General features: G+C 71.6%; 49 protein-coding genes (2 of these 49 only partly in view). 18 read left to right on the top strand and 31 right to left on the bottom strand.

The annotated features are described in order from the left end of the window. A protein-coding gene (locus ABZU91_RS00785) for a GNAT family N-acetyltransferase (protein WP_355232859.1) crosses the window boundary here: on the top strand, positions 1 to 173 show its 3' end. It extends 355 nt beyond the left edge of the window; only the last 173 of its 528 coding nucleotides appear in the window; its start codon lies beyond the left edge, outside the window; its stop codon occupies positions 171 to 173. A 106-nt stretch (positions 174 to 279) separates the two neighbouring features. On the opposite strand, the gene ABZU91_RS00780 is transcribed toward ABZU91_RS00785, so the two are convergent. Together ABZU91_RS00780 and ABZU91_RS00775 are read right to left on the bottom strand one after the other, a co-directional pair. Further along, entirely contained in the window at positions 280 to 1,314 is a 1,035-nt protein-coding gene (locus ABZU91_RS00780) for an expansin EXLX1 family cellulose-binding protein (RefSeq protein WP_355232858.1), read from the bottom strand. A 96-nt stretch (positions 1,315 to 1,410) separates the two neighbouring features. Continuing rightward, the gene (locus ABZU91_RS00775) at positions 1,411 to 2,229 is read right to left on the bottom strand and encodes an MOSC N-terminal beta barrel domain-containing protein (protein ID WP_355233079.1); all 819 of its coding nucleotides are present in this window, start codon (positions 2,227 to 2,229) and stop codon (positions 1,411 to 1,413) included. A 115-nt stretch (positions 2,230 to 2,344) separates the two neighbouring features. On the opposite strand from ABZU91_RS00775, the gene ABZU91_RS00770 reads away from it, so the two are divergent. Beyond that, positions 2,345 to 3,424 (top strand): LCP family protein, encoded by a 1,080-nt coding sequence (locus ABZU91_RS00770; protein ID WP_355232857.1) that lies wholly within the window; start codon positions 2,345 to 2,347, stop codon positions 3,422 to 3,424. 69 nt (positions 3,425 to 3,493) lie between these two features. Here ABZU91_RS00770 and ABZU91_RS00765 read toward each other — a convergent pair whose 3' ends face one another. From ABZU91_RS00765 to ABZU91_RS00740, 6 genes are all read right to left on the bottom strand, one after another. Then, positions 3,494 to 4,948, bottom strand: coding sequence for a sugar transferase (locus tag ABZU91_RS00765; RefSeq protein WP_355233078.1), 1,455 nt, complete (start codon positions 4,946 to 4,948; stop codon positions 3,494 to 3,496). Positions 4,949 to 5,118: 170 nt separating this feature from the next. After that, a complete protein-coding gene (locus ABZU91_RS00760) occupies positions 5,119 to 6,351 on the bottom strand; it encodes an endo-1,4-beta-xylanase (RefSeq protein ID WP_355232856.1) in 1,233 nt (410 codons plus the stop codon). Next, positions 6,348 to 7,526: a polysaccharide pyruvyl transferase family protein gene (locus ABZU91_RS00755; RefSeq protein ID WP_355232855.1), complete on the bottom strand. Its 1,179-nt coding sequence runs from the start codon at positions 7,524 to 7,526 to the stop codon at positions 6,348 to 6,350. Before ABZU91_RS00755 ends, ABZU91_RS00760 begins: the two co-directional genes overlap by 4 nt. Then, positions 7,516 to 8,838, bottom strand: a complete 1,323-nt coding sequence (locus tag ABZU91_RS00750) for an oligosaccharide flippase family protein (RefSeq protein ID WP_355232854.1) — start codon at positions 8,836 to 8,838, stop codon at positions 7,516 to 7,518. The genes ABZU91_RS00755 and ABZU91_RS00750 overlap by 11 nt, the downstream gene beginning before the upstream one ends. Before the next feature lie 46 nt (positions 8,839 to 8,884). Further along, positions 8,885 to 9,766, bottom strand: a complete 882-nt coding sequence (locus ABZU91_RS00745) for a glycosyltransferase (RefSeq protein WP_355232853.1) — start codon at positions 9,764 to 9,766, stop codon at positions 8,885 to 8,887. Then, a complete protein-coding gene (locus tag ABZU91_RS00740) occupies positions 9,763 to 11,220 on the bottom strand; it encodes a hypothetical protein (RefSeq protein ID WP_355232852.1) in 1,458 nt (485 codons plus the stop codon). The genes ABZU91_RS00745 and ABZU91_RS00740 overlap by 4 nt, the downstream gene beginning before the upstream one ends. A gap of 442 nt (positions 11,221 to 11,662) precedes the next feature. Here ABZU91_RS00740 and ABZU91_RS00735 point away from each other — a divergent pair, with 442 nt between their 5' ends. Continuing rightward, a complete protein-coding gene (locus ABZU91_RS00735) occupies positions 11,663 to 12,490 on the top strand; it encodes a glycosyltransferase family 2 protein (RefSeq protein ID WP_355232851.1) in 828 nt (275 codons plus the stop codon). A gap of 21 nt (positions 12,491 to 12,511) precedes the next feature. On the opposite strand, the gene ABZU91_RS00730 is transcribed toward ABZU91_RS00735, so the two are convergent. Next, positions 12,512 to 14,524, bottom strand: a complete 2,013-nt coding sequence (locus tag ABZU91_RS00730) for a trypsin-like peptidase domain-containing protein (RefSeq protein ID WP_355232850.1) — start codon at positions 14,522 to 14,524, stop codon at positions 12,512 to 12,514. A 128-nt stretch (positions 14,525 to 14,652) separates the two neighbouring features. Between ABZU91_RS00730 and ABZU91_RS00725 the strand changes: the two genes are divergently transcribed. The 6 genes from ABZU91_RS00725 to hutH are packed head-to-tail and all read left to right on the top strand — an operon-like array spanning position 14,653 to position 22,447. Beyond that, entirely contained in the window at positions 14,653 to 15,504 is an 852-nt protein-coding gene (locus ABZU91_RS00725) for a MurR/RpiR family transcriptional regulator (protein ID WP_355232849.1), read from the top strand. A gap of 17 nt (positions 15,505 to 15,521) precedes the next feature. After that, complete coding sequence (gene hutU / locus ABZU91_RS00720) at positions 15,522 to 17,180, top strand: urocanate hydratase (protein WP_355232848.1); 1,659 nt, start codon at positions 15,522 to 15,524, stop codon at positions 17,178 to 17,180. Beyond that, on the top strand, positions 17,177 to 18,379 hold the full coding sequence (locus tag ABZU91_RS00715) for an allantoate amidohydrolase (RefSeq protein WP_355232847.1): 1,203 nt from the start codon (positions 17,177 to 17,179) through the stop codon (positions 18,377 to 18,379). The genes hutU and ABZU91_RS00715 overlap by 4 nt, the downstream gene beginning before the upstream one ends. Then, a complete protein-coding gene (locus ABZU91_RS00710; protein WP_355233077.1) occupies positions 18,376 to 19,731 on the top strand; it encodes a formimidoylglutamate deiminase in 1,356 nt (451 codons plus the stop codon). The genes ABZU91_RS00715 and ABZU91_RS00710 overlap by 4 nt, the downstream gene beginning before the upstream one ends. Continuing rightward, positions 19,728 to 20,912, top strand: coding sequence for an imidazolonepropionase (hutI, locus tag ABZU91_RS00705; protein WP_355232846.1), 1,185 nt, complete (start codon positions 19,728 to 19,730; stop codon positions 20,910 to 20,912). Before ABZU91_RS00710 ends, hutI begins: the two co-directional genes overlap by 4 nt. Further along, entirely contained in the window at positions 20,909 to 22,447 is a 1,539-nt protein-coding gene (gene hutH, locus ABZU91_RS00700) for a histidine ammonia-lyase (RefSeq protein ID WP_355232845.1), read from the top strand. Before hutI ends, hutH begins: the two co-directional genes overlap by 4 nt. A 29-nt stretch (positions 22,448 to 22,476) precedes the next feature. On the opposite strand, the gene rdgB is transcribed toward hutH, so the two are convergent. The 11 genes from rdgB to ABZU91_RS00645 all read right to left on the bottom strand — a co-directional run bounded on the left by rdgB (position 22,477) and on the right by ABZU91_RS00645 (position 31,679). Then, complete coding sequence (gene rdgB / locus ABZU91_RS00695) at positions 22,477 to 23,094, bottom strand: RdgB/HAM1 family non-canonical purine NTP pyrophosphatase (RefSeq protein WP_355232844.1); 618 nt, start codon at positions 23,092 to 23,094, stop codon at positions 22,477 to 22,479. Further along, positions 23,091 to 23,816: a ribonuclease PH gene (rph, locus tag ABZU91_RS00690; protein WP_355232843.1), complete on the bottom strand. Its 726-nt coding sequence runs from the start codon at positions 23,814 to 23,816 to the stop codon at positions 23,091 to 23,093. The genes rdgB and rph overlap by 4 nt, the downstream gene beginning before the upstream one ends. Before the next feature lie 9 nt (positions 23,817 to 23,825). Continuing rightward, entirely contained in the window at positions 23,826 to 24,995 is a 1,170-nt protein-coding gene (locus ABZU91_RS00685) for a glycosyltransferase (RefSeq protein WP_355232842.1), read from the bottom strand. Continuing rightward, complete coding sequence (locus ABZU91_RS00680) at positions 24,992 to 26,137, bottom strand: glycosyltransferase family 1 protein (protein WP_355232841.1); 1,146 nt, start codon at positions 26,135 to 26,137, stop codon at positions 24,992 to 24,994. Before ABZU91_RS00680 ends, ABZU91_RS00685 begins: the two co-directional genes overlap by 4 nt. 110 nt (positions 26,138 to 26,247) lie before the next feature. Continuing rightward, positions 26,248 to 26,991, bottom strand: a complete 744-nt coding sequence (locus tag ABZU91_RS00675) for an MBL fold metallo-hydrolase (RefSeq protein WP_355232840.1) — start codon at positions 26,989 to 26,991, stop codon at positions 26,248 to 26,250. Between the two features lie 225 nt (positions 26,992 to 27,216). Further along, positions 27,217 to 28,182 carry a pyridoxal-phosphate dependent enzyme gene (locus tag ABZU91_RS00670; RefSeq protein WP_355232839.1) on the bottom strand — a complete coding sequence of 322 codons (966 nt, stop codon included), beginning with the start codon at positions 28,180 to 28,182 and terminating at the stop codon, positions 27,217 to 27,219. A gap of 11 nt (positions 28,183 to 28,193) precedes the next feature. Continuing rightward, positions 28,194 to 28,589 carry a MoaD/ThiS family protein gene (locus ABZU91_RS00665; protein ID WP_355232838.1) on the bottom strand — a complete coding sequence of 132 codons (396 nt, stop codon included), beginning with the start codon at positions 28,587 to 28,589 and terminating at the stop codon, positions 28,194 to 28,196. Between the two features lie 66 nt (positions 28,590 to 28,655). Next, on the bottom strand, positions 28,656 to 29,144 hold the full coding sequence (locus ABZU91_RS00660) for a M67 family metallopeptidase (protein ID WP_355232837.1): 489 nt from the start codon (positions 29,142 to 29,144) through the stop codon (positions 28,656 to 28,658). Positions 29,145 to 29,190: 46 nt separating this feature from the next. Continuing rightward, positions 29,191 to 29,691, bottom strand: a complete 501-nt coding sequence (locus tag ABZU91_RS00655) for a DUF2017 domain-containing protein (RefSeq protein ID WP_355233076.1) — start codon at positions 29,689 to 29,691, stop codon at positions 29,191 to 29,193. Between the two features lie 2 nt (positions 29,692 to 29,693). Next, a complete protein-coding gene (gene clpS, locus ABZU91_RS00650; RefSeq protein WP_234581506.1) occupies positions 29,694 to 29,984 on the bottom strand; it encodes an ATP-dependent Clp protease adapter ClpS in 291 nt (96 codons plus the stop codon). A gap of 147 nt (positions 29,985 to 30,131) precedes the next feature. After that, on the bottom strand, positions 30,132 to 31,679 hold the full coding sequence (locus ABZU91_RS00645; protein WP_355232836.1) for a hypothetical protein: 1,548 nt from the start codon (positions 31,677 to 31,679) through the stop codon (positions 30,132 to 30,134). A gap of 197 nt (positions 31,680 to 31,876) precedes the next feature. Between ABZU91_RS00645 and ABZU91_RS00640 the strand changes: the two genes are divergently transcribed. The 5 genes from ABZU91_RS00640 to ABZU91_RS00620 all read left to right on the top strand — a co-directional run bounded on the left by ABZU91_RS00640 (position 31,877) and on the right by ABZU91_RS00620 (position 38,341). Further along, the gene (locus ABZU91_RS00640; protein WP_355232835.1) at positions 31,877 to 34,555 is read left to right on the top strand and encodes a LuxR C-terminal-related transcriptional regulator; all 2,679 of its coding nucleotides are present in this window, start codon (positions 31,877 to 31,879) and stop codon (positions 34,553 to 34,555) included. Positions 34,556 to 34,571: 16 nt separating this feature from the next. Then, positions 34,572 to 35,858 (top strand): nicotinate phosphoribosyltransferase, encoded by a 1,287-nt coding sequence (locus ABZU91_RS00635; RefSeq protein ID WP_355232834.1) that lies wholly within the window; start codon positions 34,572 to 34,574, stop codon positions 35,856 to 35,858. Between the two features lie 112 nt (positions 35,859 to 35,970). After that, positions 35,971 to 36,399: an IPT/TIG domain-containing protein gene (locus ABZU91_RS00630; RefSeq protein WP_355232833.1), complete on the top strand. Its 429-nt coding sequence runs from the start codon at positions 35,971 to 35,973 to the stop codon at positions 36,397 to 36,399. A 72-nt stretch (positions 36,400 to 36,471) separates the two neighbouring features. Then, entirely contained in the window at positions 36,472 to 37,053 is a 582-nt protein-coding gene (locus ABZU91_RS00625; RefSeq protein ID WP_355232832.1) for an isochorismatase family protein, read from the top strand. A 40-nt stretch (positions 37,054 to 37,093) separates the two neighbouring features. After that, positions 37,094 to 38,341 (top strand): MFS transporter, encoded by a 1,248-nt coding sequence (locus tag ABZU91_RS00620; protein WP_355232831.1) that lies wholly within the window; start codon positions 37,094 to 37,096, stop codon positions 38,339 to 38,341. A gap of 484 nt (positions 38,342 to 38,825) precedes the next feature. Here the strand turns inward: ABZU91_RS00620 and ctaD are convergent, their stop codons facing one another. From ctaD to ABZU91_RS00600, 4 genes are all read right to left on the bottom strand, one after another. After that, positions 38,826 to 40,583, bottom strand: coding sequence for a cytochrome c oxidase subunit I (gene ctaD, locus ABZU91_RS00615; RefSeq protein WP_355232830.1), 1,758 nt, complete (start codon positions 40,581 to 40,583; stop codon positions 38,826 to 38,828). Positions 40,584 to 40,714: 131 nt separating this feature from the next. Continuing rightward, on the bottom strand, positions 40,715 to 41,821 hold the full coding sequence (locus ABZU91_RS00610; protein WP_355232829.1) for an FAD-dependent monooxygenase: 1,107 nt from the start codon (positions 41,819 to 41,821) through the stop codon (positions 40,715 to 40,717). A gap of 321 nt (positions 41,822 to 42,142) precedes the next feature. Next, positions 42,143 to 44,041, bottom strand: a complete 1,899-nt coding sequence (locus ABZU91_RS00605; protein ID WP_355232828.1) for a LamG domain-containing protein — start codon at positions 44,039 to 44,041, stop codon at positions 42,143 to 42,145. Positions 44,042 to 44,240: 199 nt separating this feature from the next. Next, positions 44,241 to 45,734: a hypothetical protein gene (locus ABZU91_RS00600; protein ID WP_355232827.1), complete on the bottom strand. Its 1,494-nt coding sequence runs from the start codon at positions 45,732 to 45,734 to the stop codon at positions 44,241 to 44,243. 348 nt (positions 45,735 to 46,082) lie between these two features. Between ABZU91_RS00600 and ABZU91_RS00595 the strand changes: the two genes are divergently transcribed. Both ABZU91_RS00595 and ABZU91_RS00590 read left to right on the top strand, forming a co-directional pair. After that, entirely contained in the window at positions 46,083 to 47,210 is a 1,128-nt protein-coding gene (locus tag ABZU91_RS00595) for a cellulose binding domain-containing protein (protein ID WP_355232826.1), read from the top strand. 106 nt (positions 47,211 to 47,316) lie between these two features. Then, positions 47,317 to 48,858: a SulP family inorganic anion transporter gene (locus ABZU91_RS00590; protein ID WP_355232825.1), complete on the top strand. Its 1,542-nt coding sequence runs from the start codon at positions 47,317 to 47,319 to the stop codon at positions 48,856 to 48,858. 78 nt (positions 48,859 to 48,936) lie between these two features. Here the strand turns inward: ABZU91_RS00590 and ABZU91_RS00585 are convergent, their stop codons facing one another. The 4 genes from ABZU91_RS00585 to ABZU91_RS00570 form a co-directional block, all read right to left on the bottom strand. After that, a complete protein-coding gene (locus ABZU91_RS00585) occupies positions 48,937 to 49,413 on the bottom strand; it encodes a hypothetical protein (protein WP_355232824.1) in 477 nt (158 codons plus the stop codon). Between the two features lie 150 nt (positions 49,414 to 49,563). Further along, positions 49,564 to 50,529 (bottom strand): N-acetylmuramoyl-L-alanine amidase, encoded by a 966-nt coding sequence (locus ABZU91_RS00580; protein ID WP_355232823.1) that lies wholly within the window; start codon positions 50,527 to 50,529, stop codon positions 49,564 to 49,566. Continuing rightward, positions 50,529 to 50,684, bottom strand: a complete 156-nt coding sequence (locus tag ABZU91_RS00575) for a hypothetical protein (protein WP_355232822.1) — start codon at positions 50,682 to 50,684, stop codon at positions 50,529 to 50,531. The genes ABZU91_RS00580 and ABZU91_RS00575 overlap by 1 nt, the downstream gene beginning before the upstream one ends. A gap of 126 nt (positions 50,685 to 50,810) precedes the next feature. Then, positions 50,811 to 51,599, bottom strand: coding sequence for an aldo/keto reductase (locus tag ABZU91_RS00570; RefSeq protein ID WP_355232821.1), 789 nt, complete (start codon positions 51,597 to 51,599; stop codon positions 50,811 to 50,813). Between the two features lie 94 nt (positions 51,600 to 51,693). Here ABZU91_RS00570 and ABZU91_RS00565 point away from each other — a divergent pair, with 94 nt between their 5' ends. Beyond that, complete coding sequence (locus tag ABZU91_RS00565) at positions 51,694 to 52,743, top strand: DNA polymerase ligase N-terminal domain-containing protein (protein WP_355232820.1); 1,050 nt, start codon at positions 51,694 to 51,696, stop codon at positions 52,741 to 52,743. Between the two features lie 14 nt (positions 52,744 to 52,757). After that, positions 52,758 to 53,948: a threonine synthase gene (locus ABZU91_RS00560; RefSeq protein WP_355232819.1), complete on the top strand. Its 1,191-nt coding sequence runs from the start codon at positions 52,758 to 52,760 to the stop codon at positions 53,946 to 53,948. A 39-nt stretch (positions 53,949 to 53,987) separates the two neighbouring features. Here the strand turns inward: ABZU91_RS00560 and ABZU91_RS00555 are convergent, their stop codons facing one another. The 3 genes from ABZU91_RS00555 to ABZU91_RS00545 form a co-directional block, all read right to left on the bottom strand. Continuing rightward, positions 53,988 to 55,340: a pectate lyase gene (locus ABZU91_RS00555; RefSeq protein ID WP_355232818.1), complete on the bottom strand. Its 1,353-nt coding sequence runs from the start codon at positions 55,338 to 55,340 to the stop codon at positions 53,988 to 53,990. A 246-nt stretch (positions 55,341 to 55,586) separates the two neighbouring features. Further along, complete coding sequence (locus ABZU91_RS00550; RefSeq protein WP_355232817.1) at positions 55,587 to 57,383, bottom strand: glycoside hydrolase family 15 protein; 1,797 nt, start codon at positions 57,381 to 57,383, stop codon at positions 55,587 to 55,589. 39 nt (positions 57,384 to 57,422) lie between these two features. Continuing rightward, positions 57,423 to 57,671 carry the 3' portion of a cupin domain-containing protein gene (locus ABZU91_RS00545; RefSeq protein ID WP_355051904.1) on the bottom strand. 144 nt of this gene lie beyond the right edge of the window, so the window shows 249 of its 393 coding nt (coding positions 145-393); its start codon lies beyond the right edge, outside the window; the stop codon is at positions 57,423 to 57,425.

Raw genomic sequence — 57,671 nt, 5'->3', positions numbered from 1 at the left:
CGATGGGCCACGAGGCGCTGCACGTGACGGTGCGCGACGGGTTGGGGCTGGACGGGTTCTACCGCCGCCTCGGATACCGGGAGATCGGTCGACTGCCGGGCGCGCTGCGCGTGGCACCGGACGACGACCGCGACGAGATCCTCATGTGGCTCGACCTGACCCCGACCGACTGAGGGACCAGTAGCGACCAGGCCGAAACGCCAGCAGGCCAGGCCGCCAGCAGGCCGAGCCCTCAGCAGGCCGGGCCGCCACCGGGCCGAGTCGGCCACCGCGAACGATTCAGCCGCACCAGCGCGCGGTCGCCCCGGCGGGTCGGGTGGAGGGCCCGTCGGCGGCCGGGGTGGCCGGCGCGCTCGCCACGGCCACCTTGGCGGGCCGGCCGGCCGGTGTCGGCGTACCGCCGGGTCGTGCGGCTGGCGGCCGGGCCGTCGCGGGCGGACGCTTGGTGGTGGCGACGACGCCACGCTCGTACATCCGCACCACACTCGTCTGCACCTGGCCCGGTGTCATCCGGATGCCGGACACGGTGACCCGATGGTCGTACACGTCGGTGACCCGCACGCTGTACGGGCCGGGGCCTGCTCCGGAGGCCAGCAGCCAGTAGTTGTAGTCCTGCCGAGCCGTGGCGCGCCAGGGGCCGCTGGTGCCCTGGCGCACCTCGACGGCGCGCAGGGGGTTGCCGTGGTTGCCGATTCGGACGGCGAACCAGAACTGCGACGCGCCCTCCTTGATCCGGAAGGTCAGCGGGCCGGGAAGTGGGGGGTCGACCACCGCGCGGTAGGTGACCTGGACGAGGCCCTGTACCGGGTCGGCGATGCGGGCGAACGCTTCCCGGGACAGGTCGAGGTGTCCCGGTTCGCACTCGGGGCACTGGTCCATGATGAGGACACGGACGGTGCCCTTCGGGCCGGTGACGTCGAGGAAACCGCCGCAGGCGGCGGCCGCGGCGTACTCCGTGGGGCCGAGCGCGACGTAGAGCCGGTTGGCTGGCGCGGCCGGGTTCGAGCAGTTGCCGCCGGCGCCTTTCGAGTCGTAGAAGGTCGCCTTGCCGCTGTGGTTGGCGGTGCCGGTGGGCGGCGCGGCGGCGAGCGTCCGCCCGGCGGCGCAGGCGGGTGTGGAGCCGGATCGGAGGGCCAGGGTGAGCCCGAGCGCCGCCGCGAGCACGGTGACGCCGGTGGCGACCAGCCAGGGCACCGGGCCGGAGGAGGAGGCGGGCCGGTCGTCCGGCGCACGCTCCAGGTCGAGTTCGATGTCGACGTCCTTGACGGCGACGGCGGGACTGTCGACGCCGCCGGGAGCGCTTCCGTCGGTCACGTCGGCGATGCTGCCGGACCGGTGTGCGGCGGACAAGCCGGCTAAGCGAAAGCTAAGACTGCATCGACGGACGGTGACGGCGGTACCGTCGGCCGGTCAGGGTTCGACGACGACCGGGTCGCCGACGCGCAACGGGCCACCGTCGACGGGCACCACGTTCAGTCCGAACAGGAGCTTCTGACCGATGTTGCGGTAGCGGCCGAGCGTGCGCAGGGGCTCCTTCGCGCGTACCCCGGTCTCCTGGTCGGTGGTGGTGACCACGCAGCGGTCGCACGGCCCGGCGGCGCGCAGCCGCACGTCGCCGACGCGCAGCGACCGGCCCGCCCAGCCGTCCTCGGCCCAGGGCGGCGCGCCGTCGACGACGAGGTTGGGCCGGAAGCGCGTCATCGGCACCGGCTCCTCTCCGGCGTCGGCGAGCCAGCCGTTGAGGGCGTCGAGGGAGGCGGTGCTGGTCAGCAGCAGCGGGTAGGCGTCGGCGAAGCTGACCTGGTCGCCGGTGTCGTACTCGCGCGTGGCGGCGGCCAGGTGCCGGGTCGGGCTGGCCAACCAGACGAGGCGGACGGTTCGGTCCAGGAGCGCGCGGAGCCAGGCGTCGGCGGCCGGGCCGGCGGGCAGCGCGGGGACGGAGGTCGTCCGGCTGCGGAAGGTCCGTACCGGCACCGGGTCGCCGCCTGCCGGCTCCGGCACGTCGAGGTCGGGCAGCCCGTCGGCGCGCAGCACCAGGCCGCCCGGTCGCACGGTGGCCCGCAGACCGACGAGGCGGGTCGTCTCGCGCTGGGTGACGCCGACGCCGTCGGCGTCCACCACCATCCAGCGTCGGTCGCCGGCCAGGCCCCACGGCTGCACGAACGCGTCGTCGTGGTCGAGCCGGTGACAACCCTTGACGGGGTACGTGTGAATCGAGGTCAGCCGCAGCACCTGGTTACCATGGCACGCCGATGCCGTCGCCGGGGTACCGGTGGTCGGCGCGGAACGGACACGGCCGCACGAGGGTACCCGGCGCGGAACCGGCTTCAGTAGCATCGCGCCCATGCCACATCGTGAACAGACCTCGGGGCCCGGGGCGGAGCCGACGATCGGTGCCGCCGCCTCTGTGGAGTCCACCGAGGAACCAACGCCGGATGTTCCGCGGCGCCGTCGCCGGTGGGGTCGGATCCTCCTGATCAGCCTGCTGGCGCTGGTGGTGCTGGGTGCCGGTGGTGTGGTGGCCGGCGGGCTCTACCTGCGGTCGGTCGAGTCGGACATCGAACGGGTCGATGCCTTCGACGGTGTGCCGGAGGAGTCGCGGCCCCAGCCGGTCGTCACGGGCGCCACGAACATCATGATCCTGGGCAGCGACTCGCGTGACCCGGAGCGGACGAGCGGGTCGCGCACCGACACGATCATCCTGGCCCACCTGCCGAAGGACCGGTCGAGCGCACAGCTGATCTCGATTCCGCGGGACACCTGGGTGCCGGTGCCCAAGTCGAAGGACGGCAACCACGGCGGGCGGGACGCGAAGGTCAACGCGGCCTACGCGTGGGGCGGGATTCCGCTCATGGTGCAGACCGTGGAGTCGTTCAGCGGTGTCCGGGTGGACCACGTGGCTGTGATCGACTTCGCGGGTTTCAAGGAGATCATCGACGCGCTGGGTGGCATCGACATCGACTCCGAGAAGACCTTCACCTCGATCCACGAGCCGTTCCGTACGTTCAAGCAGGGTGTGCAGCGGATGGACGGCGAGACCGCCCTGGACTACTCACGTCAGCGTAAGCAGTTCGCGGACGGTGATTTCGCCCGGATCCGCCACCAGCAGCAGGTGATTCGCGCGATCATCGACAAGGCGTCGTCCGGTGGCATCATCACCAACCCCGTCAAGCTCAACGACTTCCTCAAGGCCACCTCGAACTCCGTCTCGGTGGACAAGGACCTGTCCCTGCTGGACATGGCGACGCAACTGCGTGGGGTCCGGGGCGGCAACATGACGTTCCTGACCAGTCCCACCAAGGGCACCGGCCAGGTCGGCTCGGAGAGCGTGGTGTTCGCCGACAAGGCGCGGGTGAAGACGTTCTACGACGCGGTCCGGCGGGACTCCGTCGGCGAGATCGTCAGCCTCGGCAGCAAGAAGTAGCCGCAGAGGTGGGACGACGGGCGGTGGCCGCGAGGCCGCCGCCCGTCGCCGTAGGCGGGTGGGGGCGGATCAGTACGCGCCCCGGCGGGCCAACACGACGCTTACCGTCTTCCAGAGGATGGCCAGGTCGTACACGAGCGACCAGTTGTCCACGTAGTGCAGGTCGAGGCGGACCGCGTCGTCCCAGGTCAGGTCGGAGCGACCGGAGATCTGCCAGAGCCCGGTGATGCCCGGCCGGACCAGCAGCCGTCGGCGCACGTCACCGCGGTAGTCGTCGTCCTCGGTGGGCAGTGGGCGCGGGCCGACAAGCGACATCTGCCCCCGCAGCACGTTGATCAGTTGGGGCAGCTCGTCCAGTGAGAGCGCCCGCAGGTGCCGGCCGATCGGGGTGACCCGAGGATCATCTTTGATCTTGAAGAGAAGTCCGTCGCTCTCGTTCCGCTCGCGCAGGGCCGCCAGCCGCTCCTCCGCGTCGATGTACATGGTCCGGAACTTCCAGACCTTGAACGCCCGGCCCTCGTGGCCGATCCGGGTCTGGCGGAACATGACCGGCCCCGGGCCACTGGCCCTGATGGCAACGGCGATGGCGAGCAGCACCGGGCTCAGGACGACCAGGCCGATCAGGGCGGTGACCCGGTCGAGCACGTTCTTGGCCAGCAGCGACAGGCCCGAGATGGTCGGCTCGTCCACGTTGAGCAGCGGCAGGCCCTCGATCGGCCGGACGTGGATACGGGGACCGGTGACGTCGGTGACCTGCGGGACCACCACGAGGTTCAGGCCGGTGCCCTCCAGTTGCCAGGCCAGCTTGCGCAGCTCGTACGACTCCAGGCTGGCGGGACCGCAGACCGCGATGGTGTCCGCTCCGAGCTGCTGGACCAGCGGCACCAGGTCCCAGCCCACGTAGACGGGCACCGGGGCCGTCACCCGCGAGCCCGGGCTCGGGTGACGAGGCAGGTGGATGGCGACCGGGTGCAGCCCGGCGCCGTAGTTGCGGGTCACCACCTCGTGCAGGGCGAGCGCGTCGGAGAGCCGACCGACCAACAGCACCTTGTGTGCGGCGCGCCCGGTACGCCGAATCCGACGCAGCACCACTCGGGCGACGAATCGCGCCACCAGTGTGTACAGCAGCAGGCAGATGATGATGGCCGCGACCGTCGCCCGGGACAGGTCCTTCTTGAATCCGAGGGCCAGGAAGGACACCGTGGCCGCCATCGCGAGGTTGGCCCGGGCCACCCGCTTCAGCTCCTCGGTGCCCAGCCCGAGCGCCCGCCGGTCGTACGCTCCGGCGGCGACGAGCAGGATCAGCCATCCCAGCGGCACCCCGACGTTCACCACCAGGGCGAACGAGCTGATGTTGCCCAGGACCCGCTGGTCCCAGAAGCCGGCATCGGCCTCGTCGAGCAGGGCGACCACCGTCCGGCTGGCGGCCAGAGCGGCGAGTACGTCGAGCAGCACCAGCCAGGCCACGTACCGCCGACGCCAGTTGGCGCGGGGCGCGGGGCGCGCGAACACGGTCCGGGCCATGCCGTTGGAGGGGGGCGTGATCACCCCGAGGTCGGGGTCGTAGCTCGGTGCCTCTTGAGAGGTGACAGCCGTGAGGAACTGGGTCTGCGCGGACACGTTCTTCCTTTCACCGACGCATGTCGTCAACGTCCGGGGGCTCTGCGTCTTTCGGGGTCAGCGAACAGATGGGCTCAGCCCGGGCCGGGGCCGGCTCCGGTGGGGGATGGAACCCGGCGGAGTTCGTCGATGAGGGCGGCATGGGCCGGTTTAGGAGCCAGGGCCGCGTCGAAGATGCAAGCCGCACCGTAGCCGGCGTGGTATCCCGGAATCCAGCTCCGGCCGTCGGTGAAGCCCCAGACGGTGAACGAGACGCAGGCGGGCACGGCCAGGCAGGCCCGGAGCACCTGCCGGTAGAGCGCCGCCTGGCGTTCCCGCTTGGCGGCGGTCTCGGGCAGGGCGATGCGTACGTCGAGTTCGGTGATCGCCACCGAGACGCCCAACTGCGCGAACCGCCGCAGGTTGCCCACCATGTCCCGGGGCTGCTCATCCCAGCGCAGATGGCTCTGGAACCCGACGCCGTCCACGGGCACACCGGCACGGCGCAGCTCACGTACCAGGTCGAGGAGGGCGTCGGCCTTGCGGGTACGGCCCTCGACGCCGTAGTCGTTGATGAACAGTCGTGCGCCGGGGTCGGCCGCGTGCGCCCACCGGAACACCTCGGCCACAAAGCCCGGGCCGAGTTTGCGCAGCCACAGCGTGTCGCGCAGCGAGCCGTCCTCGTCGAGCGCCTCGTTGACCACGTCCCAGGCCCAGACCCGCCCACGGTAGCGGGACACCACGGCGGTCACGTGGTCCCGCAGCACCGTCCGGAGCTGATCCGCCGACCACTTCGGATCCACCCACTTCGGCACGTCGGTCCGTCCCAGCAGGGTGTGGCCGTAGACCGCCTGGTCGCGTTGCTCGGCGAAGTCGACCAACTGGTCCGCGCCGGCCCAGACGTACACGTTCGGCGACGGCTCGAGGTTGCCCCACTTCATGGCGTTCTCGGGCGTGATCGCGCTGAACTCCGAGCCGAGCAGTTCGCCGTACTCGGCGTCCAGGCTCATCCAGCGGCCGTCGGCGGCCGAGCCGACCCGGATCGTCGACGGCATCAGGTCACGCAGGGACGGCGGGCGGGACACCGTGGGCACCGGAACGGTCGGGACGGCGGGGGCGGCGGTGTTCCGAGACCTGCGCTCGGTCCCGTACGCCACCGCGAGTCCGGTGGTCAGGAGCGCGACGACCACGAGCGCGAGCGCCACGGGCAGCACCACCCGGCGCGGTGGCGCCGACGGGACGGTCACCGGTGTCACGACAGGCTGCCGGGGCGCGGCCGGCGGCGGTGTGGCCGGCTCGCGCTCCTGCATGAACACCTGCTCGGTCACCCTGCGGACGGGTCCGCTGCGGCGCGGAGCGCCCACGGCGCCTGGGTGAAGTTCCAGCGTGCCCGCTCGGCGAACTCCTCGCGGGTGAGGCCGGGAACCGCGTCGTCGGTGAGCATGCCGGCCAGCACACGCGTCACCTCGGCGGGATCCTCGGGAACCCGACCGAGCCGCAGCGACGCGGGCTGGTCGATGTCGTCGAGGAAGTCGTCGCACTTCTGCTGGTACGGCACCAGGGCGAAGGGCACGCCGGCCAGGTAGGCGAAGACCGCTCCGTGCAACCGCATGTGCAACCCGAGGTCACACCGTTTCATCTCGTCCCAACAGGCCCGTACGCCGTCCCGCGCCGTCACCACCCGCACGTCGCAGGTGCCGGCCACCGCCGCGCGGAGCCGCTCGCTGACCTGCTCGTCGCCGTGCTCGGGGTGGGTGTTGAAGACGAAGACGGTGACGTCCACCGGTTCCTTGAGCACCAGCGCCCGTACGCCCTCGATCAGGGCGTCCTCGCGCCGCCGCACGTCCGGAGCGGCGGCCTCGTAGTCCACGCCGAGCAGGGTCACCCCGAGGCGGGCCCGGGCGCCCGGCGTCGGCCGGGGCCGGCGTGGGGGGATCGGCTCTCCGAGCGCCTCGGGCAGGAGGCCGGCGAGGTCGCCCGCCGGGATGAGCAGGCCCGGATAGCCCACGCGGCGCAGAACCTCCTCCGACGCCGCGTCACGGACCCCGATGACGTCGATCCGCTTCAGCACCTCGACCAGGCGGCGTTCCGCGGCGGCGGACAGGAACGGGCCGATCGAGACGCCGACGGCCGCCATCGGGTGCCCGGAGAATCGGCTGAAGAGGGCGAACAACTTCTTCTCGCTCAGCGGGCCCATGTCCCGAAAGACCGAGCCACCACCGAAGAGCAGCATGGAGGAGCGACTCAGCAGAGCCGCCTTGCTCAGCAGGACCCCGGCCCGGATCGTGGCCCCGTGACCGCGGTACCACCGGGGGCTCAGGCCCACGCTCGCGGCCGGCAGGTCGACCATCGGTGGGGCCGCGAAGACCGGATGGGTGGCACCCCAGTAGGTGCGGGTCGCCCAGTCCAGGACGACACAGAAGGCGTTGTCCCCGACGTTCTCCATGCCGTAGTACCCGACCACGAGGGGACGCCGAGCCGCCGCACTCGGTTCAGGACGCACGCGGGGCCCCCTTTGTCAGACGCTGGCGCAGATCGTGCCACGACGGCAGATTAGCGTCGCCGACGACCCGTCGGCGGACCGCGATCCAGAACAGAACACAGAGGACGATCTCCGCCGCGACGGTCGCCGCCGCCGCACCCATGATGCCCCAGAGTGGCGTGGCGACGGCCAGGGCCACCACGAACACCAGAGCGCCCACCCCCTGGTAGACGACCTTGCGGCGGAGCAGGCCGCCGCTGGTGAGCAGCGAGGCCACCGCCGCACCGGCGAACCGGAACGGAATCGCCAGGGCGAGCACGGCCAGGACGGTGGCGGACTCCCGGTATTCCGGACCGAGCAGGAACGGCAGCCCCGGCAGGGCGAAGAGCACCACCAGCACCGCGATGACCGCGCCCAACGCGAACATCCCGCTGCCGCCGAAGCGGTACGCCAGCAGGATCGCGTCCCGGTCGGTCTGCGACCACCGGTGCAGCTTGGCCAGGAAGTACTGCTGGAAGGCCACCCGGGGTACGAGGTAGACGGCGGTCAGCACGGACATCGGCACGGACAGCACCGCGGCCGCCTCGGGACCACGTACCTCGGCCACGGTCACCGTGCCCAGGTACATGCCGATCAGGTAGAACACGTTGCCCAGCACGAACGGGGTGGCGGCCTGGGCGACAGCGGTCACCGGCACCGCCGGGCCGGACGGCTCCCCGGTGGTCGTGTGCCCCTCCAGCGGCATCTCACCCCGGACGAAGGGCCGCATGACGACAGCGCAGGCCACCACGGTCAGCAGGGCGACCACCGCGTAACCCGCGGCCGCCGCCACCACCGAGAGCCCGAACAGCCACACGGCGAGCACCACCAGCACCCGGCCCAGGTGTGGCGCGGCCTGCAACGTCGACAGCCCGCCGTACGCGCCGCGCAGTTGCTGCACCGATGCGACGAGCGCGAGGCCGGCCTGCGCGACGACCACACTCGCCAGCAGGGCACGCACCCCACCCTCGGCCGGATCGCGCATCTCGGCGGCGGCCCACGCCAGCGTGCCGGCGACGATCAACAGGCAGGTGATCAGCACCAGGCGCAGCGAGGGGCCCACCCAGCGGTACGCCCGCTCCCCCTCCTGCCCGAACCGCTGCAACCACAGTTCGGAGACACCGAAGACGGCCAACGGCGCGGTCAGTGACACCACCGCGAGGGCGGCGGTCAGGGTGCCGAACGCCGCCTGCGGGAGGCTGCGGGCCAGCAGGATCTGGGTGGCGAAGGCCGCGACGGTGACGCCGACCTGGCTCAGGCCCAGCATGCCGAGGTGGATCAGGACCCGCGTCACCCGCCCGCGCGACGCTGTCGCGGGCACCGGGCTGCCGGGGTCGAGGTCAACGGATGCGGGTGACAAGCCACTTGCCCGTCTCGCTCAACGTCCGCAGCGTCTTCATGCTCAGACCCACGCCGGGAAACCGCCACGGTCGGTACATGTCGATCAGTCGGAACCAGAAGACCAAACCACCGAGGCGACCCCGCGTGACGTTGCCGTCGTGGCGCTGGAACCGCACGATCGGGTGGGCCAGATGGCAGGGCTGCACACCGGAACGCAGCGCCCGCAGCACCAGCTCGATGTCCTCGAAGAGTCGGAAGGTCTCGTCGTACCCACCGATGGTGTGCAGCACCTGCCTGTCGATCGTCGTGCCGGAGTGTTTGAACGGCAGGCGCGGACGGGTCAGGACGCCCAGCAGCATGCGTTCCGTCGAGGCGTACTCGGGCAGCCGGATGGGTCGGTCACTGCCGTGGCTGATCTCGGTGTAGTCGGCGTACGCCCAGCTCCGCCCGGTGGTGGTGAGCAACTGGTGCAGCCGGGCCAACGCGTCCTCGGTGAGTTCGTCGTCGGAGTCGAGCACGGTCAGGTACCGGCCGACGGCGGCGCGCAGCCCGCGGTTGCGGGCCTCGGCGATGCCGGTCGGAGGTTGGCCCACCACCCTGATCCGGCGGTCCGTGGCGAGACCGGCCTCGGCGATCACCTGCCCGACCGGGACCTGCGACCCGTCGTCGACGATGACGAGTTCGAAATCCTGGTAGGTGTTGGCCAACACGCTGCGGACCGCGTTGACGAGCAGGGCGGCCCGGTCCCGTACGACGATGCAGACGGTGAAGGTGGGTCGGACGACCGGTGCGGTGGGTGCGTCCACCTCGACCCGGTCGGCCTGTCGGGGCAGGTGGGGGTGCTCCGCCCGAACGGACGCGGGGACCGAGGGGTTCGTCACGTCGGCCCGCCCGCCGCCACCGACCCGCTGTCGTCGGACCGCACCGACGCCTCCGTCCGGACGCCGTCGTCGGTCTCCGCGTCGACGGCGAGCACCGCCAGCATGCCGAGGAAGAAGAGCCAGAGGAAGTACGGGTACGCCAGGGGCTTCTGGGTGAGCCCGAAGATGAGGAGCGTCGCGAAGAGCACCAGCAGGGGCAGTCGACCGGACGGGCCGAGCTGCGCACGTGCCAGCCGGTAGAGCCCCAGGAGGATCGCGCCGACCAGGACGATCCCGGTGATCCCCCAGATGATCATGACCCGGATGAGGTCGTTGTGCATGTCCCACGGCTCGTAGCCGAAGCCGAACAGCCACACGTCCGCCGAGGAGCGACCCAGGATGTCGGCCACGTCGTTCCAGATCGCGCCGCGCCCGTGCATGAAGGTGTCGGAGCGGACGTCGAGCGACCCCACCTCGGTGAGGGCGACCCGCACCCGCTCCCAGATGGCTCCGCCCCAGAGACCGCCGGCAACGGCCGCTACCGCGACGATCCCGCCGCCGACCAGGAGCGCCGACCGGCGGTCGACCCGGCCACCGGCGCGACGGGACGCGATCAGGCCACGGACCCGCCGCGCCTCGAAGGCGGCCACGATGACGATCAGGCAGAGGATCGTGAAGCGGTGCAGGGACACGGCACCGGTGGCGACGAAGAGCCCGATGAGCCCGTACCGCACGGCGGCCGACACCCGGAGGCGATCTCCCAGGACGTAGATCAGGAAGACCGCGAAGATGAGCAGCCGACCGAGCGACATCGGGTGGTAGTAGCCCCCGGAGGCGCGCCCGATCTTCTGCCAGTTCGCCAGCTCGAAGTAGAACGAGTAGGGGATGACCCCGGCGACCTGGAGCCACGCCAGGACACAGTGGACTATCGCGCCCAGCAGGATCACGCCGGTGACCAGGACGAGTCGCCGTGTGGAGATGAGCGACCGCCGCATCAGCATCAGGCCGAGCAGCGCGATCGGGGCGAAACCGACGACCAGGCGCAACGCTTCGGCGGGGATCGCCGAGCGAGGCTCCAGGTGGGCGCCGTAGATCGGGTAACGCCGCACGTCGAAGAGGTCCAGCAAATCGCTGCGGGCACCCACGAGGAGGAAGCTGACCGCCGAGCTGACCAGGAGCAGCGCCAGCGCACCCGCCACCAGCAGCAACGGCCTGGGCGGCAACCGACGGGCACCCAGGGCGACGAGCCCGTACGCGCCGATCATCAGGGCGGCCCCGACAGCGGTGAGCACCACGCCCAGGTCGATCCCGCCGCTGGACTTCTTTTCACCGATGTCGAGCAGCGGCTTCACCGCGACGAGGGCCAGGGCGCCGACGGCCAGGTAGCCGGCGATCTGCTCGTGGCGGGGCGTAGGCCCGTCCCGGTGCCCCACCTCCGGCCGTGTTCCCGAGGCCGGAGTGGTCAAGATTCCCATCGCGGGTGTCTCTCCTCTATCAGTGTCCGCCGTGGACGTCGGCAGGCGTCGTGTGCGCGCCGCCGCTGCGGCCGTGCCGTCCGACCGTCGATCAGGGGCCGGCGGCAACTGCCGATAGGCGGAGACTGAGCCGAATGTCGGGAAAAGACATCCACTGTGCTCAACCGCCGCCCGGCCTCAGAATCACGAGGACGATACCAGCGCCGGGCGTTTCTCCGGGGCCCCGGTCGCCCGCCCGACAGAGCCGTCGAACCCGACTCCCAACCGGGTTGGGTGGACATTTCCGATTCACTTATTCGACCCCTTTTTCGGCCCGTCTTGCACGGGCGACGTCGCCTCCGGCAAGCTTGACCGCCGTGCGTCAGCCGGCTGTTTCGGCACGACGTGCACGACCGACTGCCGGCAGGATCCGACCGGCTTCTTCGACTGTGGACGGTGTGACGTGTCGTTGATCTCCGTGGTGATGGCCGCCCACAACGAGGCGAGGGTCATCGGTGGTTGCCTCGACGCGCTGCTCGCCGACGCCGGCCCGAACGACCTGGACATCGTGGTGGTGGCCAACGGCTGCACGGACGACACGGCACGGATCGCCGCCCAGCGGCCGGGGGTACGGGTCATCGAGGTGCCCGAGGCGGGAAAGGCGAACGCGCTCAACGTGGGTGACGCGGCGGCGCGCGGTTTCCCCCGGGTCTACCTCGACGCCGACGTCGTGCTGAGCCCGGGGGCGCTGCGCCGGATGGCCGAGACGCTGACCGAGGGCGACTCTCCTCCATTGGCGGTCATGCCCCGTCGGAAGATGGTGACCAGCGGCCGTCCGGTGGCGGTGCACGCGTACTACGCCATCAACACCAGATTGCCGATCTTCGCTGACGCGTTGTTCGGGCGCGGCGCCATCGGCATCTCGGAGGCCGGTCGCCGGCGCTTCAGCCAATTCCCGGAGCAGATCGCCGACGATCTCTTCCTGGATTCGCAGTTCTCGTCGAGCGAGAAGCGGGAGGTCGGTGACGCCACCTCCTATGTACAGGCGCCTCGCCGTACGCGGGACCTGCTCCGCACCCTGGCGCGGGTGCGTGCCGGCAACACGATGTTGCGGGCCACCCACGACGGGGTTCGAGCGTCGGTCCCGTCCTCCTGGCTCCGCGACGTGGTTCTGCCCCGACCGTGGCTGGCTCCGGCGGCCACGCTCTACGTGGGGATCACCGTCGCCGCCGCCCTGCGGGCCCGTCGCCATCCACGCGACGGATGGGGGCGGGACAACTCCACGCGCTGAGCGCCTTCCTGCCGGGCCCGGTCAGTACCGGGGGCGGCGGCGGAACACCACCACCAGCACGACGAGCCCGACCAGCAGCAGACCGCCGAGGGCCGCGAGCGAGGCCACCAGGAGCCTGGGCATGCCGTCCGACTCGTCGGCGAGCCGGGCGCGGTCGATGGCGTTCTGCCGGTACGCCTGCGCCAGGACGTTGACCGGCGACGCCTCCACGACGCGGTCGAAGCTGGCGATGGCGTCGTCGTTGCGGCCCGCGAAGAACTCGTCCAGCCCTTCCCGGTACACCCGGTCGGTGTCCGCGCGGCTGCTGCTGGTGCCGCCCGCGCCGAGCAGTCCGGTGACCACCGACACCGGTACCAGCGCACGGTTGGCCCCACCACTGGCGGCCCGGTCGGTGTCCAGCACGCCGACCACTCGACCGGCGGTGTCCAGGGCGACCCCGCCGGCGGAGTAGATGCCGACGTCGTCGTTGAGGCGGGAGACGGCGACCGAGCCCTGGTTGGCCGTGCCGGCGACCTGGGCGGGCTTGCTCTCCACGGTGTAGGTCGCGGCCCGGAAGTCCGCGTCCGTGGTGCGGTAGCCGAGCACGAGCAGTGCGGCGCCGGGTGCGGGCGCGCCACCCTCGGCCAACTCCACGGCCGGGAGGCTGGGTTGGGTCAGCTTGACCAGGGCGAGGTTGCCGGCATCGGGCTCCAGGACCCGCACGACCTGGCCCGGGATCGCCGGGCTGGCGGTGAGGTCGCCCCTGGCGACGTTGAACTGGCCGAACACCTGGCTGGTGGGTTCCGAGCCAGGTTCGGCCCCGGTGAACACCGTGCTGTTCAGCTTGCTCTGGACGTAACCGTCCAACTGGGGTGTGGTCAGTTTCTTCTGCTCGATCAGGATGCGGCCGAGCGTGTAGAGGGCACGCTCCCGGGCCGCGTCGACCGCCGGGCGTACGCACTGGCCGTTGGTGACGATGTGGCCGTCCGGATTGACCACGAAGCCGCTGCACCGTCGCTTGAAAGTGACAGGCGTCACGCTCAACGGCACATTCGACTTCGCTTCCCGCAGGGTCCCGGTGAAGACGGCCTCGACGAACACCAGGGACGGCCCGGCGATGGCGAGGGCGCGTTCCTCGGGGCTGTACGGCGCCGCCTGCGCCCACGGCTTGAGTCCGGGGTTGATCGCCGGGGCGCTGGGGAACGCGCCGGACGCCGTGGGCAGGGTCTGCGGAACGCTCGGTTCCTCGTCGCCGGTGACCGCCCAGACGGTGGCGCCGGCGGCGAGGGCCACCGCCAGGGCGGCGGCGCCGATACCAACCCACAGGCCGGTACGGCGCGGCGGTGGCGGTGACGGCTTGATCCTGCGGACCGGGGCCGTGAACGGGTCACCGGGCGACGACCGGTCGGCGTCCGGGAGCACGGGGTCCACGGTGGACGCCTCCGAGCCGGCGCCGGAGACCGGGTGCGGTGCGGCGGAGACCGGCTGCACGGGGACGGGACCGCCGTGCATGGCCCATGGCGCGTACGGCGGCGCGGACACCTGCGGCACACCCGAGACGGACTGGGGCGGCCCGGACACCTGCGGCACACCCGAGACGGACTGCGGCACCCCGGAGACCGGCTGCGGCGGCCCGGAAACGGGCTGCGGCACCCCGGAGACCGGCTGGGGCGGACCGGCCTGCTGGGGCACGGGAGGGTTCGCGGGGCCGGTGGCCGGCGGCGTGTTCGGTCCGGCCACCTCCGGGACCGGCTGGTAGTCCACACCCAGCGCACGGAAGAGCTTCTCTGCGCCCGGCCCCGCCTCGGCCGGGTAGGCGACCCAGGGCGCGGCGGCACCGAAGTCGGCGTAGGCGAACGTCTGACCGCCCTGCGTCTGTGCCAGCGCGTTGGCGGTGGCGGAGAACGCCTCCCGCCAGGCGGGCGTGGCCGCCACGGCGGCGTCCAGGACAGCCACCGTCACCAGCCGGCCCTGCCCGTCGATGGCCGCCCACGCCTTCCCCACCTGGCTTGAGCCCAGTACGTGGGTGAACCTGTAGGGGCCTTCCGGCTGCATCCGCACTCCTCCGCTCGACCGCCGTGCGGATACTACCGAGAGCGCGCCAGGCCGCTCGCCTCCGGTGTGAAGGGGGAAGCCGCCCCAGGTGGTTGCCCTCTGAAAGTTTTCATGCATAGAGTCGCGGCATGAATGACCCGGTGCTCCAGGCGACGGCCGAGCAGGTGCTCGACCTGTTCGACGGGGTACGGCTCACCCCGACCCAACGCCGGATCGCGCACTGTCTCGTGCAGCACGCACCGACGGTGGCGTACCTGTCCGCCGCGGAGGTCGCCGAGCTGGCCGGGGTCAGTCAGCCCTCGGTCACCCGGTTCGCCGTCGCGCTTGGCCACGACGGCTACCCGGCGCTGCGCCGCCGACTGCGGGACCTGACCACCACCACGCCGGGCGGTCCGGCGGACGCCTCCAACGAGCTCCAGCAGGCGGTACGCGCCGAGATGGGCAACCTGGAGCGGCTGGCGGGTCAACTCGCCGACACCGAGCGGATCGCCGAGACCGGTCGGCTGCTCGCGGCCAGCCGACCGCTGCCGGTGCTGGGCCTGCGTGCCGCCGCGCCACTGGCCGCGTACTTCGCCTACTTCGCCGCCAAGGTCCACCCGGACGTGCGGGTGCTCAACGACGGCGGCAGCCTGCTCACCGACCGTCTGGAGCAGGCCGCCGAGTCCGGGGCGTCGGCCGTGCTCGCCTTCGTGCTGCCCCGCTACCCCCGGGAGACCCTGGACGCCCTGGGCGAGGCGCGGGCCGCCGGACTGACCGTCGTGGCGATCACCGACTCCCCGGTCAGCCCGGCCACCGAACACGCCGACGTGGTGCTGCCGGCCGCCGTCGGCGCGCAACTCGTCTTCGACCTGCACACGGCCCCGATGACCCTGGCGATGGTCCTGTTGCAGGCCATCTGCGACGCCGCGCCGACCGACACCCAGCGCCGCCTGGAGGCGTTCGAAGCCTCCGCGGCCCGCCGACAGTTGTTCCTCGGATGACCGGAGGAGAAGCAGAGATGACCCAGCCCATCCGTGCCGCACGGGGCAGCCAGCTCACCACCCGCGGGTGGCAGCAGGAGGCCGCCCTGCGGATGCTGATGAACAACCTCGACCCGGAGGTGGCCGAACGCCCCGACGACCTGGTTGTCTACGGCGGGACCGGCAAGGCGGCGCGGGACTGGCCGTCGTACCACGCGTTGGTGCGTACGCTGACCGACCTGCGCGCGGACGAGACGATGCTGGTGCAGTCCGGCCGCCCGGTCGGGGTGCTGCGCACGCACGAGTGGGCGCCCCGGGTGCTGCTGGCGAACTCGAACCTGGTGGGTGACTGGGCGACCTGGCCGGAGTTCCGTCGCCTCGAACAGCTCGGCCTGACCATGTACGGGCAGATGACCGCCGGTTCGTGGATCTACATCGGCACGCAGGGCATCCTCCAGGGCACCTACGAGACGTTCGCCGCCGTGGCCGCCAAGAGGTTCGGCGGAACCCTGGCCGGGACGCTGACGCTCACCGCCGGGTGCGGTGGAATGGGTGGCGCGCAGCCCCTCGCGGTCACGATGAACGACGGCGTCTGCCTGATCGTGGACGTAGACCGGACCCGCCTGGACCGCCGGGTGCACGACCGCTACCTGGACGAGGTGGCCGACTCGCTGGACGACGCCGTCGCACGGGTCCGCGCGGCGAAGCGGGACCGGCGCGCGTTGAGCGTCGGCGTGGTCGGCAACGCCGCCGAGGTCTTTCCGGAGCTGCTCGGTCGGGGCGTCGAGATCGACATCGTGACCGACCAGACCAGCGCGCACGATCCCCTGGCGTACCTGCCGGTGGGGATGGACCTGGCCGACGCCCGGGACTACGCCGCCGCGAAGCCGGCCGAGTTCACCGACCGGGCCCGCGCGTCGATGGCACGGCACGTCGAGGCGATGGTCGGGTTCCTCGACGCCGGGGCCGAGGTCTTCGACTACGGCAACTCGATCCGGGGCGAGGCGCAGCTGGGCGGCTACCAGCGGGCGTTCGACTTCCCGGGCTTCGTGCCCGCGTACATCCGGCCGCTGTTCTGCGAGGGCCGGGGCCCGTTCCGGTGGGCGGCGCTCTCCGGCGACCCGGCCGACATCACCGCCACCGATCGGGCCATCCTGGACCTGTTCCCGGAGAACGAGTCCCTGGCCCGCTGGATCAAGCTGGCCGGCGAGCGGGTCGCGTTCCAGGGCCTGCCGGCCCGGATCTGCTGGCTCGGCCAGGGCGAGCGGGACCGGGCGGGCGTGCGGTTCAACGACATGGTCGCCTCCGGTGAGCTCGCCGCTCCGGTGGTGATCGGGCGGGACCACCTGGACACCGGCAGCGTCGCGAGCCCGTACCGGGAGACCGAGGGAATGGCCGACGGCTCCGACGCCATCGCGGACTGGCCGCTGCTGAACGCGCTGGTCAACACCGCCAGCGGCGCGTCCTGGGTGTCCATCCACCACGGCGGCGGCGTCGGCATCGGCCGGTCGATCCACGCCGGGCAGGTCTGCGTGGCCGACGGCACCGCCCTGGCGGGACAGAAGATCGAGCGGGTGCTCACCAACGACCCGGCGATGGGCGTCATCCGGCACGTCGACGCCGGCTACGACAGCGCCCGCGAGGTTGCCGAGCGCACCGGCGTCCGGGTTCCCATGACCGAGGGTGATAACGCGTGAGCGACGACCTGCCCGGCCGGTTCCGGGCGTTGTGGGACGAGATCGCGCCGGTCGGGCGGGACGCTGACAGCGGCGGCTACCTGCGGTACGCGTTGACCGAGCCGGAACACCAGTTGCGGGCCTGGTTCCACGGGCAGGCCGACCGTCGCGGCCTGCCGGTCAGCGAGGACGGCAACGGCAACCTGTTCGCCCACTGGGGTGACCCGGAGGGCGCCGACGCGGTGCTGACCGGCAGTCACTTCGACTCGGTGCCGCACGGCGGGGCGTACGACGGTCCGCTCGGCATCGTCAGCGCGTTCCTCGCCGTGGACGAGCTGCGCGCCGCCGGCGCCACCCCGGTCCGGCCGCTGGTGGTGGCCGCATTCGTGGAGGAGGAGGGCGCGCGCTTCGGCGTACCCTGCCTGGGGTCGCGGCTGCTCACCGGCGCGCTGACGGCCGACCGCGCTGCCGGCCTGCGCGACGCGGCCGGGGTGAGCTTCGCCGACGCGCTCGGCGGGCGGCCGGCGGGCGCCCGCCCGGAGCTGCTGGGCCGCTTCGGGGCCTTCGTGGAGCTGCACGTCGAGCAGGGCCGCGCGCTCGTCGACGCGGACGCGCCGGTCGGGGTGGCCAGCGCGATCTGGCCGCACGGCCGCTGGCGCTTCGACGTGGTCGGTGAGGGCAACCACGCAGGTACGACGCGGATGGAGGACCGCCGCGACCCGATGCTGACCTACGCGTTCACGGTGCTGGCCGCCAACAAGGAGGCCCGGCTGCGCGGCGCGCACGCCACCGTGGGGCGGGTCGCCGTGGAGCCCAACGCCACCAACGCCATTCCGTCGAAGGTGACCGGCTGGCTGGACGCCCGCGCCGCCGACCCGGAGACGCTGACCGGGCTGGTCGACGCGGTCCGGGCCAAGCTCGCCGAGCGGGCCCGCCGCGACGGTACGGAGGTGACGGTCACCGAGGAGTCGGTGACCCCGCTGGTCGCCTTCGACGGCGACCTGGCCCAGCGGCTGGCGACGCTGCTGGACGCGCCGGTGCTGCCCACCGGGGCGGGGCACGACGCCGGGGTGCTCGCGGCGCACCTGCCCACGGCGATGGTGTTCGTGCGGAACCCGACCGGCGTGTCGCACTCCCCCGCCGAGGCCGCGAGCGACGACGACTGCGCCGCCGGGGTGCGCGCGCTGGCCCGGGTGCTCGAGGAGCTGACATGCCGCTGACCCGCTGGCTGGCCGAGTACGCCTGGCTGCCCAACCTCGCCGAGCCCACTCCCGAGGTGCTCATCGAGACCGATGGCGGCCGGATCACCGGTGTGACCGCGTTGGCCCCCGCCGGGGGGCCGAGGGCCGGAGTCGACGTGTACACCGACGCCGTGCCGCTGCCCGGCCTGACGGTGCCGGGCCTGGCCAACGTGCACTCGCACGCCTTCCACCGGGCCCTGCGCGGGCGTACCCACGGTGGGCGGGGTGACTTCTTCTCCTGGCGGGACCGGATGTACGCCGTCGCGGACCGGCTGGACCCGGACACCTACCTGGCGCTGGCCCGGGCGGTCTACGCCGAGATGGCGCTCGCGGGGATCACCTGCGTGGGCGAGTTCCACTACCTGCACCACCGGCCCGACGGCGGCGCGTACGACGACCCGAACGCGATGGGCGCGGCGCTGGTCGAGGCCGCCGCGCACGCCGGTGTCCGGCTCACCCTGCTGGACACCTGCTATCTGACCTCCACGGTGGACGGTCGGCCGCTCGCCGGCCCGCAGCGGCGCTTCGGTGACGGCGACGCGGCCCGCTGGGCACAGCGAGCAGGGGCGTTCGCGCCGACGGACTCCCACGTGCGGGTCGGCGCGGCCGTGCACTCGGTACGGGCGGTCCCCGCCGACCAGCTCCGGACGGTCGCCGACTGGGCCCGCGACCGGCAGGCCCCGCTGCACGTGCACCTCTCCGAACAGCCCGCCGAGAACGACGAGTGCCGGGCCGTGCACGGGCGTACGCCCACCGCGCTGCTCGCCGAGCACGGCGTACTCGGGCCGGACACCACAGCCGTGCACGCCACCCACCCCACCGGCGCGGACCTGACCCTGCTCGCCGACAGCCGGACCGGCGTGTGCCTCTGCCCCACCACCGAGCGGGACCTCGCCGACGGTATCGGCCCGGCCCGTCGGATGGCCGACGCGGGAATCCGGCTGAGCCTGGGCAGCGACAGCCACGCCCTGATCGACCTGTTCGAGGAGGCCCGCGCCGTGGAGCTGGACGAACGGCTGCGCACCCGTCGCCGCGGCCACTTCACCCCTGTCGACCTGCTCAACGCCGCCACCGCCACCGGGCACGCCGCGCTGGGCTGGGCCGACGCCGGACGCATCGCCGTCGGCGCCCGCGCCGACCTGGTGACGGTTCGGCTCGACAGCGCCCGTACCGCCGGAGTGCCACCGGTGGGGGCGTTCTTCGCGGCCGGCGCGGCCGACGTCGACCAGGTCGTGGTGGACGGCCGGGTGGTGGTGGCCGAGGGCCGGCACCTGAGCGTGGACGTACCGACCGAGCTGTCGGCGTCGATCGAGGCGGTGATTCCCTCATGAGCACCCTGCTGGTCGACAACATCGGGGAGCTGGTCACCAACGGCATCGGCGCGGACCCGCTGGGCATCCGCCGCACGGCCGCCGTCCTCGTCGAGGAGGGCCAGGTGGCCTGGGTCGGGCCGTCCGCGTACGCGCCGGCCGCCGACCGACGGATCGACGTCGGCGGGGCCGCCGTGCTGCCCGGCTTCGTGGACAGCCACGCCCACCTGGTCTTCGCCGGGGACCGGGCCGCCGAGTTCGCCGCCCGGATGGCCGGCGAGCCGTACACCGGCGGCGGCATCCGGACCACCGTCGGCGCGACCCGGGCCGCCACCGACGGCGAGCTGCGGGCCAACGTGCGCCGGCTGCGCGGGGAGGCGCTGCGCCAGGGCACCACGACCATGGAGATCAAGAGTGGGTACGGGCTGAGCGTCGCCGACGAGGCCCGCTCGCTGCGGATCGCCGCCGAGTCCAGCAGTGAGACCACCTTCCTGGGCGCGCACGTCGTCCCCGCCGAGTACGCCGACCGGCCGGACGACTACGTCGGGCTGGTCTGCGGGCCGATGCTGGCCGCCGCCGCGCCGCACGCCAAGTGGATCGACGTGTTCTGCGAGCGGGGCGCCTTCGACGTCGACCACGCCCGCGCCATCCTCGCCTGCGGGCAGGCCGTCGGCCTGGGCGTACGGCTGCACGCCAACCAGCTCGGCCCCGGGCCCGGCGTGCGGCTCGGGGTCGAACTGGGCGCGGCCAGCGTGGACCACTGCACCTACCTCAGCGACGCCGACGTCGACGCGCTGGCCGGCACGGCCCACAGCGACGGGTTCGGGACCCGCACCGTCGCCACCCTGCTGCCGGGCGCCGAGTTCTCCACCCGCTCGCCGTACCCCGACGCACGCCGGCTGCTCGACGCCGGTGTGACAGTGGCGCTGGCGACGGACTGCAACCCCGGATCGTCGTACACCTCGTCGATGCCCTTCTGCATCGCCCTCGCGGTCCGCGAGATGCGGATGACCCCGGCGGAGGCGGTCTGGGCCGCCACCGCCGGTGGCGCGCGGGCGCTGCGCCGCGACGACGTCGGCGTGCTCACTCCCGGCGCGCGGGCCGACCTGGTCGTCCTGGATGCCCCCTCGTACCTGCACCTGGCCTACCGGCCCGGTGTCCCCCTGATCCGCCAGGTAATACGCAACGGAGTACCGCAATGACGCACGTGACCATCCAGCCCACCGGGATCACCGCCGAGGACGTGCTCGCGGTGGCCCGTGGCACCGCCACGGTCGTCCTCGACCCGGCCGCCCGGGACGCGATGGCGACCAGCCGCGCGATCGTGGACGGCATCGAAGCCGACGGACGACCGGTGTACGGCGTGTCGACCGGATTCGGGGCCCTGGCGAACACCTTCGTCGCCCCGGAGCGGCGGGCCGAGCTGCAACACGCGCTGATCCGCTCGCACGCCGCCGGGGTGGGCGCCCCGATGCCGCGTGAGGTGGTCCGGGCCATGATGCTGCTGCGCGTACGCTCGCTCGCCCTGGGCCGTTCCGGGGTCCGGCCGCTGGTCGCCGAGGCGCTCGTCGACCTGCTCAACCACGACATCACCCCGTGGGTGCCGGAGCACGGTTCGCTGGGCGCGTCCGGTGACCTGGCGCCGCTCGCGCACTGCGCGCTGGTGCTGCTCGGCGAGGGCTGGGTGCTGGGCCCGACCGGCGAGCGGCAGGACGCGGCCGACGTGCTGGCCGCCAACGGGCTCAAGCCGATCGAGCTGGCCGCCAAGGAAGGGCTGGCGCTGATCAACGGCACCGACGGCATGCTCGGCATGCTGCTGCTGGCGATCCACGACGCGGGGCACCTCTTCGCGATGGCGGACGTGACCGCCGCGCTCGCCATCGAGGCGATGCTCGGCTCGGAGCGGCCGTTCCTGCCCGAGTTGCACACCATCCGCCCGCACCCCGGCCAGGCGACGTCCGCGGCGAACATCCACCGGCTGTTGCAGGACTCCCGCGTGATGGACTCACACCGCGACGACCTGGCGCACGCCGTGCAGGACGCGTACTCGATGCGCTGCGCGCCGCAGGTGGCCGGCGCGGCCCGGGACACCCTGGACTTCGTCCGCACGGTCGCGGCCCGGGAGCTGGTGTCCGTCGTGGACAACCCGGTTGTGCTTCCCGACGGGCGGGTCGAGTCGACCGGGAACTTCCACGGCGCACCGCTGGGCTTCGCCGCCGACTTCCTCGCCATCGCCGCCGCCGAGGTGGGTGCGATCGCCGAGCGGCGCGTGGACCGGCTGCTGGACGTCACCCGCTCACGGGAGCTGCCGGCGTTCCTCTCCCCCGACGCCGGGGTCAACTCCGGGCTGATGATCGCCCAGTACACGGCGGCCGGGATCGTCGCGGAGAACCGGCGGCTGGCCGCGCCCGCGTCGGTGGACTCGCTGCCCACCAGCGGCATGCAGGAGGACCACGTCTCGATGGGCTGGGCGGGGGCCAAGAAGCTGCGCACCGTGCTGGACAACCTGACCAGCCTGCTCGCCGTCGAGCTGCTGGCCGGCGTACGCGGTCTGCAACTGCGCGAACCGCTGGTGCCGTCGCCGGCCGGCCGGGCCGCCGTCGCCGCCCTCGGTCAGGCGGCCGGCGCACCCGGCCCGGACGTGTTCCTCGCACCGGTGATGGAGGCGGCTCGCGCCGTCGTCGCCGGGCCCGAGCTGCGCGCCGCCATCGAACGGGAGGTCGGCCCGCTGGGCTGACCTGCGCGGTCGCTGTCGTCCGCCGCGGGTCAGGCGGCGGGCGGCAGCACCTTGGCGACCAGCTTGGCCAGCTCGCGCAGCGCCTTGCCCCGGTGGCTGACCGCGTCCTTCTCGGTCGGGGTCAACTCGGCGTTGGTGCGCTCCTGACCGTCACCGAGGAAGATGGGGTCGTAGCCGAACCCGCCGTCGCCGCGCGGGGCGCGCAGCACGCGGCCGGGCTGCCGGCCGTCGACCAGGTGCTCCTTGCCGCCGGGCAGCACCAGCGCCACCGTGCAGACGAAGGACGCCGCCCGGTGCTCGTCCGGCACGTCGGCGATCTGGTCCAGCACGAGCTGGAGGTTGGCCTGGTCGTCGCCGTGCTTGCCGGCCCACCGGGCGCTGAACACCCCCGGCATCCCGTTCAACGCGTCCACGGCGATGCCCGAGTCGTCGGCGATCGTCGGCAACCCGGTACGCCGGCAGCCCTCCCGCGCCTTGATCAGCGCGTTCTCGCCGAAGGTGAGGCCCGTCTCCGGTAGTTCCGGGTACTCCTCGACGTCGTCGAGGCCGAGCAGGGCGATCCGGTGCGCGCCGAGCGCGCCGTCCAGAATCCGCTGAAGCTCCACCAGCTTCTTACGGTTCCGCGTGGCCAGCAGGACCTTGTTCATGCAAGTACCTTTCGCTGGGCTTCGGCCAACTCGGCACACCCGGCCACGGCCAGGTCGAGCAGGCTGTCGAGCTGGTCCCGGGCGAACACGCCGGCCTCGCCGGTGCCCTGCACCTCGACGAAGTCGCCCGCGCCGGTGCACACCACGTTCATGTCCACCTCGGCGGCCACGTCCTCCTCGTAGCAGAGATCGAGTCGGGCCTCCCCGGCGATGATGCCGACGCTGACGGCGGCCACCGAGCGGTGCATGACCTTCTCCGGCTTGCCGGCGAGGGCCTTACGGGCGGCCAGCCAGCCCACCGCGTCGTGCAGCGCGACGTACGCGCCGGTGATCGCGGCGGTCCGCGTACCGCCGTCGGCCTGGAGCACGTCGCAGTCGAGCACGATCGAGTTCTCGCCGAGGGCCTTGAGGTCGATGCTGGCCCGCAGGCTGCGACCGATCAGCCGGGAGATCTCGTGGGTACGCCCACCGACGCGGCCCTTGACGCTCTCCCGGTCGGAGCGGGTGTTGGTGGCCCGGGGCAGCATCGCGTACTCGGCGGTTACCCAGCCGAGCCCGGAGCCTTTGCGCCAGCGGGGCACGCCCTCGGTGACGCTCGCCGTGCAGAGCACCCGGGTGCCGCCGAACTCGACGAGCACCGAGCCCTCCGGGTGGGTGCTCCAGCCACGGGTCAGGGTCACCGGTCGAAGTTGAGAGGGCCCTCGCCCGTCAGGTCGCGCCATGCCTGCACCCTATGCGGTGCGGCGATCCCCCTCGACCTGGGTGTCCCGCGGCACGTCCGCGCCGTGTGCCTCGAGGAACCCGGCGACCGCCGCCGGCCAGCCGAACTCCTCGGCCCGCGCCCGGGCAGCCCGCCGCCGCTGGGCCTCCGGGCGGGCCGCGAGGCGCAGCACGGCCTCGGCCAGCGACGCTCCGGAGCCGTACGCGGCCAGTCCGGCCGAGCCGACCACCTCGGGCAACGCGCTGGCAGCGTTGACCACCACCGGCGTGCCACAGGCCAGCGCCTCCAGCCCGGCCAGGCCGAAGGTCTCCACCGGGCCGGGTGCCAGCACCACGTCCGCGCTGGCGAGCAGCGCGGCCATCCCGGCACGGTCGGGCAGGAAGCCGGTGAACGTGACCGGCAGGCCGGCCGCCCGACGGGCCAGGGATGCGCGCAGCGGGCCGTCCCCGGCCAGCACCAGAACCGCCGGCACGCCGGCCCGGCGCAGCTCGGCGAGGGCTTCGACCGCCAGCTCCGGCCGCTTCTCCGGAGACAACCGGGCGCAGTGTACGAGCAGCAGCTCGGTCGGGTCGGCGTAGCGTTCCCGCAGCCGCGGGTCGGCCCGGTCCGGTGCGAAGATGTCCAGGTCCACGCCGAGCGGCACCAGGTGCACGTTGTCGGCCCCGATGCGCGCGAACTCCTCGGCCGCCCACCGGGTCGTGCACACGATCCGGTCGTACGCCCGGCTGGTGGCCCGGTTGAGCCGGTCGGCGGTCGGGCGGCGCAGCACGTCCGGCACACCCCACTGACCGAGCAGCCCGGTCAGCGACTCGTGCGAGACCATCACGGACGGCACCCCGTGCGCCCTCGCCCAACCTCCCGTCCACCGCAGCGACGACCGGTCGGACACCTCCAACCGGTCCGGTGCCAGCTCGGCGAGCACCCGGGCCAACCGCCGCCGTCCGGCAAGCACCCGGTAACCACCCGTGCCCGGCAGCTCCGGGCCCGGCAGGGTGACGACCCGACCCCACGGGTGCCACTCGTGGGCGTCCCGTCGACCGGGCACCACCAGCACCGGATCGTGCCCCGCCGCGCGGTAACCCTCGCCGAGGTGCCGCAGCGCGGTACGCAGGCCCCCGGAGCGCTCGGTCACGAAGTTGGCGAGCCGGACGATCCGCAGCCCACCGGCCGTTCCCGTCACGAGGCAGCCGGCAGGCCGACGGTGGCGGCGCTGGCGCGTACCGCGTGATAGTGCCCGACCAGCTCGTCGCCGACGGCCGCCCAGCTACGCCGTCGCACCGCGGCGCGGGCCGCCACCCCGTACGTCCGACGCCGGTCGGCGTCCCCGGTCAGCTCGGCCACGGCGGCGGCCAGAGCCTCCCCGTCGCCCGGCGGGACCAGCAGCCCGGTCGTTCCCGAGTCGACCAGGTCGACCGGCCCGCCGCTGGCCGGCGCGACCACCGGCACCCCGGAGGCCAATGCCTCCTGCAGGGTCTGGCCGAACGTCTCGTGCGGCCCGGTGTGCACGAACACGTCCAGGCTGGCGTAGAGCCGCGCCAGGTCCTCGCCGTGCCGCACACCCAGGAAGGTCACCCCCGGCAACGCCCGCTCGAGCTGACGACGGGCCGGGCCGTCGCCGACCACCACCACCCGTACGCCCGGCAGCCGGGACGTCGCCGCCAACAGCTCCACCCGCTTCTCCGGGGCCAGCCGGCCGACGTAGCCGATCAGCAGCTCGCCGCCCGGGGCCAACCGACGGCGCAGCTCGACGCACCGCTTTGCCGGGTCGAACCGGACGGCGTCCACACCCCGGCCCCACAACCAGATCCGCTGCACCCCGTTCGCGATCAGGTCCGCGGCTGCCCGGGTCGACGGCGCGAGCGTCCGCCCGGCCAGATTGTGGATCTCCCGGAGTCGCCGCCACGCGGCCGCCTCACCCCAACTCACCCGGTACGCCCTGGCGTACGCCGCGACGTCGGTCTGGTAGACCGCCACCATCGGCAACCCGTACCGGTCGGCGAGAGTGGCCGCCCGCGCACCGAGCACGAACGGGCTGGCCAGGTGCACCACGTCCGGGGCCGCCGACAGCAGCGCCCCCGCCAGACGGGTGGTCGTCGGGACGCCCAGCCGGAAACCCTGATAACGGGGCAACGGCACACTGGGGATACGCACCACCGGGTACGGCAACCGGTCGGCGCCGTGCCGATCGGCCCCCGAGGGCGCGGGTGCGACGACGACCGGTTCGTGGCCACGGGCCAACAGGTGCTCCGCCGTGCGCACCACGGAGTGCGCGACGCCGTTGACGTCCGGCGGGAACGACTCGGTCACGATGGCGATCCGCATGTCCACACCGTGCGGGTGTCACGGGTGCGTCAGGCGACCGCCCGCTGACCGGCCGGCGAACAGTACGGCACAACACCGGGCCATCGACGACACAGGTGGCCGCGACGCGGTCAGATGTCGTAGCTGGCGCCCGCCCGGACCACCTCGAGCGGTCCGGTGTACGAGGTGGCAGCCGACTCCAGCGTGTGCGCCTCGCTGCCCCAGGCCGCGACCAGGTGGGTGAGCAGCAGCCGACCCACCGCCGCCTTCGTCGCCATCTCACCCGCCTCCCGCCCGGTCAGGTGCAGATCCGGAGGATTGTCCGCGCCGTCGAGGTAGCTGGCCTCGCACAGGAACACGTCGGCGCTCTGGGCCAGCCGCAGCAACGCGTCGCAGGGAGCGGTGTCCGACGAGTAGCACAACGAGCGGCCGTCGTGCTCCAACCGCACGCCGTACGTCTCGACGGGGTGGTTGACCCGGTCGACGGTCACCGTGAACGGCCCGATCGGGAACGTGCCCGGCTGGAGCGCGTAGAACTGGTAGACGTCGTCCACCGTGCCGTCGTCGCCGTAGGCGGCGCTGAGCCGGTCCGGGGCGCCGGCCGGGGCGTACACCGGCAGCGCCGGGTAGGGGCCCTCGGGGGCGTACCGGCGGACCACCACGTACGTCACGGCGTCGAGGATGTGGTCACAGTGCAGGTGGGTCAGCAGGATCGCGTCCGGGGCGTGCAGCCCCACGTAACGCTGGAGGCTGGACAACGACCCCGAACCGAAGTCGACCAGGAGACGGAAGCCGTCAGCCTCGACGAGGTAGGCGGAGCACGGTGACTCGGGGCCGGGGAAACTGCCGGCGCACCCAAGGACGGTCAGTCGCATCGGGTTTTCTCACTGTCACTGTCAGTAGTATTCCTGCCGGCGGTCGTACCGGCCATGATCTCTACCGACGCGTACGCCACGCTGCGCAGCCTACGCTGAGCTACCCGAGGACAAGAATCATCCGTTGGAAGTTGTCACGAACGTGACACCTGCTCACAGCGAGCCGGGCGCGGGAACGGGCCATCGACGAGTACGCCGACGGCCCGTCCACCACAGACCCCGCGATCAGGCCCAGAGCTGCCCCTCCAGCGCGTCCTCGGCATCCGCGAGGGTGCCGCCGTACGCGCCCGTGGACAGGTATTTCCAGCCACCGTCGCAGACCACGAACGCCACGTCGGCCCGCCGGCCGTCGCGGACCGCCTCGTGGGCCACCGCGAGCGCGGCGTGCAGGATCGCGCCCGTGGAGAACCCGGCGAAGATGCCCTCCACCTCGACGAGCTGACGGGTACGCAGCACCGCGTCCCGGGTGCCGACCGAGAAACGCCGAGACAGGACGGAGGCGTCGTACAGCTCCGGCACGTACCCCTCGTCGATGTTGCGCAGCCCGTAGACCAGCTCGCCGTAGCGCGGCTCGGCCGCCACGACCTGGATGCCCTCGATCTTCTCGCGCAGGTAGCGTCCGGTGCCCATCAACGTCCCGGTGGTGCCCAGCCCGGCCACGAAGTGCGTGATGGTGGGCAGGTCGTGCAGCAACTCCGGGCCGGTCGTCTCGTAGTGCGCCCGCGCGTTGGCCTCGTTGCCGTACTGGTAGAGCATCACCCAGTCCGGGTGGTCGGCGGCGATCTGCTTGGCCGTCGCGACGGCCTGGTTGGAGCCGCCGGCCGCCTCCGAGAAGATGATTTCCGCCCCGTACATACGAAGCAGCTGGACCCGCTCGATGGAGACGTTCTCAGGCATCACGCAGACCAGCCGGTACCCGCGCAGCTTGGCCACCATGGCCAACGAGATACCGGTGTTGCCGCTGGTCGGCTCCAGGATGGTGTCACCCGCCCGGAGTCGGCCGGCCTCCTCCGCCGCGCGCACCATGAACAGCGCCGCGCGATCCTTGATGCTGCCGGTCGGGTTCCGGTCCTCCAGCTTGGCCCAGAGCCGCACCGGCGGAGCGCCGTCGGGCACCGTCGGCGAGAGCCGGGGCAGACCGACGAGCGGCGTACCCCCGCAAGCGTCGAGCAGGCTGTCGTACCGCGCCATGGCGGCCTCCCTCAGCGGGCGGCGACGGCGTCGCGAGCCGCGGCCGCGCTGTCCCGGCTGATGCTGTGCGAGCTGATCGCGGCTGCCGCCGCGCTGTGCGAGCTGATCGCGGCTGCCGCCGCGAAGCCGAACGCGCCGCCGGCCACGGCCGGCAGGATGGTGACGCTGTCACCGTCGGAGAGCTTCGCGTCGAGCGCGCCGAGGAAGCGGACGTCCTCGTCGTTGACGTAGACGTTCACGAAGCGGTGCAGCACGCCGGCGTCGGTGACCAGCCGGCCACGCAGCCCGGCGTGCCGGGAGTCCAGGTCGGTGAGCAGGTCGCCCAGCGTGTCGCCGGCGCCCTCGACGACCTTGGCGCCGCCGGTGTAGCTACGCAGGATGGTGGGGATGCGAACTTCGATGGCCATGATGTCGTGCTCCTTGATCGGGTGTGCCAACGGTGACGGGAAGAAACGGGTGCGGACGCTGACGGGTCAGCGGCCGGAACACTCGTAGTCGACCGTCGCCGGGCTCTGCCCGAACATGTAGGACTGCACGGCGTGCGGGTCGACCCCGGCCTCCACGATCTGGACCGGCTCCTCGGTCACCACGCCGTCGACGATCCGGAACGACCGGATCTCCTCCGAGTCGGGCTCCCGGGTCGAGACGAGCAGGTAGTGCGCTCCCGGCTCACCGGCGAAGGAGACATCCGTCCGGGACGGGTACGCCTCGGTCGCGGTGTGCGAGTGGTAGATGACGACGGGCTCCTCGTCCCGGTCGTCCATCTCCCGCCACACCCGCAGGTGCTCCACCGAGTCGAACTCGTAGAAGGTCATGGAGCGCGCGGCATTGTCCATCGGAATGTGCCGGGTCGGGGTGTCGCTGCCGACGGCACCGGCGACGACGCCGCACGCCTCGTCGGGGTGGTCCCGGCGCGCGTGGGCGACGATCGCGTCGATGATCGACCGGTCGATGCTCAGCACGTGCACCAGCCTAACGCCTACGACGCGGGCCCTGAAGTGGTCCGGGTCACGCCTCGTCGATCAAGGCGTTGAGCAGGGACTCCTGGAGATACCCGAGATACGCGTAGACCGACAGCTGGAACACCCGGCTGGACCCCGGGTCCTCGGTCACCGCGTCGTCCAGCTCCTCGCCCAGATCCGTGCCGTCCTTGATCTCCAACCGGACGCCCATCGCCAGTCGCGCGTCGTTGAGCGCCCGCAGCCACGCCTCGGCCGCCTCGGCGTCCAGCCGCACCTCACCGCCGGCCTCGTCGGGCAGCGCGGCCAGGATGGCCCCGGCCTGGTCGATCTTCGCGGTCTTCAGGTCGCCCTCGGTGTAGCGGCGGAACTCCGCTGTGCTGGCCGTGTCCTCGGGATACGCCGCCGGGAACAGCCGGTCGACGACCGGGTCGGTGTGGTCGAACCCGTCGGTGAGCAGACCGACCACCTCGTTGGCGACCTTGCGCAGTACCCGCACCTCGTCGACGGCGAAGGTGGCGACGTAGCGGCCCGCCTGCCGCCGGAACATACTCACGAGCGATCCACGGTTGCCCACAGGCCGTACGCGTGCAACTGCGACGCGTCGTGCTCCATGCGCTCGCGGGCACCCGTGGACACGACGGCGCGGCCCTTGTGGTGCACGTCCAGCATGAGCTGTTCCGCCCTCTCCCGGCTGTAGCCGAACAGCTTCTGGAAGACCCAGGTCACGTACGTCATCAGGTTGACCGGGTCGTCCCACACGATCGTCACCCATTGCCGGTCGGGCGCCGGCACCTCGTCAGTGGCCGGCGTCTCGACCGGTGCAACCTGTGGAGCCGCCATGCCCCCCATCGTGCCACCGGTTTCCCGGAACCGAAGAACCGGAACGCCGGACGAATACGGATCGCCCGTCGTGCCCGCCGCGAAGCTGCCTCGCACCTCGTCGGATGCGAAGCGCGGAGCGGGGTCGAGCCACACGACTGTCACGCGTCAGGCGAGCAGAATGCCGTGGTCGAGCGCATCGGACAGCACCCCGTGCAGCGAGAGGCGGATCACCTCGAAGCGCCGGGAGATCTCGCGGGAGAGCTCCAACTCGACTTCGCGCAGCGCCCGCTGGGACCAGGCCCGCGCCGCGCTGTGGTTGTCGTTTCCCGGGGTGCGCCACTGCTGCCAGCACCCGCCGGAGAGCGCGACCGCGACCGGCGGAAGCACCTCGTCGCGGGTCGCCGTCGGATAGCCGGCGAGCGCGTCGATCGCCTCGGTGCCGGTCAGCCCGGCGACACCCGCCGTGCTGGTGACCAGCAGGACCCGGTCCAGGTCCCGCCCCGCGCGATGGTCGGCCAGGCCGTACTGCACGGCGGTGACGATCCGACGGCGAACCCCCTCCGCTGGTGCCCCGCCGAGGACCTGGGCGGTGGCGTCGGACACGATGCCCCGCACCGCCTGGTCGCACTGCGCGGTGGCCAGCAGCGACAGTGCCGCCATCTCCCGGTCGAGCAGATCCGGCAGTCCGGCGCGGCCGACCCCGAAGACGATCTCCTGGACGGCCCGCAGATGGATGTTCGCCAGTTCCAGGGCGAGGTGCTGGCGAATCCGCTGGGAGCACGAACGGGTCCGCCGGTCGAGCCGTTCGGACCAGTCTCCCGGGTCGGCGGCCACCGTCACGCGATCGTGCTGGCCAGGGAACACCGGGGGCTCGGCGCTGGCCCGCTGCAACCCCTCCGTCGCCGACCAGCCCACCAGCGCCCGACGCAGGTCGGCGGCCGCCTCGGGACCGTCGACAGGGAACCAGCGCGCACCGGCGAGGGACGGGACGGCCGCGAGCAGCGCCGCCCGGTGCGCCTCGACGGTCACCGCGACCGGGTCCACCTCGCCGGCCCGACCAGCCGCCGACGCAACGGACGCCCCCGTGTCGTCCGTCGCCGCGCCGTCGGTCAGAGGAGCCCAACCGGCCGTGCCGGCCGTCACCGCGAAGACGACCTCCACCGGGGCTGCGGCCACCTCGGCGAGCAGGTTCAGCTCCTGGGCGGTGAACGCCTGGTCGGCCGCGATGACGAAGAGCAGCGCGCCGGCCCGGCCGACGGCGTCGCGTAGCACCCGGACGCCGGCCACCCCGAGCGCGCCGGTGTCCGGCGTGTCGATCAGGGTGAAGTGACGCAGCAGCGGCTCGGGCACGCTCAGCTCGACCCGCCGTGGCGGGCGGGCCAACGCCGGACCGGCCGCGTCCCGGTCGGCGCCGTACGAGTGCGGCTGGCGGTAGCCGGGGACGAACGCCGCCCGCGTCGGCACCTTGGCGTGCCGGACCACCAGCCAACTGCCCGCCGGCACGGTGAGCATCACCGGGTCGAGGCCGACGAGGGTGGCGAGCACGGCACGCCGGTCGGCGCCGGCGGGACCGACGGCGACCACGCCGAGCGGCTCGTCCGCCCGGGGACCGGGCACTTCGAGCTCGGTGGGCAGCGGGCCACAGCTGGGCAGATCGGCTGAGCTGGCCATGTCGCCGGACGAGTCGAGCGAGGGGAGAGGGCCCTGCTGCATCGGGTGGCCTCCCGGGGCTGGCGACCGGCGCGCCGGTCGCATGGAAATTCCGGTGACATCAGCCGGATGCCCGAAGAGTACTTTGGGCCGGCCGACCAGGACGAATACCGCAGATACTCACCGGTAATTGTGCGACTACTCAACTTCGGTGCGTGACGATACGGGCGCGGACGGAATTCGATGGATATGCTGCGCGGATGAGTCGATGGAAGTTCGTCGGCCGCACCGATGAACTCAACCGCCTGCTGGCGGCGGTTACCGGCGAGGCCGGCCGGGGGCTCTTCTTCAGCGGCAGCGCCGGCATCGGCAAGAGCCGGTTGTTACGCGAGGGCGTCAACACCCTGCCCACCGATCGGTACGCCATCTGGTCCATCGCGGCCAGCGCCACCACCGCGGCGCTGCCGTTCGGTGGGCTGGTGCAGGTCCTCCCCGCGGAGCAGCCACAGGGCCTCTCCCCCGCCGGGATTCTGCGCTGGGCCTTGGGCGTTCTGCAACAGCAGGCCGCCGGCCGCCGGATCGTGCTCGCCATCGACGACGCACACCTGCTCGACCCGCCCTCCGCCGCGCTGGTGCACCTGGTCGCCCGCGCCGACAACGCCACCGTCGTCGGCACCCTGCGCGACGGCGAGCAGATCCCGCTGCCGATCCGCGCACTCTGGACCGACGATCTGGTCGAGCACGTCGAGCTGACCCCGATGCCACCGTCGGAGACCGCCGGCCTGCTGGCCGCGATCCTGGGCGGCCCCGTGGACGCCAACTCCGCCGACCGGCTCGGCCGCCTGTCGGCCGGCAACCCGCTGCTGCTGCGCGAGCTGGTGCACGCCGCCAACGGCAGCGAGGAGCTGAAACGCACCTACGGCCTCTGGAGGTGGACCGGGCGGCTGGAGCTGGCGCCCAGCCTCACCGACCTGATCGACACCCGTGTCGGGAAGCTCACCGACGGCGTCCGTACGGTCGTCGAGCTGGTCGCCTTCGGCGAGCCACTCGGGCTGCACCTGCTCAACCAGGCCGCCGAGCAGTCCGATGTGGAGTTCGCCGAGGAGCGCGGACTGATCAGCGTGGTCCAGCACGACCGACGGACCAACGTACGCCTGGCGCACCCGCTCTACGGCGAGGTGATGCGCCGCCGCTGCCCGGTCAGCCGCACCCGACGTCTGCAGGCGCACCTCGCCGAGCTGCTGGAGCAGGTCGGCAAACGGCGTCGCGACGACCTGCTGCGGGTGGCGGTCTGGCGACTCGACTCGGGCACCGCACAGGACGCCGCCCTGCTCGTGGACGCCGCGATGCAGGCGTTCACCCGTTACGACGTACCGTTGGCGACCCGGCTGGCCCGAGCCGCGCTGCACGCCGACGGCGGCCCGGACGCGGCGGAGCTGCTGGCCACCATCCTGATGTTCGCCGACCGCCCGGAGGAGGCACTCACCGTCCTCGACGCGGTGACCCTGGAGCCGGACGACGAGCACCGCCTGTGCCGGTGGCTGACCGTCCGCGGCATGGTCAGCTACTGGGGGCTCAGTCGAGAGTCCACGGTGGAGGAGATCGCGAGCCGGGTCGAGCAGCTCGGCGACTCCGCCGACCGGGCCCGGGCGCACGCCTTCGAGGCGATCATGCGACTGCACCGGCTCGACACGGCCACCGCCGTGCGGCTCAGCCAGGCCGTGCTCGATCGGCCCGCGGCCAGCATCGCCGCCCGCGAGCTGGCCCGCAGCACCATCGCGTACGTCCAGGCCGCCGAGGGTCAGCTCACGCGCAGCGGCGCGGCCATCGCCCAGGTGCACTCCGCCGCGGCCAGCTGGCGCACCGACATGCCGTACCTGCAACTGGCCCTGGAGCTGGCCCGTGGCACCCGGCTCATGCTCACCGGCGACCTCGTCGGGATCGACGCGATCGTGGCCGACGAGTTCGCCGACCTCGCCGGCGCGGGTGACTTCCGGCTCGGCACCGGATACCTGGCGATCCTGCAGGCGTACGCCGCGCGGCTGCGCGGGCAGAGCGACGCGGCGATGCGTACCTCGTTGGGCGCCTGCGCGGTGCTGGCCACCAGCCGGGTCTACGCCGGCCTGGCCCAGGCCGAGCGGGCCCAGGCGGCGGCGCTGCGCGGCGACGCGGCGCAGGCCACCGAGGCGATGGCCGAGGCCGACCGCACCCACGCGCCGGGCATGGCGGTGCTCTACCCGTGGCTGGAACAGGCCCGGGGGGCGGTGCTGGCCGCCTCGGGTGACCTGCCGGGCGCGGTCAAGCAGCTCAGCGACCTGGCCGACCGTCTGCGCGCGGACGGCTTCGCCGGGCACGAGGTGCACGTCCTGCACGACCTGGTGCGGTTGGAGCAGGCCGGCTCGCCGGTCGGCCCCACCTGCTCCGACGGCGGTCGGCGTACGGTGGCGCAGCGCCTCGCCGAGCTGTCCGAGCGGGTGGACGGCGTGCTTCCGCCGCTGCTGGCGCGGCACGCTCGGGCAGCGGTGACCGACTCGGCCCCGGATCTGCTGTCGGTGGCCGACGACTACGCAGCGCTGGAGTTGACCGTGTACGCCGCCGAGGCCACCGCCCAGGCCCTGCACCGGCTGCGCCAGCAGCACTCGGGGGCCGCCGGCGAGGCGCGCGAACGGCTGGCCGGATTGCTCGGGCGGTGCGACCTGATCCGGACACCGGCGCTACGGGCCGGAGCGCCGGTGCTGACCGAACGCGAGTGGCAGGTGGCGCGCCTCGCCGCCCACGGCGCGACCAGCAAGGCCATCGCGGAGCGGCTGTACCTCTCCGCCCGCACCGTCGAGAACCACCTGCAAAGGATCTACACCAAGCTCGGCGTGACCGCCCGGACCGAGTTGTGGGCCGCGTTGCGATCGATCCCGGGCCACGACGGCGGCGACTCGGGCTGAACCTTAGGCTGGGGCGGTGAGCACCCTCCGCCCCGCGCTGCTGACCGACCACTACGAGCTGACCATGGTCAGCGCGGCACTCAAGGACGGCACCGCCGACCGCCGCTGTGTCTTCGAGGTGTTCAGCCGTCGGCTGCCCACTGGCCGGCGGTACGGCGTCGTCGCCGGCACCGCCCGGCTGATCGAGCTGATGCGCGACTTCCGGTTCGACCCGGCCGAGGTCGACTTCCTGCGCCGCACCGGAGTGGTCGACGAGGCGGCGGCGGCCTGGCTCACCAACTACCGCTTCACCGGTGACATCGACGGGTACGCCGAGGGTGAGCTGTTCTTTCCCGGTTCGCCGATCCTGACGGTCTCCGGCGGGTTCGCCGAGTGCGTGGTGCTGGAAACGGTCGCGCTGTCCGTCCTCAACCACGACTGCGCGGTGGCGGCCGCCGCAGCGCGGATGGTCACCGCCGCCCGAGGTCGTGCGCTGATCGAGATGGGGTCGCGCCGGGCACACGAGGAGGCGGCCGTGGCGGCGGCGCGAGCCGCGTACCTGGCCGGCTTCCGGTTCACCTCCAACCTCGCCGCCGGCGAGCGCTACGGCATCCCCACGGCGGGCACGGCGGCGCACGCGTTCACCCTTCTGCACGACGACGAGCGGGCGGCGTTCGCCTCGCAGGTCGCCACGCTGGGCAGGGACACCACGCTGCTGGTCGACACGTACGACATCTCGCAGGGCATCCGCAACGCCATCGCGGTGGCCGGACCGGAGTTGCGGGCGGTCCGGATCGACTCCGGCGACCTGGCGGTGATCGCGCAGCAGTCCCGGGAACTGCTCGACTCCCTGGGTGCCACCGAAACCAAGATCATCGTCTCGGGTGACCTGGACGAGTACTCGATCGCCGCCCTGGCCGCCGAGCCGGTCGACATGTACGGCGCGGGTACGGCGGTGGTCACCGGCTCCGGAGCGCCCACCGCGGGCCTGGTCTACAAGCTCGTCGAGGTGGACGGCCGGCCGGTGGTGAAGCGCTCCGAGCACAAGGCCACCATCGGGGGGCGCAAGGTGGCGGTCCGCCGGCACAAGCCCACGGGCACCGCCACCGAAGAGATCATCGTCCCCCAGGGCGTGCCCGACCGGCAGGCCAACGACCGGACGCTTCAGCGTTCGTACGTGGTCGATGGCGAGCCCGTGGCCCTGCCCACCCTCGACGAGTCCCGGGAGCACCTGCGGGAGTGCCTCATCTCCATCCCGTGGGAGGGGCTGAAGCTCTCCGCCGGTGACCCCGCCGTGCCGGTCACCGTCGTACCCGCCGGCTGAACCGGGAGCACGATCGAGCCCTTGGGCGCATCCCGTCGTTAGGCAGAACGGAGCTTCCAGCGACAGGTTAGGGCGGGCCACCATGCCATCGACGCGGCGCGTACTCATCGCGATGCTGCCAATCTTGACGATGGTGAGCACGCCGGCGGCAGCGCAGTCGCACAGGCCAGTGGTCCCGGCAGAGGTTCCTCCCTGGCCGGTCGTCACGAGCATCGACCCCTCGGAGGGCCCCGAGTCGGGCGGGCAGCAGGTCCTCATCCGGGGGGCAAACTTCGGGAACGGCACCTACCTGATCGTGACGTTCGGCGACACACGGGCGCCCGATCCGCAGTACAACCCCGACGGATCGGTGAGCGTGCTGACACCACCGCATCCAGCCGGGGTGGTGCTGGTGAGGGTGGACACCGGGATACCGAACGGCTCCGGCAAGTCCTACACCTACCTGCCGGACACCGACGAACCAGAGGCCCAGCCGCCACCCGCCAACCCCGGGCCGGCACCGAGCGTCCAGCCGCCACCCGCCAGCCGTCCGGGCGCGTAGGCTTGCCGGGCGACCCGGCCGGGCCCGCGCTCGTTTGAGGCCCCGGCAGCCGACCCCCGAAGGAGCGCTCCGGTGGGCACTGCCCTGATCATCGTGGACGTGCAGAACGACTTCTGCGAGGGCGGCTCGTTGGCCGTCGCCGGCGGGGCGGGGGTGGCCTCGGGCATCTCCCGGCTGCTCGCCAGCGAGCCGGACCGGTGGACACACGTGGTCGCCACCAAGGACTACCACGTCGACCCGGGTGCGCACTTCGGCGATCCGCCGGACTTCGTGGAGTCGTGGCCCCGGCACTGCGTGGTCGGCACGAGCGGCTCGGAATTCCACCCGGAGCTGGAGACCGGGCCGGTCGAGGCGATCTTCCACAAGGGCGAGCACGCCGCGGCGTACTCCGGCTTCGAGGGGCACGCCGACGACGGCGAGTGCCTGGCCGACTGGCTGCGGCGGCACGACGTGGACCGGGTCGACGTGGTCGGCATCGCCACCGACCACTGCGTCCGCGCCACCGCGCTCGACGCCGCCCGCGAGGGCTTCGCCACCACGGTCCTGCTGGAGCTGACCGCTGCGGTCGCCCCGGAGACCACCGACGTGGCGCTGCGCGCGATGGACGGCGCCGGGGTGGTCCTGCACGGTGAGCCTGTGATCAGGGCCGCATGAGGCGGTAATTGGTTGGCCAACGGTCCGCCATCCGTCGAGGATGTCGCCGGAGGTACGGACCAACGTGAACATCAAGCCTTACCGGACAGCGCTCGCCCTGCCCGGCCTGCGGTCACTGCTGCTGGTCGCCGTCCTCGCACGCATTCCGCTCACGGCCACCGGGGTCACGCTGACTTTCCACGTGGTGCTCGACCTGGACGGGAGTTACGGCGCGGCAGGCCTCGTGGGTGCCGCGATCACGGTGGGCGCGGCGATCGGTGGGCCACTACTCGGCCGTCTGGTCGACCGACGCGGCCTGCGTCCCGTGCTGGTGCTCACCGGGATCGCCGAGGCGGTGTTCTGGACCACCGCGCCGTCGTTGGCGTACCCACTGCTGCTGCCGGCCGCCTTCGTGGCCGGCTCGTTGGCCCTGCCCATCTTCTCGGTGGTCCGCCAGTCGATCGCCGCGCTGGTCCCGGAAGATCAACGGCGGCCGGCGTACGCGTTGGACTCCATGTCCGTCGAGCTGTCCTTCATGATCGGCCCAGCGCTGGCGGTGGCCCTGGTCACCGCCATCTCGGCGCAGACCACCATGTATCTCGTCGGTGGCGGCATCGTCGCCGCAGGCACCGCCCTGTGGTTCCTGAATCCGCCGATCCGTGGCGCGGCCGAGCCGGTCGGCCCACGACGCCAGGTGCCCCGCCGGGAGTGGCTGACGCCCCGCCTGCTCGCCGTACTGGCGGTCAGCACCGCCGCCACCCTGGTCCTCGGGGGTACCGACGTGGCGGTGGTCGCCGTCCTGCGCGCCAGCGGCGAGGTCGGCTGGACCGGCGTGGTGCTGGCCTGTTGGGCGATCGCCTCGTTGGTCGGCGGCTTCGCCTACGGCGCCGTGCACCGCTCGCTGTCGCCGCTGGCGCTCACCGCAGCGCTCGCGCTCTGCACCATCCCCGTCGGGCTGGGCGGCGCACACTGGTGGCTGATCTCTCTCGCGCTGATCCCGGCCGGTGCGCTCTGCGCGCCGACCATCGCGGCCTCCGCCGACGCCGTCAGCCGGCTCGCCCCGCCCGAGGTACGCGGTGAGGCGATGGGCCTGCACGGCTCAGCCGTCACCGTCGGCATCGCAGTCGGCGCGCCACTCGCCGGCGCAGTGATCGACGCCAGCGCCCCGCTGTGGGGCTTCGTGGTGACCGGGGCGCTCGGCGCTTTGGTCACCCTGGCCGTGCTCCCCATCGAACTGCGCCGCCGACGCAACGCCGACGCGGTCACTCCACCTCCGGTCGAGGCCGACCTCACCCCCGTCAGCCACTAGCCAGGCGGATCAGACCCCCGAGCGCGTTGGCTGCTCGCCAGCTCGCCCGCCCGCCGACGAGACTCCGTGGCCAGTCCCACCCCGACACCCCGACACCTCAGCACCAAGATCCGAACAACTTCCCTGATGTTGCTGCTTCACGGGCATGAGAGGCCGCAACATCCCTGATGTTGCGTGGATCTTGCCGGCAGGGCACACCCACGAGCCAGAAAGCCCCACGTTCCGCGCGCCGATCTTGCACAAACTGTCGCCGATTCGCCAGCTTTGACCCGTTAGGTGACGACAGAAAGTGCAAGATCGACGCGGAGCATGGGTGCGCGCGGAGCATGGGTGCGCGCGGAGCACGGGTGCGCGGAGCACGGGTGCGCGGAGCATGGGTGCGCAGGGCACCCAGGGCCAGGGTAGGCACGGGGTGGGGGTAGCGCGACGGGCGCCGCTCCCGGTGTTCCGGGGGCGGCGCCCGTCGTACAGGCTCAGTCGAGCGTCAGTGCCGGTCGATGTTGCTGGCGGTGTCCTCGGTGTAGGTGGCGCCGCCGTCCGACTCGCTGGTGAGCGGCTTCGCGCCACCCTCCGGCGGGCCGGCCACGCTCTGGCCGGCGGCCAACTCCGGGAACTTCATGTCGAATGCCGGGCGCTCGGAGCGGATTCGCGGCATCCGGTCGAAGTTGCGCAGCGGCGGCGGGCTGCTGGTCGCCCACTCCAGCGAGTTGCCGTGACCCCAGGGGTCGTTGACCTCGACCACCGGGCCGGTCTTGTACGACTTCCAGCAGTTGTAGATGAACGGCAGCGTGGAGATACCGGTGACGAACGCGCCGATCGTGGAGATCGTGTTCAGCGTGGTGAAGCCGTCGCCGGGCAGGTAGTCGGCGTACCGGCGGGGCATGCCCTCGGCACCCAGCCAGTGCTGCACCAGGAAGGTGGTGTGGAAGCCGATCATGGTGAGCCAGAAGTGCACCTTGCCCAGGCGCTCGTCGAGCATCCGGCCGAACATCTTCGGGAACCAGAAGTAGATGCCGGCGAAGACGGCGAACACGATGGTGCCGAAGAGCACGTAGTGGAAGTGCGCGACCACGAAGTACGAGTCCGACACGTGGAAGTCGAGCGGCGGGCTGGCCAGCAGCACACCGGTGAGACCGCCGAAGAGGAAGGTGACCAGGAAGCCGACCGCCCAGAGCATGGGCGTCTCGAAGCTGATCTGGCCCCGCCACATGGTGCCGATCCAGTTGAAGAACTTCATGCCGGTCGGCACCGCGATCAGGTAGCTCAGGAAGCTGAAGAACGGCAGCAGGACCTGACCGGTGGCGAACATGTGGTGCGCCCAGACGCTCATGGAGAGCGCGGCGATCGCGACGGTCGCGGCGACCAGGCCCTTGTAGCCGAAGATCGGCTTGCGGGAGAAGACCGGGATGATCTCGCTGATGATGCCGAAGAACGGCAGCGCGACGATGTAGACCTCGGGGTGCCCGAAGAACCAGAACAGGTGCTGCCAGAGCATCGGTCCACCGGTCGCCGGGTCGTACACGTGGGCACCGAGGATGCGGTCCGCGGCCAGCGCGAACAGGGCGGCGGCCAGCAGCGGGAAGACCAGGATCACCAGGAGGCTGGTGACCAGGATGTTCCACGTGAAGATCGGCATCCGGAACATGGTCATACCGGGCGCACGCAGGGTGAGCACCGTCGTGATCATGTTCACCGCGCCGAGGATCGTGCCCAGGCCGGAGATGGCCAGACCCATGATCCACATGTTGGCGCCGACGCCGGGCGAGTGCTCGACGCTGCTCAGCGGCGCGTACGCGAACCAGCCGAAGTCGGCCGCGCCGCCCGGAGTGAGGAAGCCGGCGGTCGCGATCGTGCCGCCGAACAGGTACAGCCAGTAGGCGAAGCTGTTCAGGCGGGGGAAGGAGACGTCGGGCGCGCCGATCTGGATCGGCACGATGTAGTTCGCGAAGGCGAACACGATCGGCGTCGCGAAGAACAGCAGCATGATCGTGCCGTGCATCGTGAAGAGCTGGTTGTACTGCTCGGGCGACAGGAACTGCAGCCCGGGTCGGGCCAGCTCAGCCCGCATGACCAGGGCCATCAGGCCACCGATCAGGAAGAACGCGAACGCGGTGACCATGTACATGATCCCGATCTGCTTCGCGTCCGTGGTACGCAGCAGCCGCGCGATGGCCGACCCCTTGACCGGCTCCCGGACCGGCCAGGGCCGGGTCACGACCGGCTTGGGTGCGACGGTGGTCACGAGTGGCCTCCGGTTCTCGGTTGTCCCGCTCGGCTCACGCTGGTTATTCGGCGGGCCGTCATCCGCAAGGAGGATAGTCCCCGGCAGGTCGCAGCGCCGCGTGGGGTGGCGTGACACGATCTACAACGGGCCTACAGCGGGCCGACCAGTAACCGGTAGTGCTCCCCGAAGATCCGTCCGCCGCGTCCGCGCAGCAGTGGGTCGCGCAGCGCCGGCGGCACGTCCCTGGTCCGGTCGCGGTCCCGGGTACGGTCGGCCACCCATCGGGTACGCGGGCGACGACGACTCTCGTACGCCATCAGCGCTGCCTCCACGCTGCCGGCCGCGCGCAACGATTCGGCCAGCACCACGGCGTCCTCGAGAGCCATCGCCGCACCCTGCGACAGGGTCGGCGCGGTGGCGTGCGCAGCGTCGCCGACCAGCAGTACCCGCCCCCGGTGCCAGCGACCCAGCTCGACCTCGTCGGTGATCCCGACGTGCACCTGGTCGAGCGTCTCCAGCACCTCGGGCACCGGACCGCGGTAGTCGGCGAAGAGTTCCCGCAGCCGGGCGAGGGGGTCGGCGGGCGGCTCGTTGCCCGCCTCGTCGGCGTAGCAGTGCAGTCGACCCTCCCCGATGGGCACGAGCAGCAGGCCGCAACGCTGCCCGAGCAGGGCGGTCCAGTCGGTGACCGTCGGCCCGTCCCGGAGGACGGCCCGGTAGACGACGTGCCCGGTCGGGCGGGGCGGCCCGCCGAGCGCGGCCAGGGTCCGGACCGACGAACGCGGTCCGTCGGCACCGATGACCAGGTCGTACTCGGTGTGGGTGCCGTCGGTGAAGGTGACGCCGACGGCGCCCGGGAGCAGCTCGAGCGTGCGGACCTCGGCGCCGTGCCGGACGGCGCCGCCAGCGCCGCTGAGCAGCACCCGGTGCAGGTCGCTGCGGGGCAGCGCCCGGCACTCCCCGACGCCGGCCCAGAGCACGTCGAGGTCGACCTCGCAGAGCGGGGCCCCGGCGGCGTCGAAGAAGCGCTGCCGGCGGATCACCTGCCCGAGGGGGCGGACCGGATCGTGCAGGTCCAGCCGGTGCAGCGCGCGGGCGGCGTTGCCGGGCAGGTAGAGGCCGACCTCTGTCGACTCCCCCACCGGCAGCTTGTCGGTCACGTCCGGCCGGAAGCCCGCCAGGCGCAGGGCCCGGGCCACGGCCAGGCCGGCGATGCCCGCGCCGACGATGAGAATGCGCAGGGGGGAGCTACGCATGGTGGTGTACGCCTCCGGAGGGGAACGGCACGCGTTGGAGGCAACACGCTACTCGGAGCGATCGGTGCGCACCAGAGCCTGATTGGCCCGCCCGGACGGCTCCTCAGCCGTCCGCGTCGCTCAGCTGGCCGGCCGTCGACGCCCATTCGGCGGGTGCGTGGCATTCCTCACAATTCACCAGTTTGTCGCGGACGTTATTCAGTGCCCTCGATCCATGTCCGGGGGCAGGGCGCAACCGCCAAGTGGCGGGTCGGAGACCGTCCGACCCGCCACTTGGGCGTCTACCCCGAGGTGCTCATCCGCAGTCGCGGGCTGGTACTGCTACGACACGGGCTCCTTGACGACCTGGGAGTTGTACAGGGCCAACACCTGCGCGTCCGTCATGGCGCCCTGGTAGGTGGCGACATCGTCGACCCGACCGAACATCGGGTTGAAGTTGCCCCAGCCACTGCCCACCCGCAGTGGACCGTTCGCCTGCCAGGGCTGCCAGGCCGCGCTGAACGGAACAGCAGACGGCTTCTGGCCGCCCGGAGCCACATACAGATCCCCGTCGACATACAGCCTCAGCTGGCGCTGGCCGACGTCCGACACACCGACCAGATGGTGCCAACTCGTGTCCACGTCCAGAGCGGGCGTGACCGCGATGGTGGGATCAGCACCGCCGTCGGGCGTGGCGGCGTCCTTCAGAATCTTGAACTTCCACTCGCCGCCGTTGGCGGGCAGGTAGTAGAGGTAGAAGCCGTTGTTGATGGTGGCTTCCTGGGACAGCACGAACTGCGTCACGTCGGTCCGGTCCAACTTCACCCACGCCGACACCGTGAACGACTGGTCGGTCCGGACCACCGGCGTCTGCTGCCAGACCGTGTACTGGTTGCCCTGCGAGTCCGGCGCGGTGACCCCGCTCTTGTACGCCGACCGGGCCCACTCCCGCGTGACCTCGGTCGACCCGGTCTGCTCCGGGTAGAACGAATCGTCGAGGCCGAGGCCGTTGTCCCTGTTGCCTGCGACGTCCACGTCAGCGCCTCGTTGCAGAGCCAGGTAGCGATTGAAGCCGGTGCTGTCCGGGGCTTCGCACGCGTCAGCGAGGTCCTGGATGAAGCACACTGCGGCCCCTGCGAAGCTCCACTGCCCGACCAGGACCGGTGCCAACATGCCCGGCTCGTCGACGCCACCGGAGTTGCCGTCCGAGGCGAGCTGGCCGGTGAAGTCACCGCTCACCACCACCCGGTCGAAGATCTGCACATCGGCCAGGTTGCCCTGCCACCACGTGCTTCCCGACCGGCCGACCAGGACGGGCCATGCGGCGTCGTTGAAACCTGTGACGCCCGAAACCGTCGCCTCCGCCTTGCCGTTGACGAAGAGCGTCAGAGTGTGTTCTGCGGCGTCGAAGGCCGTCGTGAGGTGGGTCCAGACTCCGACCTGCGGAATTGAGCTGGACCGGGCGTTCCACCAGGTGACTGAGCTCCCCGACGTGGCCGAGGGCATCTGGGCCAGCCATCTGTCGGTGCTCTTCTGGTACTGGAAGTACAGCGAGGCATTGCCGACCGCGTCCTTCGTCAGGACCGTCCGGTCCGCAGACTTGTCGGTCAGCCGGACCCACGCGGCGACGGAGAAGCTCTTCGCGGTGTTCAGTGCAGCAGCCGTCGCGGTGAGGGACGACGACGTTCCGTTGAAGCCGGCGGACTCTCCGCCGAGCAGCCGGACGTCCCGAGTCCAGCCGATGTTGGTGGGCGTGAGCGGTGTGTCACCACCGAGCGCCGGTTGACTGTCCGCGACCGCCTGCGACTGACTCTGCCCTGGATAGCTCTCCAATCCCCACCGGGCGACAGCCGGACTCGCCCGTCCGACGAGGAACTCCCTGCTGCCATAACCCTCGTTGAAGGTGGCGTCGACCGCGGACACAAAGAGAACGTTCCGGCCGTACTTCGGCGCGGTGAGCGTGATCGTGTCGCTCTTCGGCGTGCCACTGGCCGCGATCGTGGTGGTGGGCCCGGTCCAGCCGTACTTGAAGGTGGTCACGTCGGTGGCACTGGACTCGATCTTGAAGGTTCCCGGCTGGCCCGGTCCGGTCGGTGCCGAGACGACCGTGACCGTGACCGGCGGCACGGTCGTGTCGACCTTGAACTGACACCAGGCCGACCACGGACTCCACTGCCAGTACGGCGAGGGATCCTGCACGGCTACCCGGAACGCGAACGTCTTGTTCTTGGCTGCGCTCACCGCGGCCGTGGTTCCCCGACCGTTGGCCGGCGCGGAGACCTTGGGGGTGGAGGGGTTAGTCGGGCAGGGTAGGTGTCCGTGAGCGTGCCGACGCCCCCTGCGGGCACCTCGACCCATTCATAGGTGCCGACCAGCGCCTGCGTGGTGTCGGCATCAGGGTGGATGGCGGAGAAAGTAGGTGTCAGGGTGCCGGTGGTCATCACGCCCGATGCCGGGCAGGCCACCCCGGCGAGCTGGAGGTTGCTCGGCGTACCGGCCGGGAGTCGTAGTCCACGATGAGCTTCGCCTTGCTCGGCAGGAACTTCTTCCAGCGGTCCTGGGCGGTCTCCCAGGCGCCGTCCTGGTTGCAGGCGCAGAAGCCGATGGTGATGCTGTTCCAACTGCCCGTCGCGGCGGTCTGCACCTGACTGGTGACGTTCGAACCGGTGAAGTTCATGGTCATGTCGGGTTGCGGCGAGTCGGAACAGCCGCTGCCCTTGTTGGCGTGCCCCTCGGCCGAGTCCAGCCAGGTCTTGAGCTTCATGGACGAGAACGACGCCTTCATCGTCGCGTTGATCACCGGAGTGAGGTACATGTGGGTCCAGGTGTTCCCGCACGACCACGAGTGGTACAGGCTCATCTGCACATAGGCCGACTCGATGTGCTTGCCCTTCAGGGACACCACGCCGTTGGTCGTGGGGAACTCGAAGAACGAGCGGAACCGCGACCCGACGCACGGTCCGTCGGGGCTGTACCCGACCCGTGCCACCCCGTAGTCGGTATTGGTGCAGCCGTCACTCGTCGCGTAGGCCCACTTCGACTTCCCCACCGACCATGTCGGGTCGACATAGACGGGGTAGGTCGCGGAGCGGAGCAGATCGGCGTCCGGCACGAGCGTCAGCCCGCGGCCGTCCATCCGAACCACCACTGGCGCGGTACGAGCACCGTTCTCGGCTGCCACCGCATCGGACTTCAGCAGCGCTGACTCCTGCGCGGTGGACGTCGTGCGGGCCGGGCGCGACGAGTCCCACATCACGGCCCGTTCCGCGGATGCGATCGGAGTGGTTCCGACGGAAGCGCGCAGCGAGCCGTTGTCCAGCAGGGAGATCTCCGCGTCCCCTCCGGATTTCAGCGCGATGGCTCGTACGGCCGGATTGGAAGCGGCCTCCGGGGTCTTCAGCACCAACACGTGCGTGAAGCCGGTGTGGGTGGCGCGGACGACGAGGTCGACGTCCGGCAACACGCCCGAATAGGTTGCGGAGTCGCCGGTCACCACCGGCGCGGGCAGGCGGCCGGGCCAGGAGAGCGTCATCGTGCGGCCAGCCCGCCGCAGAGTCACGAGTGGTGTGCTGCCACCGCCGGAGAAGGCCACGTCCGCCACTGACGCGGCCGGTCGCAGCAGGCCGTCACCCGCCTTGCCCAGCCGTAGATCCACCTCGGCCCACCGGCCGTCGGCACGGCGGGTGCGCTGCGGTTCCACCGCCGTCTCCAGCCGCAGCCGGCCATCCGGCTGCGCCACGACCTGGGTGTACTCCGAGCGTGAGGCATCGACCGCGACCGGTCGACCGCAGGCCATCGCGGTCTTGACCGCGTCCTCCTCGGACGTCTTCGTCGCCGCACAGGCTGGTGCGGCGTGAGCGGGTGCTGGCGCCGGGCCGCCGATGGCCACCACGCCGGTCGCGGCGGTCATCGCCACGACGGCGATACCTGCCACTCGACCGCGTATCCGCCGTGGCCGAATTCCTGCCCACCCGAATCTGGGCAGCGTCCATTGTCTCGCCATCGCAGCACTCCCCCGTGTCCGTTGGTGATCAGCGGAACGCATAGAGGCGCGGGCAGGCCAACAATCAGCCGTTCAGCGCTGCGCCGGGGCACGGTTCGGCAGGGACCGGACAACCTGTGGCGGTCAGTTCGGCACCCCCTCACCCGGCATGCGCGCGCGCTCGACGTGAACGCCGCCGTTGCGGAGGGCTTCGATTCATGTCAATGTAAGTTGAGCGTGGGAGCGCTCCCGCACACCACCCCACCACCCTGAGACCCGCCTTCGGAGTCAAGGAGCATCATGCGCCGTCCCTTAAGGTCCATCGTGGCCGCTGGCCTGCTGGCCGCCGGCACGATCGTCGCCGTCGCCGTCGGCGGCAGCGCCTCCGCCGACACACAGATCTGCGAACAGTACGGCTCGACAGTCATCCAGGGTCGCTACGTCGTGCAGAACAACCGCTGGGGCACCACCGCCCAGCAGTGTCTCAACGTCACCAGCAACGGCTTCGAGATCACCACGCAGAACGGCAGCAGCCCCACCAACGGCGCGCCCACGGCGTACCCGTCGATCTTCCTCGGTTGTCACTACACCAACTGCTCCCCCGGCACGAACCTGCCGATCCAGGTGAGCCAGATCAGCAGCGCTACCAGCAGCATCTCCTACCGGTACGTCGGCGGCGCCACCTACGACGCGGCGTACGACATCTGGCTGGACCCGTCGCCCAAGCGCGACGGCGTGAACCAGATGGAGATCATGATCTGGCTCAACCGGCAGGGTCCGATCCAGCCCATCGGCTCGGTGGTCGGCACGACCAACCTGGCCGGCCGGACCTGGGAGGTTTGGCGGGGCAGCAACGGCTCCAACAACGTCATCTCGTACGTCGCGTCGTCGGCGATCTCCAGCCTGAACTTCAGCGTCATGGACTTCATCAACGACACCCGCAACCGGGGCGCGATCACGAACTCCTGGTATCTGACCAGCATCCAGGCCGGCTTCGAGCCGTGGCAGGGTGGCGTCGGTCTCGCGGTGACCTCGTTCTCGGCCAACGTCAACGGCGGCGGGGGCAACCCCACCAACCCGCCGCCGACCACCCCGCCGCCGGGCGGCAACTCGGGCTGCGCGGTGAAGTACACGGCCAACTCGTGGAACAACGGCTTCACCGCCGACGTGCAGATCACCAATACCGGATCCAGCGCGATCAACGGCTGGACGCTCAGCTACAGCCTGCCCAGCGGGCAGACGGTCACCAACGCCTGGAACGCCACGGTGAGCCAGAGCGGGTCCGCGGTAACCGCCCGGAACGTGAGCCACAACGGGTCCCTCGCCCCCGGCGGTACGGCCAGCTTTGGCTACCAGGGGACGCTGAACGGGTCGTACTCGTCCCCGAGCAGCTTCTCGCTCAACGGGAGTACCTGCTCGCGTAGCTGATCCGACACCCCGACGGCGGGGGCGTGACCTGGACGGTCACGCCCCTGCCGGAGTGAAAGAATCACGCTTAACTATGCATTAATATTATCTCAGTACCTTCCGGAAGATGTCGGCTATAGCGTCATTTCGGCACGATGTCCCCTCGTCGATCGTCGTCTTCCTGATCGCGATCCCGTTGTCCCTGGGCATCGCCGCCGCCTCCGGAGCGCCCCTGCTGGCCGGGCTGGTCGCCGCCGTCGTGGGCGGGATGGTCGCCGGCGCGCTCAGCGGCGCGCCGCTCCAGGTCAGCGGGCCGGCCGCCGGGCTCACCGTGATCGTCGCGGGCACCATCGCCGAGTTCGGCTTCGCCGGCACCGCCGCGATCGTGACCGTCGCCGGGCTGCTGCAGATCCTGCTGGGCATCACCCGCCTCGGGCGGGCCGCGCTCGCCCTGTCGCCAACTGTCGTACACGGGATGCTGGCCGGCATCGGCCTGGTCATCGCGCTGAGCCAGGTGCACGTCGCGCTCGGCGGCGAGCCCCAGAGCTCCGCGTGGGCGAACCTGCGTGACCTACCCGGCCAGGTCGCCGACTACCACAGCGTGTCCGTGCTGCTCGGTGCTCTGACCATGACGCTGTTGCTGCTCTGGTCACGTCTGGTCAAGACCACCCTGCTGCCGGCGACCCTGGTGGCGGTGGTGGTCGCCACCGTGGTCGCGACGGCCGTGGGCGCCGACGTGGAGCGGGTGGATCTGCCCGCCGACCCGTTGGGCGCGCTCACCTTCGCCCGCTGGCCCGACTCACCGCTGTGGGAGGTCGTCCCGGCAGTCGTCACCATCGCCCTGGTGGCGAGCGTCGAATCTCTGCTCTCGGCGGTGGCCGTCGACCGGATGCACCACGGCCCACGGGCGAACCTCGATCGGGAACTCATCGCGCAGGGTGCCGCGAACGCCGTATCCGGGACGCTCGGCGGCCTCCCGGTCACCGGCGTCATCGTGCGCAGCTCGGCCAACGTCGCGGCCGGGGCACGCACCCGCGCCTCGACCATCCTGCACGGACTCTGGATCGCCGGATTCGTGATGGCCGGCTCGGTACTGCTGGAGATGATCCCGATGGCCGCGCTCGCCGCCGTCCTCGTGGTGGTCGGCCTCCGGCTGGTGAGCCTCGCCCAGATCCGCACGTACGCCCGGCACCGGGAGCTGCCCATCTACGTGGTCACCGCGGTCGGCGTGGCCGCGACCGACCTGCTCATCGGGGTCGGACTGGGCATGGCGACGGCGGCGCTCCTCATGGTGCGACGGCTGGCTCGGTGTGACATCCAGGTCACCGAGCCAAAGTCCGGTACCTGGCTCGTGTCGATCACCGGAACACTCGCGTTCGTCGCCTCCGGACGGCTCACCCGCCGACTCGCCGCACTGCCCCCGGCGCAGCAGGTCGAACTCGAACTACACCTGGACTACCTCGACCACGGCGCCTACGAGACCATCCGCGACTGGCAGGCGTCCTACACGCGGGCCGGTGGCACCGTCCAGGTCAGCGAGGTGCACGGCTCGTGGTTCCATCGCGCGGGCACCGACGGGCTCGGCACCGGCAAACGCCTCGTTCGGTGCCCGACCCAGGAGATGGTTCGGCACGAGTTGCCGCCGCCTCGATCCACTCCGATTCCGTGAGGTCGGGGCATTTCGCGCCGGGGACACCCCGACTTTCATGAAGTCGAGTCGATCAACCAGAGCCAGAGCCAGAGCGGGTCAGCGGAGGCCGCCTCCGTAGCCGAGGGCTTCGCGCAGGAGCGCGAGGACCGTGGCGCAGAAGGTGTCCTCGGTCGGAGCGGCATGGGAAACCAGCGTGAGGGTGGTCGCCACCGGCAGGGCCAGTTCGACACCGGTCCATCCCGACAGCGGACCATCGTCCGGGCCGCCCTCGCCTGCGACATTCACCTGCACCACCAGACTCCGATGAATCTCGTAGAAGAGTGCGACTGGCCCGGGGCCGTCCGACATGGGGGCGTATCCGCACTCCTGCCAATGCTCGTCCATCGACCCGTCGCGCACGAACGTCAGCTCCCCGTGCGCCGGAAAGCTGGTGGCGTCGGCTAGGTCGGTAGTCGTCGTCCCCTCGCCGTCGTCGAAGCCGACGAGGGCGGACGGCCACAGTCGCCGCATGAGGTCGACGAACGCGGCCACGGCCGGCCGCGCGTCGAACGGCACCACGACGGGCGTGTCCACTCCAGTGATCTCCACGCACCACCCCGTCCATCCGCCGACCCCGGGAGACCCTCCACCCTGCCGAGATCCACTCGGGATCCTTGACGTCGGGGCATCCTCGCAGAGGGACACCCCGACTTCCGGGAAGTCGAGTCGATCATGCAGGAATCCTCAAACCCGGGTCAGGCGTACGGCGTCGGCGATGACCAGGCCCGTCGCGTTGCTCCACCTGCTGACAGCCACCCGGTTGGCGTCCCCGGCCGGCAGGGTGAACGTGCCGAGGGTGCGCCACTGCCCGCCGGTCGCCCGCTGGTCCACGTACACGGTCCTGTTGCCGGTGGTGGTGGCGACGATGTACGGGGTGGCGCTGTTGTAGCCGGTGTTCGTCGGCCACCACGCATCGACCCGGTAGGTGCCGGTCGCCGGCACGTCGAACCGGTACCAGGCCGGATCGCTGGCCGCGACCGGGTCGGCGTAGCGGTAGTCGGCGCCGTACCGCTGACTGGAGAACGTCGACACGCCCCAGTTCGCGCTTGCGGTGAAGCGGCCGGAGGTCGTGTTGTCAACGGTGGACGACCATGCCGTGCTGCCGCCGGCCATCTTCGTCGCGACGTCGGCGCGCATGACGTTCAGGTCGATGAAGGACGGGTCGATCTTGCCGGTGGTGCTGGTCTCCCGGTGGCCCCGGGCGTAGCTGCTGTCCCGGCCGAGGCGGGTGAGTACGGCGGCCGTCGCGGCGATCGACGAGTTGTATTGTGCGGCCGTCATCTCCTGGTCGACGCCGTTGTAGTCGATCTCCCACCCGATCATCAGGGTGTTGCCGTCGCCCGCGGGGATGGGCCCGCTGCCGCCGCTGACCCCGGCGTGGTTGCAGCGGCCGGCGGAGATGACGTGGAAGACGCCGTTGTAGTCGACAAGCGCCTGGCAGAGCGGGCCGGCCAGGTCGGAGCGACCGTTGATGCAGATGCCGAGCGCCGGGTGCGGGTTGCTGGCGCTGGAGGTCGAGGCCGTGTGGTGCCAGAGCACCCCGATCGGGTCGAAGGAGCCGGGCCGCATCCGGTTGAGCCAGTCACCCTCGACGACGACCTGGACCCCGGCGCCGCGCAACACGTCCACGAGCCACGGGATCGTGGCCATCAGGATTCGCCGAGCAGGTCGGCGAGGCACTCGGGGGCTTTCGGCGCGGCGCTCGCCGGGGTGGGCCGGACCACGACGGTGAGGGCGGCGGCCACCAGCGCGGGGATGCCGAGCACCCCGCGGCGGCGCAGACGGATGGACGGTGGTCGGGCCATGGCGATCCTCCAGCGAAGGCGGGTTCGAAACGGATCGACGAACGTGATGACGGCACGCTATACCGTCACGTGTGTCGATGTCGATAGCCTTCGCCGACAGGTCGCTGCTTGAAGGAATTCGCCGTATCAGGCGTCGCCGAGTGCGTCGATGTCGCGCATCTCCTCCGCCGTCAGAGAAAAGTGGAAGACGTCGAAATTGGCGGTGATCCGCTCCGGGGTCACCGACTTGGGGATCACCACGATCTCGTGGTCGATGTGCCAGCGCAGCACCACCTGCGCCGGAGACACGCCGTGGGCGGCGGCGATCCTGGTCAGCACCGGATCGCTGAGGTCGCTGGTCTTGAACGGGCTGTACCCCTCCAGCACCACCCCACGGTCCCGGTGCTCGGCGTGCCGCTGCCGGTCGTACAGCGCGGGACTCCACCGGATCTGGTTCACCGCCGGGTTCTCCTCGGTCGACTGGATCAGCTCGTCGATCTCGCCCGTGCTGTAGTTGCTGACCCCGACAGCCCGGGTCAGGTTCTCGTCCCGGGCGGCCAGCAACTCACGCCACAGCGGAATGCTGTCCGCTGGCGACGACGGCGGCCAGTGGATCAACCAGAGGTCCACCTGGTCGACGCCGAGCGCCTCCAGGCTTGCCTCCAACGTCTCGCGCTCCCGGCCGATCCGGTCCGGCGGGAGCTTCGTGGTGAGGAAGATGTCCTCCCGACGCAGCCCGCTCTCCCGGACCGCCCGGCCGACCTCGCGTTCGTTGCCGTAGACGGTGGCGGTGTCGAGGTGCCGGTAGCCGGTGTCGAGCGCGGCCAGCACGGCGTCGTAGCCCGCCTGACCGGTGGCCTGCCAGGTGCCGAAGCCGAGCAGGGGCATCTGCACGTCACCCGGGAGCGGGGCGGTGGGCTGGTCGCTGAGGTCCATGGGATCCGTTCTACCCCTCCGGGCCCCCGTACGCCGAGCGAACCGGACACTCCGGCAGCCAGCGCGATGGCCCGAATTGCCGGAGAATACGGGTGTGACGGACCGGCTGGACGAGTACCGACGCCGGCGCGACGCGGCCCGTACGCCCGAGCCGGTGCCCGCCCGGAGCCCCACGGCAGCCGATGCCGGCGGCGACACCGCCCGCTTCGTCATCCAACAGCACCACGCCCGCAGCCTGCACTGGGACCTGCGGTTGGAGCACGAGGGCGTGCTCGCGTCCTGGGCGGTGCCACGTGGCCTGCCTCGCGACCCGGGCCGCAACCACCTCGCCGTGCACACCGAGGACCACCCGATGGAGTACCTCGACTTCTCCGGCGAGATCCCCGCCGGCGAGTACGGGGGCGGCCGGATGGTCATCCACGACCGGGGCACGTACCGCTGCGAGAAGTGGCGCGACGACGAGGTCATCGTGACGCTCTCCGGCGACCGCACCGACGGCCGGTACGCGCTGTTCGCCACCGGCGGCCGGGACTGGATGATCCGCCGCACCGATCCCGCGCCGCCGGGGTGGACGCCGATGCCCGAGCTCGTCCGCCCGATGCACGCCACGCCCGCCGCCAGGCTGCCGCGCGACGGCGCCGCCTGGGGGTACGAGCTGCGCTGGGACGGCGTCCGGGCACTGGCGTACGTCTCGGGTGGGCGGTTGCGGCTGCTCTCCGAGACCGACGAGGAGATCACCGGCGGGTACCCGTGGCTGCGCGCGATGGCCGAGGCCCTGGCGCCGACCGAGGCGGTGCTCGACGGCGTGCTCGTCCGCATCGACGGCTCGGCAAAGGTGCGTCCGGCCCGCCCGACCAGCGGGACGCGGGTCCCGACCGGTGCGCAGTTCCTGCTCGTCGACCTGCTGTGGTTGGAGGGCGTGAGCAGCGTCGACGTCCCGTACGCGCAACGCCGGGAACTGCTCGATGGGCTGGCGTTGGCCGGTACGCACTGGCAGACTCCGCCGTGGTTCTCCGGTGCCGGCGACGAGGCCCTGCGCACCGGGCGGGAGCAGGGGCTGCCCGGTGTGGTCGCCAAGCGGCTGGACTCGGTCTACCAACCGGGCCAGCGCAGCCGACGGTGGCTGAGCATCGACGCGGCCTGACGGCGAGGAGCGACGTGTACCTGACCCACCTGGACTGCCCGCGCTGCGGCCTGGAGTACGCCGCCGACACGGTGCAGAACCTCTGCGACTGCGGCTCCCCGCTGCTGGCCCGCTACGACCTGCCGGCTGTCGCGAAGGCAGTCACCCCGGAACGTTTTCCGCTGCGCCCGGCCGACCTGTGGCGGTACCGGGAGCTGCTGCCCGTCGCCGACCCTCGGCACGTCACCACGCTCGGTGAGGGCTGGACGCCGCTGCTGCGGGCACCCGCGTACGGCACCGAGATCGGCATCGCCGATCTGATGGTCAAGGACGAGGGGCTGATTCCGACCGGCTCGTTCAAGGCGCGTGGCGCGGCGGTCGGCGTGAGCCGCGCCCGCGAGCTGGGCGTGCAGCGGATCGCGATGCCGACCAACGGCAACGCCGGGTCGGCGTGGGCGACGTACGCCGCGCGCGCCGGGATGGGCGCCACGATCGTCATGCCGCTGGCCGCGCCGACCATCTGCCGGCGCGAGTGCGTGGCCGCCGGCGCCGACCTGCGCCTGGTGGACGGGTTGATCAGCGACGCCGGCCGGCGGGTGGCCGAGCTGATCGCCGAGTCCGACGGGGCGATCTTCGACGCCGGCACGCTGCGCGAGCCCTACCGGCTCGAGGGCAAGAAGACGATGGGGTACGAGATCGTCGAGCAGCTCGGCTGGCAGGTGCCCGACGTGATCATCTATCCCACGGGCGGCGGGGTCGGCCTGATCGGCATCCACAAGGCGCTGCACGAGATGCGCGAGCTGGGCTGGGTCGGCGACAAGCTGCCCCGGCTCGTGGCGGTCCAGTCGACCGGCTGCGCGCCGATCGTGCGGGCCTTCGCCGCCGGTGACTCCCGGGCCCGCCCGTGGGAGGACGCGCACACGGTGGCGTTCGGCATCACCGTGCCGTCGCCGCTGGGTGACGAGCTGATCCTGGGGGCGCTGCGGGCATCAGCCGGCACCGCCGTCGCCGTCGACGACGCGGAGATCCTGACCGACCTGCGGGACTTCGCCGCCCGGGAGGGGCTGCTGCTCTGCCCGGAGGGCGCGGCCTGCCTGACCGCCGCACGCCAGCTGCGTGCCGGTGGCTGGATTCGGGCTGGGGAACGGGTGGTGGTGCTCAACACCGGCGCGGGGTTGAAGTATCCGGAGACGGTCGACGTCTCCGGCGTACCCGTGCTGGCCTGAGCCGGCATCCCGCGTGGCGCGGGATGCCGGCGGGCCGCGCTACTGGTAGGTGATGTCGGACGGCGCGTAGAAACAGTTGACGCCGTCGGCGCCCTCGCCGATCTTGGTCGGCTCGCTGCCCTTGGGTACGCCCTTGTACTTGACGCAGATCGACGTCTCCCGGTCCGGGTCGCCGACGATCGTGACGCGGCTGAAGCGTGCGGTGTCGCCCCAGTTGGTGTTGATGCCGGCGATCGTGTCGGTGTCGCGGACGACCACGTTGTCGATCACCACGTGCCGCTGGTACGACGTGGAGCAGTTGCCGCAGGCCCGGTAGAGCTTCCCGGAGTTCTCCACCCGGAAGTTCCTGATGTAGACAGTGCCCGCGCCGTTGTGCTGGAAGACCTTGTCGCTGGCCGACCGCGCCCCGCCGCCGTCGACGGTGTACGTGGTGCCGCCCCGGAAGGTGGCCGCGTCCTCGCCGACGTCCTCCCACCACACGTTGACGAGCGTGCAGTTGCCCTCGCAGTGCACGCCGTCACCGGCGGGCGCACCGATGATCACGTTCCGCAGGGTGGCGCCGGCGGCCAGCTCGAACATCGGGTCCTGGCTTTCGCTCTGCCCGCCGTCGCCGATGCCGTAGTAGCGCCGGAGTCCACCGTCGAAGGTGCCGGAGACCGCAATCGTCGCGTCCACCTTCTGGCTGCTGGTGGGTGTCGGCCAGCCCGAGGGCGGCGGGGTGGTCGGGCCCGACGTGGTGGGCGGTGGGGTGCTGGTGGCCGGTGGTGTGGTCGGGGTGCCACCGCCGGACGAGTCGACCACCACGTCGTCAAAGCCGCCGCTGGCGTACGCGGTGACCAGACCGATCCGACCGGCGCCGACCAGGCTGTTGCTGCCGGAGGCGATCTGCGTGCCGTTGACGAAGCCGCGGATGGTGCTGCCACTGGCCTCGATGCGCAGGGTGTACCAGGTGCCGGCGGCGACGCCCAGCGACGCGGAGCCGATCGCGGTGATGCTGCTGCCGTTGACGGCCTGGAGTTCGGCCCGTCCAGAGCCGAGCAGGGCCAGGCGATACATCTTGGTGCTGCTGCTGGCCCGGGCGGCGAGCCCGACCAGGCCGCTCGACGAGCCGAAGCTCGTCGGCCGGACGCGGGCCTGCACGGAGTAGGTGGTCCACCCGGCGTCGCCGGCGAACTGCCGGGCCAGCTCACTGCCGGCGTTGGACTGGTTGAACACCCCCGCGCCGTCGACCGCCCAGGTGCCGCCGGACTTGGACCAGCCGGAGGCGTCGCCGTCGGTGAAGGTGTCGGTGAAGATGGTGGCCGCGAAGGCCGAGGTCATGCTGGCGGCGAGGGCCGCCACGGTCACGCCGGCGCACACCGCCAGCACCAGTGGTCGTCGTCTCCTGTGCACGGTTGTCCTCCTTGACGCGTGTGGTGGCGATCCGTGGATCCGAGCGCGCGGGGACGTGCCGGCACGGCGCGCGGCCTCGAAGGCGGGATCGGTGTGCCCCATCGGATGCCCGGATCCGACAGCGGGGTGAAGCGGGACGAAAGCCGCGGGAAAGGGCTTTCCCCGCCTCTTCGAGGCTAGGACTGGGCACGCATCAGCGTCAATGCCTGGCGCTTGCAGGTCTGTTGCAGGATTTCGGCGGGCCGATCAGAAGCTGTTCGGCTCGGTCAGCCGCCAGGCCGCGTTGATCAACCCGATGTGGGACAGCGCCTGCGGCATGTTGCCGAGCTGCGCGCCGGTGGACAGGTCGATCTGCTCACTGAACAGGCCGACGTCGTTGGCGTGGCCCACCACGCGTTCGAACAGCTCCTCGGCCCGCCGTGGCTCACCCGCCATCACCAGGCACTCCACCAGCCAGAACGAGCACAGCAGGAACCCGGCCGGGTCGCTCGTCCAGCGTCGGACGAGCCCGTCCTCCGTACCCAGCTCGCGCTCCACCATCTCGATGGTCGACCGCATCCGCGGATCGGTCGCCGGCAGGAAGTGCGCCACCGGCAGGGCAAGCACCGAGGCGTCCAGCTCCGCCGAACCGAACGAGCCGGTGAACGCACCGATCCGGTCGTTCCACCCCTCGCGCAGCACCGCCTCGCGGATCTCGTCGCGCACCGCGGCCCAGCGACGCGGGTCGGCCCGCTCACCGAGCCGGTCGGAGAGTCCGACGGCCCGATCCAGGGCCAACCAGCAGGAGACCTTCGAGGAGAGGTAGTGCCGCTCCTCCTCCCGGGTCTCCCAGATGCCCCGGTCCGGCAGGTGCCAGGTCGCCGCCACCTGCTCGGCCAGCCCGAGCACCATCTCCCGCAACTCCCCGTCGAACGTCGTACCGAGGTGGTCGCGCAGCCTCCACACCGCCGACAGCACCTCGCCCGGCACGTCGAGCTGCCGCTGCTTCCAGGCGTCGTTGCCGACGCGCACCGGCCGGCTGTCGTGGTATCCGCGCAGGTGGTTGCAGTGGTGCTCGGAGATGTCCCGTTCGCCCTCCAGTCCGAAGAGCACCGGCACCGGTTCGTCGCCGAACTGGCCGATCGAACGGGCCACCCAGGCGAACAGTCTCGACGCCTCGTCCGGGCAGGCAGCCACCCAGAGCGCCCGCATCGTCAGCGAGAAGTCCCGCAACCAGGAGTAGCGGTAGTCGTAGTTGCGGTCGCCGCCGATCTGTTCCGGCAACGAGCTGGTCGACGCCGCCGCCACCGCGCCGCTGCGGGCGTACGTGAGGCCGGACAGCACCGTGGCACTGTGTCGGACCAGCTCCGGGTACCGCCCCGTGTACCGGTGCGACTGCCGGAACGCCTCCCACGCTCGCGTCGTGTCCGCGAGCACGGTCAGCGGGTCCAGTCGGACCGGCGGCTTCCCGTACGACTGCCCGAACGCCACGTCGATCCCCACCACCTGACCGGTCGAGACCTCGAACTCGTGGGTCACCCGGTCGCGGCCCGCCCGCAGTGGCATACCTCCGACGCGCAGCACCAACGTCACCGGGCCGGCATCGGCCACCACCGCCCCGTCGGGCTGCTCGTGCAGGTACGGCGTGAGCAACCCGTACTCGGGGCGGGGGGCGAAGTCCAGCGCCATCCGTACCCGCCCGGACAGTCCCTCGACCACCCGGATGAGCACGGCGGGCGAGTTCATGCCCAGTTCGTGCGCACGGGCGCCGTCCTCGGCGGCGAGCGCGTCCGTCACCGACACGCTGCCGTGCGGCGTGTGGTGCACCGTCCGCAGCACGAGCGTGTCCGGTCGGTACGCCCGCTCGACGCGGTAGCCCGGGCCACCGACGCCGACCGGCGCCAACCGGAAGTGCCCGCCGTCCGGGTCGAGGAGCCGTCCGAAGACGGACGCGCCGTCGAACCGGTCCGGGCACCACCAGTCGATCGAGCCGTCGAGGTCGACCAGCGCTCCGGAACGGGAGTCCGAGAGGAACCCGTAGTCGGAAATCGGCGGCTGCGTCACCAGCCGCGCGTACCCACAGCGACCCGGTTCAGGCCGGCGTCACGCGGTGGGCGGCTCGTCCTCGCCGGCCTCCTCGGCCCTGTCGGCCTCCTCCTTGGTGTGGTGCACGGCCTGGTCGGCGTGCTCCGGAGGGCCGTAGACGGTGTAGAGGACGAGCGGATTCGGGCCGGTGTTGACGAAGTTGTGCTTCGTGCCGGACGGCACGACGACCAGGTCGCCCGCGACGACCTCCCGCTTCTCACCGGCGACTCGGGCCTCACCCGTCCCGCTGACGAACGTCAGGATCTG

Origin of the sequence: Micromonospora sp. NPDC005174 (assembly GCF_040608495.1) — a bacterium.
In the GTDB taxonomy this organism is placed as follows: Bacteria; Actinomycetota; Actinomycetes; order Mycobacteriales; family Micromonosporaceae; genus Micromonospora.
The sequence above is the reverse complement of the archived record's forward strand: the minus strand, read 5'-3'. Positions and strand labels throughout refer to the sequence as shown.

Excerpts from the sequence above, each read along its gene's own strand:
- ABZU91_RS00570 (WP_355232821.1), bottom strand. The coding sequence starts at position 51,599 with ATGGACCTCAGCGACCAGCCCACCGCCCCGCTCCCGGGTGACGTGCAG.
- rdgB (WP_355232844.1), bottom strand. The coding sequence starts at position 23,094 with ATGAACAAGGTCCTGCTGGCCACGCGGAACCGTAAGAAGCTGGTGGAG.
- ABZU91_RS00665 (WP_355232838.1), bottom strand. The coding sequence starts at position 28,589 with ATGGCCATCGAAGTTCGCATCCCCACCATCCTGCGTAGCTACACCGGC.
- ABZU91_RS00670 (WP_355232839.1), bottom strand. The coding sequence starts at position 28,182 with ATGGCGCGGTACGACAGCCTGCTCGACGCTTGCGGGGGTACGCCGCTC.
- ABZU91_RS00590 (WP_355232825.1), top strand. The coding sequence starts at position 47,317 with ATGTCGGCTATAGCGTCATTTCGGCACGATGTCCCCTCGTCGATCGTC.
- ABZU91_RS00595 (WP_355232826.1), top strand. The coding sequence starts at position 46,083 with ATGCGCCGTCCCTTAAGGTCCATCGTGGCCGCTGGCCTGCTGGCCGCC.
- ABZU91_RS00645 (WP_355232836.1), bottom strand. The coding sequence starts at position 31,679 with ATGCAGCAGGGCCCTCTCCCCTCGCTCGACTCGTCCGGCGACATGGCC.
- ABZU91_RS00680 (WP_355232841.1), bottom strand. The coding sequence starts at position 26,137 with ATGCGGATCGCCATCGTGACCGAGTCGTTCCCGCCGGACGTCAACGGC.
- ABZU91_RS00675 (WP_355232840.1), bottom strand. The coding sequence starts at position 26,991 with ATGCGACTGACCGTCCTTGGGTGCGCCGGCAGTTTCCCCGGCCCCGAG.
- ABZU91_RS00740 (WP_355232852.1), bottom strand. The coding sequence starts at position 11,220 with ATGGGAATCTTGACCACTCCGGCCTCGGGAACACGGCCGGAGGTGGGG.
- clpS (WP_234581506.1), bottom strand. The coding sequence starts at position 29,984 with ATGGCGGCTCCACAGGTTGCACCGGTCGAGACGCCGGCCACTGACGAG.
- ABZU91_RS00580 (WP_355232823.1), bottom strand. The coding sequence starts at position 50,529 with ATGGCCACGATCCCGTGGCTCGTGGACGTGTTGCGCGGCGCCGGGGTC.
- ABZU91_RS00610 (WP_355232829.1), bottom strand. The coding sequence starts at position 41,821 with ATGCGTAGCTCCCCCCTGCGCATTCTCATCGTCGGCGCGGGCATCGCC.
- ABZU91_RS00630 (WP_355232833.1), top strand. The coding sequence starts at position 35,971 with ATGCTGCCAATCTTGACGATGGTGAGCACGCCGGCGGCAGCGCAGTCG.
- rph (WP_355232843.1), bottom strand. The coding sequence starts at position 23,816 with ATGGCGCGACCTGACGGGCGAGGGCCCTCTCAACTTCGACCGGTGACC.
- ABZU91_RS00725 (WP_355232849.1), top strand. The coding sequence starts at position 14,653 with ATGAATGACCCGGTGCTCCAGGCGACGGCCGAGCAGGTGCTCGACCTG.
- ABZU91_RS00770 (WP_355232857.1), top strand. The coding sequence starts at position 2,345 with ATGCCACATCGTGAACAGACCTCGGGGCCCGGGGCGGAGCCGACGATC.
- hutU (WP_355232848.1), top strand. The coding sequence starts at position 15,522 with ATGACCCAGCCCATCCGTGCCGCACGGGGCAGCCAGCTCACCACCCGC.
- ABZU91_RS00730 (WP_355232850.1), bottom strand. The coding sequence starts at position 14,524 with ATGCAGCCGGAAGGCCCCTACAGGTTCACCCACGTACTGGGCTCAAGC.
- hutI (WP_355232846.1), top strand. The coding sequence starts at position 19,728 with ATGAGCACCCTGCTGGTCGACAACATCGGGGAGCTGGTCACCAACGGC.
- ABZU91_RS00620 (WP_355232831.1), top strand. The coding sequence starts at position 37,094 with ATGTCGCCGGAGGTACGGACCAACGTGAACATCAAGCCTTACCGGACA.
- ABZU91_RS00655 (WP_355233076.1), bottom strand. The coding sequence starts at position 29,691 with ATGTTCCGGCGGCAGGCGGGCCGCTACGTCGCCACCTTCGCCGTCGAC.
- ABZU91_RS00575 (WP_355232822.1), bottom strand. The coding sequence starts at position 50,684 with ATGGCCCGACCACCGTCCATCCGTCTGCGCCGCCGCGGGGTGCTCGGC.
- ABZU91_RS00765 (WP_355233078.1), bottom strand. The coding sequence starts at position 4,948 with ATGGCCCGGACCGTGTTCGCGCGCCCCGCGCCCCGCGCCAACTGGCGT.
- hutH (WP_355232845.1), top strand. The coding sequence starts at position 20,909 with ATGACGCACGTGACCATCCAGCCCACCGGGATCACCGCCGAGGACGTG.
- ABZU91_RS00640 (WP_355232835.1), top strand. The coding sequence starts at position 31,877 with ATGAGTCGATGGAAGTTCGTCGGCCGCACCGATGAACTCAACCGCCTG.